General features: G+C 44.8%; 40 protein-coding genes and 2 pseudogenes (1 of these 42 running past the window's edge). 12 read left to right on the forward strand and 30 right to left on the reverse strand.

Annotation, left to right across the window (positions count from 1 at the left end):
* Positions 1-77: 77 nt before the first annotated feature.
* The 4 genes from QUA54_RS24365 to QUA54_RS24380 all read right to left on the reverse strand — a co-directional run bounded on the left by QUA54_RS24365 (position 78) and on the right by QUA54_RS24380 (position 4,805).
* Complete coding sequence (locus QUA54_RS24365; protein WP_333416661.1) at positions 78-1,811, reverse strand: ATP-binding protein; 1,734 nt, start codon at positions 1,809-1,811, stop codon at positions 78-80.
* Entirely contained in the window at positions 1,808-2,809 is a 1,002-nt protein-coding gene (locus QUA54_RS24370) for an ABC transporter substrate-binding protein (protein ID WP_333416662.1), read from the reverse strand. The genes QUA54_RS24365 and QUA54_RS24370 overlap by 4 nt, the downstream gene beginning before the upstream one ends.
* A gap of 891 nt (positions 2,810-3,700) precedes the next feature.
* Entirely contained in the window at positions 3,701-4,129 is a 429-nt protein-coding gene (locus tag QUA54_RS24375; protein WP_333416663.1) for a DUF6220 domain-containing protein, read from the reverse strand.
* A 1-nt stretch (position 4,130) separates the two neighbouring features.
* Positions 4,131-4,805, reverse strand: a complete 675-nt coding sequence (locus QUA54_RS24380) for a DJ-1/PfpI family protein (protein ID WP_333416664.1) — start codon at positions 4,803-4,805, stop codon at positions 4,131-4,133.
* A 99-nt stretch (positions 4,806-4,904) separates the two neighbouring features.
* On the opposite strand from QUA54_RS24380, the gene QUA54_RS24385 reads away from it, so the two are divergent.
* Entirely contained in the window at positions 4,905-5,642 is a 738-nt protein-coding gene (locus QUA54_RS24385) for a LuxR C-terminal-related transcriptional regulator (protein WP_333416665.1), read from the forward strand.
* A gap of 119 nt (positions 5,643-5,761) precedes the next feature.
* Here QUA54_RS24385 and QUA54_RS24390 read toward each other — a convergent pair whose 3' ends face one another.
* Both QUA54_RS24390 and QUA54_RS24395 read right to left on the reverse strand, forming a co-directional pair.
* Complete coding sequence (locus tag QUA54_RS24390; RefSeq protein ID WP_333416666.1) at positions 5,762-6,412, reverse strand: retron system putative HNH endonuclease; 651 nt, start codon at positions 6,410-6,412, stop codon at positions 5,762-5,764.
* A complete protein-coding gene (locus QUA54_RS24395; protein WP_333416667.1) occupies positions 6,409-7,809 on the reverse strand; it encodes an AAA family ATPase in 1,401 nt (466 codons plus the stop codon). Before QUA54_RS24395 ends, QUA54_RS24390 begins: the two co-directional genes overlap by 4 nt.
* A gap of 318 nt (positions 7,810-8,127) precedes the next feature.
* Here QUA54_RS24395 and QUA54_RS24400 point away from each other — a divergent pair, with 318 nt between their 5' ends.
* On the forward strand, positions 8,128-10,638 hold the full coding sequence (locus QUA54_RS24400; protein ID WP_333416668.1) for an ATP-binding protein: 2,511 nt from the start codon (positions 8,128-8,130) through the stop codon (positions 10,636-10,638).
* On the opposite strand, the gene QUA54_RS24405 is transcribed toward QUA54_RS24400, so the two are convergent.
* The 9 genes from QUA54_RS24405 to QUA54_RS24445 all read right to left on the reverse strand — a co-directional run bounded on the left by QUA54_RS24405 (position 10,609) and on the right by QUA54_RS24445 (position 19,682).
* Positions 10,609-10,953, reverse strand: a complete 345-nt coding sequence (locus QUA54_RS24405; protein WP_333416669.1) for a hypothetical protein — start codon at positions 10,951-10,953, stop codon at positions 10,609-10,611. The two genes, QUA54_RS24400 and QUA54_RS24405, sit on opposite strands and share 30 nt — an antisense overlap.
* Before the next feature lie 48 nt (positions 10,954-11,001).
* Positions 11,002-11,721: a class I SAM-dependent methyltransferase gene (locus QUA54_RS24410; RefSeq protein ID WP_333416670.1), complete on the reverse strand. Its 720-nt coding sequence runs from the start codon at positions 11,719-11,721 to the stop codon at positions 11,002-11,004.
* Positions 11,722-12,113: 392 nt separating this feature from the next.
* A complete protein-coding gene (locus QUA54_RS24415; protein ID WP_333416671.1) occupies positions 12,114-12,497 on the reverse strand; it encodes a type II toxin-antitoxin system VapC family toxin in 384 nt (127 codons plus the stop codon).
* Entirely contained in the window at positions 12,494-12,730 is a 237-nt protein-coding gene (locus QUA54_RS24420) for a type II toxin-antitoxin system Phd/YefM family antitoxin (RefSeq protein ID WP_333416672.1), read from the reverse strand. Before QUA54_RS24420 ends, QUA54_RS24415 begins: the two co-directional genes overlap by 4 nt.
* A gap of 262 nt (positions 12,731-12,992) precedes the next feature.
* The gene (locus QUA54_RS24425; RefSeq protein ID WP_333416673.1) at positions 12,993-13,979 is read right to left on the reverse strand and encodes a restriction endonuclease; all 987 of its coding nucleotides are present in this window, start codon (positions 13,977-13,979) and stop codon (positions 12,993-12,995) included.
* Positions 13,980-14,134: 155 nt separating this feature from the next.
* Entirely contained in the window at positions 14,135-15,721 is a 1,587-nt protein-coding gene (ndhD1, locus tag QUA54_RS24430; protein WP_445301583.1) for a photosynthetic/respiratory NAD(P)H-quinone oxidoreductase subunit D1, read from the reverse strand.
* 448 nt (positions 15,722-16,169) lie between these two features.
* Complete coding sequence (locus QUA54_RS24435; RefSeq protein ID WP_333416674.1) at positions 16,170-18,215, reverse strand: NAD(P)H-quinone oxidoreductase subunit 5; 2,046 nt, start codon at positions 18,213-18,215, stop codon at positions 16,170-16,172.
* 331 nt (positions 18,216-18,546) lie between these two features.
* Positions 18,547-18,924, reverse strand: coding sequence for a thioredoxin family protein (locus QUA54_RS24440; protein WP_333416675.1), 378 nt, complete (start codon positions 18,922-18,924; stop codon positions 18,547-18,549).
* Positions 18,925-18,968: 44 nt separating this feature from the next.
* The gene (locus tag QUA54_RS24445; RefSeq protein ID WP_333198206.1) at positions 18,969-19,682 is read right to left on the reverse strand and encodes an NnrU family protein; all 714 of its coding nucleotides are present in this window, start codon (positions 19,680-19,682) and stop codon (positions 18,969-18,971) included.
* Between the two features lie 291 nt (positions 19,683-19,973).
* On the opposite strand from QUA54_RS24445, the gene QUA54_RS24450 reads away from it, so the two are divergent.
* Together QUA54_RS24450 and QUA54_RS24455 are read left to right on the forward strand one after the other, a co-directional pair.
* Positions 19,974-20,978: a LysR family transcriptional regulator gene (locus tag QUA54_RS24450; protein ID WP_172190853.1), complete on the forward strand. Its 1,005-nt coding sequence runs from the start codon at positions 19,974-19,976 to the stop codon at positions 20,976-20,978.
* 139 nt (positions 20,979-21,117) lie between these two features.
* Positions 21,118-22,578 carry a serine/threonine-protein kinase gene (locus tag QUA54_RS24455; protein ID WP_333416676.1) on the forward strand — a complete coding sequence of 487 codons (1,461 nt, stop codon included), beginning with the start codon at positions 21,118-21,120 and terminating at the stop codon, positions 22,576-22,578.
* A 141-nt stretch (positions 22,579-22,719) separates the two neighbouring features.
* Here the strand turns inward: QUA54_RS24455 and QUA54_RS24460 are convergent, their stop codons facing one another.
* The 4 genes from QUA54_RS24460 to QUA54_RS24475 form a co-directional block, all read right to left on the reverse strand.
* Positions 22,720-23,496, reverse strand: coding sequence for an ABC transporter permease (locus QUA54_RS24460; RefSeq protein ID WP_333185522.1), 777 nt, complete (start codon positions 23,494-23,496; stop codon positions 22,720-22,722).
* A 176-nt stretch (positions 23,497-23,672) separates the two neighbouring features.
* Positions 23,673-24,392 (reverse strand): HAD-IA family hydrolase, encoded by a 720-nt coding sequence (locus QUA54_RS24465; protein ID WP_333416677.1) that lies wholly within the window; start codon positions 24,390-24,392, stop codon positions 23,673-23,675.
* 91 nt (positions 24,393-24,483) lie between these two features.
* Positions 24,484-26,400: a S9 family peptidase gene (locus tag QUA54_RS24470; RefSeq protein WP_333416678.1), complete on the reverse strand. Its 1,917-nt coding sequence runs from the start codon at positions 26,398-26,400 to the stop codon at positions 24,484-24,486.
* A gap of 368 nt (positions 26,401-26,768) precedes the next feature.
* Positions 26,769-27,962 carry an NAD(P)/FAD-dependent oxidoreductase gene (locus tag QUA54_RS24475; RefSeq protein ID WP_333416679.1) on the reverse strand — a complete coding sequence of 398 codons (1,194 nt, stop codon included), beginning with the start codon at positions 27,960-27,962 and terminating at the stop codon, positions 26,769-26,771.
* 502 nt (positions 27,963-28,464) lie between these two features.
* Here QUA54_RS24475 and QUA54_RS24480 point away from each other — a divergent pair.
* The gene (locus tag QUA54_RS24480; RefSeq protein WP_333416680.1) at positions 28,465-31,530 is read left to right on the forward strand and encodes a PAS domain S-box protein; all 3,066 of its coding nucleotides are present in this window, start codon (positions 28,465-28,467) and stop codon (positions 31,528-31,530) included.
* A gap of 140 nt (positions 31,531-31,670) precedes the next feature.
* Complete coding sequence (locus QUA54_RS24485) at positions 31,671-32,093, forward strand: DCC1-like thiol-disulfide oxidoreductase family protein (RefSeq protein WP_333185532.1); 423 nt, start codon at positions 31,671-31,673, stop codon at positions 32,091-32,093.
* A gap of 180 nt (positions 32,094-32,273) precedes the next feature.
* Here the strand turns inward: QUA54_RS24485 and QUA54_RS24490 are convergent, their stop codons facing one another.
* The 9 genes and pseudogenes from QUA54_RS24490 to QUA54_RS24530 form a co-directional block, all read right to left on the reverse strand.
* Positions 32,274-32,693, reverse strand: coding sequence for a hypothetical protein (locus QUA54_RS24490; protein ID WP_333185534.1), 420 nt, complete (start codon positions 32,691-32,693; stop codon positions 32,274-32,276).
* A gap of 219 nt (positions 32,694-32,912) precedes the next feature.
* Complete coding sequence (locus tag QUA54_RS24495; RefSeq protein ID WP_333416681.1) at positions 32,913-38,402, reverse strand: AAA family ATPase; 5,490 nt, start codon at positions 38,400-38,402, stop codon at positions 32,913-32,915.
* A 197-nt stretch (positions 38,403-38,599) separates the two neighbouring features.
* Positions 38,600-38,920 (reverse strand): hypothetical protein, encoded by a 321-nt coding sequence (locus QUA54_RS24500; protein WP_333416682.1) that lies wholly within the window; start codon positions 38,918-38,920, stop codon positions 38,600-38,602.
* Between the two features lie 30 nt (positions 38,921-38,950).
* Positions 38,951-39,127, reverse strand: a pseudogene (locus QUA54_RS24505) (transposase); the annotation flags it as partial.
* A gap of 10 nt (positions 39,128-39,137) precedes the next feature.
* Positions 39,138-39,539 carry a transposase family protein gene (locus QUA54_RS24510; RefSeq protein WP_333416691.1) on the reverse strand — a complete coding sequence of 134 codons (402 nt, stop codon included), beginning with the start codon at positions 39,537-39,539 and terminating at the stop codon, positions 39,138-39,140.
* Complete coding sequence (locus QUA54_RS24515) at positions 39,535-39,828, reverse strand: transposase family protein (protein ID WP_333416692.1); 294 nt, start codon at positions 39,826-39,828, stop codon at positions 39,535-39,537. Before QUA54_RS24515 ends, QUA54_RS24510 begins: the two co-directional genes overlap by 5 nt.
* Before the next feature lies 1 nt (position 39,829).
* Positions 39,830-39,970 carry a hypothetical protein gene (locus tag QUA54_RS24520; protein WP_333185540.1) on the reverse strand — a complete coding sequence of 47 codons (141 nt, stop codon included), beginning with the start codon at positions 39,968-39,970 and terminating at the stop codon, positions 39,830-39,832.
* 111 nt (positions 39,971-40,081) lie between these two features.
* Positions 40,082-45,538: an AAA family ATPase gene (locus tag QUA54_RS24525; protein ID WP_333416683.1), complete on the reverse strand. Its 5,457-nt coding sequence runs from the start codon at positions 45,536-45,538 to the stop codon at positions 40,082-40,084.
* A 299-nt stretch (positions 45,539-45,837) separates the two neighbouring features.
* Positions 45,838-48,225 (reverse strand): GAF domain-containing protein, encoded by a 2,388-nt coding sequence (locus tag QUA54_RS24530; protein ID WP_333416684.1) that lies wholly within the window; start codon positions 48,223-48,225, stop codon positions 45,838-45,840.
* A gap of 506 nt (positions 48,226-48,731) precedes the next feature.
* Here QUA54_RS24530 and QUA54_RS24535 point away from each other — a divergent pair.
* From QUA54_RS24535 to QUA54_RS24560, 6 genes and pseudogenes are all read left to right on the forward strand, one after another.
* On the forward strand, positions 48,732-49,511 hold the full coding sequence (locus QUA54_RS24535) for a calcium-binding protein (RefSeq protein WP_333416685.1): 780 nt from the start codon (positions 48,732-48,734) through the stop codon (positions 49,509-49,511).
* Between the two features lie 414 nt (positions 49,512-49,925).
* Positions 49,926-50,096, forward strand: coding sequence for a hypothetical protein (locus QUA54_RS24540; protein WP_333416686.1), 171 nt, complete (start codon positions 49,926-49,928; stop codon positions 50,094-50,096).
* A 99-nt stretch (positions 50,097-50,195) separates the two neighbouring features.
* Positions 50,196-50,735 (forward strand): NB-ARC domain-containing protein, encoded by a 540-nt coding sequence (locus QUA54_RS24545; RefSeq protein WP_333416687.1) that lies wholly within the window; start codon positions 50,196-50,198, stop codon positions 50,733-50,735.
* Positions 50,736-50,938: 203 nt separating this feature from the next.
* Positions 50,939-51,289, forward strand: a complete 351-nt coding sequence (locus tag QUA54_RS24550) for a hypothetical protein (protein WP_333416688.1) — start codon at positions 50,939-50,941, stop codon at positions 51,287-51,289.
* Positions 51,290-51,457: 168 nt separating this feature from the next.
* On the forward strand, positions 51,458-52,897 hold the full coding sequence (gene ffh, locus QUA54_RS24555; protein WP_333198221.1) for a signal recognition particle protein: 1,440 nt from the start codon (positions 51,458-51,460) through the stop codon (positions 52,895-52,897).
* A 186-nt stretch (positions 52,898-53,083) separates the two neighbouring features.
* Positions 53,084-53,665: pseudogene (locus tag QUA54_RS24560) on the forward strand (Uma2 family endonuclease).
* Positions 53,666-53,772: 107 nt separating this feature from the next.
* On the opposite strand, the gene QUA54_RS24565 reads toward QUA54_RS24560, so the two are convergent.
* On the reverse strand, positions 53,773-55,677 hold the full coding sequence (locus tag QUA54_RS24565) for an EAL domain-containing protein (RefSeq protein WP_333416689.1): 1,905 nt from the start codon (positions 55,675-55,677) through the stop codon (positions 53,773-53,775).
* Position 55,678: 1 nt separating this feature from the next.
* Positions 55,679-57,671, reverse strand: the 3' portion of a protein-coding gene (locus QUA54_RS24570; protein WP_333416690.1) for an ATP-binding protein. The gene runs 806 nt beyond the window's last position; 1,993 of the gene's 2,799 nt are visible here — the last part of the coding sequence; the start codon falls outside the window, past its right edge; it ends in the stop codon at positions 55,679-55,681.

Below are 57,671 nucleotides of genomic sequence, written 5' to 3' on the forward strand. Positions count from 1 at the left end.
TTCGACAATTTTCGAGCTCGACTATTAGCTGGCTTTTCTAATTAGTTTTTATTATCACCTCAAACCCAGAAGACCCATTAAAAAGTTAAATTTTTATGCTGAACAGGAATACAAATTTCAAACTCCGTCCCTTTTTCTGGCGTGGAAAAACACCTAAGCGTCCCACCATGTTTTTCAGTAATAATCTGATAACTAATCGCCATTCCCATTCCGGTTCCCTTCCCTACAGGCTTTGTTGTAAAAAATGGATTGAATATCTGTGTTTGAATTGATTCGGGAATTCCATTGCCATTATCGGCGATCGCAATTTTAACCCATTGCGAATCTACCACCGAGGTACAAATTGTAATACAACATGGGTGCTTCTCGATCGAGCAAGCTACCCGTTGAGTATTTATTTCTTCCAGTGCATCAATAGCGTTTGCCAAAATATTCATAAATACTTGGTTGAGTTGTCCGGCATAACACTCAACTAGCGGTAAATCGCCATAGTCTCGAATGACTTTAATTTCTGGATATTCGGGCCGCGCTTTGAGACGATGTTGCAAAATTAACAGCGTGCTATCAATTCCTTCATGGATATCAACTTCTTTAAATTCTGACTCATCCATCCTGGAAAAATTGCGGAGTGACAGCACAATCTGGCGAATGCGATCGGTCCCAATTCTCATTGAGTTCAGGATTTTAGGTAAATCATTTTGCAAAAAATCCAGCTCAATATTTTCTGCTTCTTTCTCAATTTCGTCAATTGGGTTTGGATAATGCTTTTGATATAGGTGTACCAAATTTAATAGACTGTCAGCATAATATTGTACATGAATTAGATTGCTATGAATGAAGCCGACCGGATTGTTAATTTCATGGGCTACTCCTGCAACTAATTGCCCCAAAGATGAGATTTTTTCTGTCTGAATCAGTTGGGTTTGCGTCCGTTTTAAATTCTCAATTGCCTGCTCAAGCTGCTGAGATTTGTCTCGTTCTCTGGCTTCGCTATCGCGTAATGTGACTTCTATTTGTTTCCGTTGAGCAATTTCGGCGGTGAGTTGCTCGTGGATTTCCAATTGTCGGAATACTTCCTCAAATGTGCTTGCCAAAAATTGAATTTCGTTAGCTGGAATCGTCTTTGGCATAGGAAAAATGCCAGTTTTTTTACTTTGAAAAACTGCTTCGTTTAAGTCCCGCAAGGGTTGCAATACATTCTTCTGAAGGAGTATCCCCATGATTAACAAAATTGTGATGATGCCAACTAGCAATGACAAAGTTGAGGTAATGAAGGTTCTGTCGGTAGCTTGCTGCATTTGGTTGAGATCGAGTAGCGCGATCGCCACTCCCCGTCGTTGGGATGTGCCAAACAAGGTACTACTAAAAGGCAGAATTTGCGCGATCGCAGGCTTGCTGTCCACGACCATATTGTGGCTGACTTCAATGCCTGTGGTCGCCGCTTGGTAAAGTGGTTGTGCGAGTTGTGGATAAATGGAAGTGTATGGCTGATTAGTCGCATTCTGAGGGCTGCGGGCGATCGCTATTCCAGATGGATCGACAATCGCAATTTCCACCACACCGGGCATCGTGGCAAAATTTTGCACAACCCGTCGCAGAATGCTTTTATTCTCCAACTCTAGTAAGCCTTCTGTAGAAAACTCTAGCGATTGTGTAATCGATTGAGCCCGGTTATGAACTTGCGTTTCTAAGTCAGACTGCATCAGCCGATAGTTGAGTCCGAGGGTTGCCAGTCCAACAGTGGCGATCGACAACCCAACGCTAACCAGCAAGCGCTGCGACAAGCTATGGGGATGCAGCCATTTGGTCATAATTGCCACTCCTCGATCGCTGTAGTTACGAGCTCAGTATTAATCTCCACATCCTGACGCGGTATCTTTCCGGGACGAGGGTCAGATTTCAATAGTTTAGCCATTTGAGCGATCGCTTCTGGTAAGCGACCAGACTTAAACATCTGTTGTTGCATAGCAATGTCACCCTTTTTCAGACCCGCGTAATCTTTAGCAAAAGCCGAACTCTTCTGTCCCAGGCTTTTTCCAACCTTTTGAAACACTTCATTCGGCTTTGTTTCCACTGCACTCATAATATCAAACCAAGCCATGATAAATTGCTTCAATTCAGCTTTCTTCGTGCGAGTAATAGTTGACCGAGAAGCCAACGTATCAACGATTAAACTATCAATTTCCTGAGTAGTGTAAATAATATTACCCTTAATAGTTTGAGCCGTTTCCCCTAGCAACGGTTGCCAGAGCACGGCGGCATCTAAACGTTTCTTCTGCATCAAATCAACCGCTCTCTCGTTAGAAATATCTTCAATATTGACCTCTTCGGGTTTAATCTGGTGCAACTTGAGGGCCTCCAATAAAATCAGATGATTCACTGTTCCCAGTTTCGCTCCGACTCTTTTACCGCGAAGGTTTGCCACTGACTTGATTGCAGGTTGAGCCACAATACCATCAGCCCCATGAGAAATATTTGTTACCATCACCACCGCAGGCTTGTCACTACCCGAATCAGACTGAACCACATCCCACAAAGAGACAAAAGTTGCGTCTAGAGTACCGCGCAGCATGGCGCGAGTCGAATCTTGTTGATTCTCAAATCGAATGAGTTGCACGTCCAATCCGCGCTGTTTGAATAAGCCTGCTTCCTGAGCATAAAGTGCAATATCAAATCCTGCCCAACTGGTGATGCCGACGCGCAGGGGAGCTAGTTGTTGTGATGCCAGGCTACAGGCATTTACAATCAGGCTAACCGCCAGTGTCAAAACGCAGAGGACACCGAGCGATCGCCATTTCGTTAAGGTCAACCAACACCTACGCAATAATTGTCTAGTCCCCGTCTGAGCTTTGCCAGTCATCTATGCAGCCTCAACGCTCTTGTTCGTCGATGATAGCAAGAACTTTTCGGGATGTCATTCCCTGAAAAAACGCCTAAAACAAATGTAAAATAGAACTATTCTCCTCGCTGATAATTCATTACCAAATCCAACCAAAATCAAGAAATCGTCGCTGATTCCCGCAGATAAAAATCTACGAATTCATCAGCAGGGAAATGTGGTGAGAACTTCTACACAACGCCGATATTGCGATGCGAATCGCTTCCTGGAGTTGAGGGGTTCGTTGCTATGGCGGTTCCGGAGCGACTGCAATCCACGGTTCATCAATATAGGAATATTCCGTCCCAGATCGCGATCGGTAACGAGATCAGCCGGATGAGAATGCTTCCCAGCCTCAACGAAAACCCCCAAACCCCATTTTTAAACGGGATTTGGGGGTTTTCTTGCTATGTTTTTTGCCTGTAAGATCCCGATCGAATCAAAACTTGCTCGGTGCGATCGCCCTTGACAAAAATCGGACTCTTGCCAGAATAATCAGGCTAGAAACTAAGAGAGCGATCCTCTTCGAGGGCTTCGCTAACGCACAGAATTGAAGGGCGATCGCTCTACTGGTATTTTTAAAGTATTAGGTATTGCGATCGCGATCTAACGACTCGGTTCAGTGGCAGACTGCCCCGCAATACCCCGAACACACACGCAGAAACAGGGCCGGCTTTCCGCTGCACGCTCATTGTTCGGCGACTGTTGACAAGTTCTAGCTCATTTGAGCGAGGTTAATCAATTGTGCTGTGCCAAAGTTGATAAGTGCTGCACTGTTGCAAAGAAGGGAGTAAAGATTGCATCTTGCGTCATTTCTAAATCTCAAGCTTGCTCATTCTGATAGTTGGTGGCTGATAAAATGCGCGATGTGCTGTGTACAAGGGTTGAAGAAACATAGAGGAGCGAAAATCCAATCAGAGGATGGAACACCTCTAGATGGAGAGGTGTTTTGAGATGAATGCTGACAAATTGCAGCCCAAGCAGCACAGGTAGAGTGGCAGCCAGATGTCGTATTTTGCGTGAGAATGGGGCGAGCGATGACCATCCCCATAATATTAATGACAATCCACCGTAGCCTCGCACTAGCCAAACATGAATATTCCACCAGGAAGGGTCATTAAAGTAGGCAACTCCAACTGTTAATAACTGAGCAATCAAGCAGAGGTTAAAGACGATTGAAGTTGTATAAAAACCTATCTGTACCCAATGTGTGGGAGTACGATCGCGATCGATTTCCGAAGTTGTGTTCATGTCAAACTGCCTGTTTTGCTACTTCTAAACTCGATATCCCCTGCATAAATAAGATTGCCTTATCGACCAACTCAGCTCCCGCTTTTTCTGGCGAACCGACATCAAATGGCGGGGCGGGATTGTACTCCAGTAATAGTTGAATAATCTTGGCTACTTCCTCACCACAAAGGATGCTAGCGATCGTCAGGCCAAAATCGATACCTGCTGTCACGCCTCCACCAGTAATACGATTGCGATCGATTACTATGCGCTCTGTGCCAACCTCAACGCCAAACTTTGCCAGTTGTTGGCGCATTGCCCAGTGAGTCGTCGCTCGATAGCCGAACAGCAGTCCGGTTTTCGCCAGAAATAGCGATCCACCGCAGACAGAAGTGATAAATTTGGCGGTGCTGCCTTGTTTGCGAAGAAATGCTAGTATCTCTGGATCGTCTTCTACTGCCCCTTGCTCCAAGCCGCCGCCAATACAGATAACGTCCAAGCGCGGGCAATTTTCAAAGGTGGTATCAGGCAAAACCATCATGCCGTCATCGGTTTTAATCGGATCTAGCGTTTTCCAGATCCGATGAATCTGGACACCTGGCAACGCACTAAAAACTTGCTGCGGTCCCACAATATCCAGCGATGTCATGCCAGGATAAAATACCAAACCAATGATATGCTTTTGTGAGTCAGTCATGAATTCATCTCCTTGGGGCGATTGCGATTAAATCTGTCCTTATACTAGAAGTAGCAACCGACTTCGCCTAGTCCTCGATCGGGTACTCTTTTTGACAGCATGACAATTTCCTTGCAGCTTTTATTTAAAGAAATTGACCAGGTGACGGATGAACAAGATTTGCGATCGCAAGTCGTGCCCAAAATCGGCGAGTATTTTGCAACTAAGCGATCGGGAATCTTTTTTTTCGACCAGCTTTTAGCCGATCGAAATCTTCAGAAATTACTAAAAGTCGCGTTATCTGTCGAACATAATCCTGTTGCACGTTACTTAGCGGAGCGCCATACGCCTGTGCATGAAGGATTAGTAACATCGCCCAAGGCGTGGGCAATCATTTGTCCCCGCCCCGATCATTGGCACGTGATGGCGGGGCCGATCGTCAATCGCGGTCAATTAGTGGGTGTAGTGGGTTGCACCCGCGAACAGTCAATGCCTGCCTTTGATACGCAAAATTTAGCCGATTTGAGTGCGATGTGTTTGCATTTGTCTGTTTGGGCTGCAACAGTGCGATCGCGAAGTGTTTCCGTTGGCGAAGCCTGCCCAACGGGCATAGGAAAATCGCAACACCAATCTTTCAAGAGCGATCGATTAACGCCTCGTGAATTGCAAATTGCCGAATTGGTTGCTTTGGGGCGAACCAACGCAGAAATCGGGAGGGAACTTTGGATTACTGAGAATTCAGTGAAGCAAGCTTTGAAGCGAATGTTCCGCAAGCTTGAGGTTTCGTCTCGTGCAGAAATGGTTGCACAGCTTTCCGCGACAAAACACCATTTGCCAAGTGTAAAAATGAAACATTAAACTCCCCGGAACACGTTGGCTTGGTCTCTCCCTCGGTGCGATGCTGACAGAAGGATGCGTTCTCATCCCCTAATGGCGCTCGGTCCTGGGAGGACATCTTCGATCGCATTCTCAAAGGCTTATTTGGAAGTTCTTTTTGATGTCATTCTATCGATCTTTTTACGAAGATAATAAACAACAACCTGACAAAATGGCTCTAGTTCTCCTCCATTATCGCCATTCCACTTGCGTAGTTCTTTTCGTATATCTGCATCAGAGGGTTGTTTTTGAATCAATCCTTTGCGAAAGGCTTTTAATACTGCTTGACGATTACCAACCAACGCCTTTTCATTCAAATTCAAGACTTCATTGATTTCTTTATCGAATTGGCGATCATTTGATACAACTTTACCGTCTGCCAAGAAACGTATTTTACCTTCGACGTTATGAGATGGATCGGCAGGGTTAAAAGTTAGATCGAGATTTCCTTTTTTTGTGTCACAGTGCTGTTTATCTTTGTTTTGCCCTTTTCCTCCTCGACAAGCCCCAAGGAGATTATTGTATTCTAGCTGTTTCTGAGGGTATCGATCTTGGCTTTGCCAGTGTTCGATTTTCATGTTTTCTGAGTCAGGACGAATCCGTCGCATACAGTAACAGCAAATTCCTCTTTGCTCGCTCACCAGACTTGCTCTCAGGTCATCTTTTTCGGCATAGTTATCATAGTCACTATTTGTATTGCACCGATGCTGTGTCAACGACGTTGGTTCGGTCTTTTTCGGGATATTTCTCATTCATTGCCTTCTAAGAATTTAATCAGCGATCGAGCCTGAGTAATCTCAGGAGCTTCGTGTCCAATTTTTTCAACAAGGGGCATCATAGCTTGACGTGCGCCATCAAAATTTTCATCATCAATTAGTCTAAAAAGAGCGTGAAGCTTGTCTGCTACCTCTTGATTACGTTCTGACGCTCCCATCTGCTCCTCTAGTATTCGGTTGGCATCAAGACCATAAGATTCTAATGGAATTGTAGAAATAACTTTGCCAGTTTCTTCATCACGTTCGAGGTTTCTAATACAGCTTGCTTCGACTTCACCAATAACAAGGGGCGAATGGGAAGTGCAAACAAACTGGATTGAGGGGAAGGTTTTGGTGAAGTCATTCACAACTTGACGTTGCCATTTCGGATGGAGATGTACATCTATTTCATCAATTAAGACTAGCCCTGGTGTTTTTTGCAAAATCAGAGGCAATTTTTGACTAGATATATATTCTGATTTTTCGGTTAGGAAAGAGGCATTTTGAGTAACGATTTTGATGGCAATATCGGCAATTAGACCTACCATCATTTTTTGACCTGCACTAAGGTTACTAAAGGGTTGGGGGTTCCTTTGGATAGAAACAACTATTTCCGATCGCTCTGGGTCAAACCATAGGTCATCTGCATTGGGAATACAACGCAAAATAGCCAACTTTACCACCTTGTAACCAGGGCGCATTTGTCCCTGTCGATTGACCGAAGCGATCGCTTCTTTCTGAAACCAAGTATGGATATCGGCGATTCTAATCCGTTCTTCAAAGCAGTCATAGAAGGCATACCAACGGCGGGCGGGGCTGGCGTGGGTAGTGGCTTTGGGGTCGCGTTGGTTGGAGGGTAGCCAAGCTCGACCTGCTCCGTAGTAGGCGATGATGGGTAGCCAAATTTTTTCGCCTGCTTCAACCTGTTGAAATAAAGGGGAGATAATTGCTAGAGCGTCTTTGGCTTCTGTGTTGGAGGTTCTAGAGCCGTTAGTTTTGATTTGTCTGAGCCATTGGACTGGCTGACTGTTAATCGTTCCGGTCGCTTTAATCTGGACGGGTTTTCGTTCTATAAATTGGGTGATGGTGTCGGATTTGATCGCTTCTAAGCGAATTTCTGAGGGAAGAATGTTACGGCGGCTATTGTTGAGGGTTGTGTCGGGGGAGTTGACCAGCCAAATTCCAGCCGCGATCGCCAAAGCATCGAGGATCGTCGTTTTACCTGTGCCATTGTCCCCAACTAGCAAGGTAAATTGGGGATGCAAGTCAAGGGTATAGTCTGAAAATTTCTTGAAGTTTGCGATTTCTACTCGGTCAATTCTCATGCTAATGTCCCACTGTCGATCTGTATTCAGCTTGTAATTTGTAGCATAGAAATCATCGTAGTACGACACCAACAGCTTTAATTATAGGATATCTATATGTCTCACAAAAAAGAACGATCGGACTAGAAACTAAAAGAGCGATCCTCTTCGAGGGCAACGCTTACGCACGCTCATTGAATGGCGCTTGGCTCACTGGTAATTTTGAATTATTGGGTATTGAGTATTGCGATCGCTAGCAACCTTAACTGATTACGCCTCAATCTTTTACAGCTACATCAGATCGAGCTGACAGTTTTCAGCCCGAGAAGGAAACACTAGGTATGTGTTTTTTTCTTGATTGTGGAAAATACACTTGTATCACAATAGGATTACTTTTATCTGCTTGTTATGGAAATAGATCGTGTGCCATTTCTGAATCGCCTCCGGCGCACCATGTCCTCTGCGGAAGCTTGGGGGTTTAGTGTGGTTGGATATCTGATGTGGTTTACCTTAGCACCGTCGATGCAAGCAGAAATTGGCTCCGCATCGCTGTTGGTCTGGATTCCTGGTGCGATCGTCGGAATTCTGTTTAACCTTCAAGTTCAGAGTTTGGGTGAGAAATATCCAGATGTATCTGGGGGAACACCCAATTACATCACGCGATTGCTTCATCGTTACCCTGCCCTTTCCCGTTACTTGGGGATTGCCTACTACTTGGGGTGGGTTTCCTTTCCGGCCATTAATGCGATCGTCATCACAGATTTGATCCAATTCCATTTAGAACCGATGGGGCTGAAGATTCCAGAAAAAGTGTTTGAGATCGGTTTCACTACGATCGCTTACTTTGTAGCATTCAGTGGCACCCGCGCCGTCGCCATTCTGCACCTCTTTTTTGTCTTTCCTTCGATCGGCTTTTTATTCCTCTTCTGCGTTCAGGGTTTAGGCTGGCTTGCCTTTTCGCCCCAAAGCCCCGGACTCTTGCCCAGCAGCATTGATGCCATCAGTGTCCAGGATTGGCTGAAATGGTACTTGTTTGCCGCTTATAGCTTCTATGGCTGCGACACAGCTTCATCCTTTGTAGCCGACAGTCTCCACCCAAAAGACACCCTCAAGGCGCTGTCTTGGGTTGCCTGGTTCATGCCTCTGGTGTTTGTGGGTGGCACTTTAGTCTTGTTGCAGTTGGCAACCGCTGCGGGTTTAGAAGGCAATTTGTACGGCAATTTCCTGGCGGCTGCCAAGCCTTTCTGGGGAGACGCTGCCCCTGTCATAGTCACATTGCTGGTTACGGCTTGCTGTTTGTTGGGATCTGCGACTAGCGTTTGCAATACGCCCCGCATCCTTTTCCAACTCGCGCAGGATGGGCTGTTGTCTCCAGTGTTTGGCGCAGCGTCCCGTCGGGGTTCCCTAGAACCCGCGCTGCTGCTAACCTTTATCTGTAGTTTAGGATTTTTAGTCTGGGGCAACACCACTCGAATTGTCGTGGTGTCAGGGGTGAGTTTTTTCATTTCTATCATGGGGTTGCACTTGGGGCTGTGGATGCAGCGCAACGATCCAGTCGTGCGTTGGGGGCGACTATCCTTAGCATTGCTGGTGGTGGAGTTCATTTCGCTGGTGGTGGGTGGTGTTAGCTGGGGATGGATGGATTTTGGCATCGGGTTGCTGTTGCCGTTAGCTGCGATCGCGATCGACGCTGCAATTCGGCGGATTCCTTGGGCACCTTTGCACTTACCGTGGTGGGATCGACTCCATGCCAAGCCGCTAAACCATCCTGAAAACGAAGATTTTGTAGTGCTTCAGATCGGAGTTTTGATTGCGCTGATTTGTAGTGCAGCGACAATCAGTTGGCTGATCAGATCCTGGCTGCGGGTAGAAGTCGGAACCAAGAACCCCTATCTGCTGATTATTGTGTTGATGACGCTGGCATTTGTGGGAGTGGCGATTGCTTGCTGGACAACTCTGCCCCAGGTTGCTGCGATCGAAGAACTAGCAATTTCCTCAACCGTGCAAGCTAAAGAACTCGAGACAACCCTAAACGAACTGAAAAAAGCCCAGATGCAAGTTATCCAAAGCGAAAAAATGTCTAGCTTGGGACAGTTGGTTGCCGGAATTGCCCATGAAATCAATAACCCGGTCAACTTCATCCACGGTAATCTCACCCACCTGGACGAATATACCCAAAATCTGCTGCGGATGATCGAACTCTATCAACAGCGCCATCCCAGCAACGATCCAGACGTGCAAGCAATGGCAGAGGAAATTGACTTGGAATTCCTCACTGAAGATATTCAAAAGATCGTGTCATCTATGAAGGTAGGCACCGAGCGAATTCGCGGTATTGTCGTCTCGTTGCGAAATTTTTCTCGCATGGATGAAGCAGACTTCAAAGATGTTGATATCCATGAGGGAATTGAAAGTACATTGCTGATTTTGCAACACCGGCTCAAAGAGAAACCAGAGTCTCCAGGCGTGGTAACGATTAAAGACTATGGCACATTGCCCAAGGTGGAATGTTTCCCCGGACAACTCAATCAGGTATTCATGAATATTTTGGTCAATGCTCTGGATGCCCTAGATTACATGAATACCAAACGCTCCTATCAGCAGCTTAAAGACACCCCGAACCAGATTACGATTCGGACTTCTGCGATCGACAATCAATGGGTGGAGGTGGCGATCGCTGATAACGGAATCGGTATGCCAGACTCAGTGAAGCAGCGAATTTTTGACCCTTTTTTCACCACCAAACCCATCGGTAAAGGTACGGGTTTGGGGATGTCGATTAGTTATCAAATCATTACTGAAAAACATCGCGGTAAAATCAAGTGTTTTTCTACACCTGGCTCAGGCACAGAGTTTGTGATTCAGCTCCCCATTCGGCAACAGACAATTTTAGCATTCCCGATCGCTGCTGAATCTTAACCATTTCGCGTTCAGTGCAGCCCTCAAACAATCGGAGGCGGTAAAATAATCGAGCGGGGTGTCAATTACCGCCAACTGCTCGATCGGAAGCGGTAAGAATCTTAGAAGCGCGATCGCCCTTGACAAAAATCGCGCTCTTGGCAGAACAATAACGCTAGAAATTAAGAGAGCGATCCTCTTCGAGGGCTTCGCTAACGCAATACCGAATTGAAGGGCGATCGACTGCAGGTAATTTTGAAGTATTCGGTATTGGTATTGCGATCGCTCTTCGGCGCGACTCGGTTCAGGGGCTTCCAGAAAACTTTGCAACCTCACACTTGGTTTTGGTCATTCCACTTCACGAGATTTTTCGCCTGCTGTCGATCACTTAACTTCTAGCGAGGGTGGTGTTCGCCTAGCATACCAGGCATGAATCAGAAGGGTCTGTAAGAACAATACAGGTGTATTAAAGCCGCTGGATGCAATTATTGATTCGACTTCAAGTGGCGGTAGCACAGCAGGATTTCGACCATAAGAAGCACGAAACTTTTCAATCTCCTCAGCAGGCACTTCGGAATACCTCAGCATTCGCAGCCAAACCTCGAAAAGGCTTTGGCACGCTGAAGTAGACTTATCGGAAGCCAGATCTGCACTAACTAAATATCCGTTAGGGCAAAGTCGTGAAGCAATTTGACTAAAAAAGTTGCGCCGCTCATCTTGTTGTATAAAGAAGTGAGAAACCAGAAGGCAAGTCGCCGCATCGAAAGAGTGCGATGCGGGCAGTGAATCGAGATAGCCTTCGTGAAAAGTGCAACGTGACGCGATACCGCACTCTTCGGCGCGTTGGCGACAGATGTCAAGCATCGGTGCCGCAGGCTCTACCGCAGTAAACTGCCACTGTGGAAACACTTGAGCCAGATAAATCAATTCCAAGCCGGTTCCCGCACCGACACAGAGAATCCGTGCATCGGTAGGAAGTTCGGAAAGTACCAGGCGGATCAGTAAATGAAGTGCGTCGCGCATCGGAGCCAATTTAGCGAATCTTTTGTCGTAGGAAGAAGCGCGTTCTCGATCGAAAACAATAGGTGACTCTTGATTTTGCATTCTGGAAAGCCAATAAGCTTGCAACCTGTATTTTAATAGCTATCTGAATTGGATTTTAGCCCCTCGCTTCAAAACTTACTGGGTTGGGGCAAAACAAAAGTAATAAGAATCCTAAAAGCTCGATCGCAAAAAAAAATATATAAAACCTCAAAATCTCGATTATTAAACGGGTTTTGGGGTTTTCTTCCTCGCATCCGGTTCAAATTACAACTTGCGAGGGCGCGATCGCCCTTGACAAAAATCGCACTCTTGGCATAACAATCAGGATAGAAATTAAGAGAGCGATCGTACAGAATTGAAGAGCGATCGACCAAATGGTAATTTTAAAGTATTGGGTATTGCGATCGCGAATGGCACCATGAAGTTGTGCGGCGGCAAATAAGCGTGAACTGCTACATAACGCTGACCGAGTAGGCACGAATTGCCCCATCAACTGTCGCAATAGTCAGACCATTCTCTAAAGCTTGACAGATAAGCATTCTGTCAAATGGATCGCGATGTAATGGTGGCAGTTTAGCCAGTTGAGCTACGCTACTTTCATCAAGAGAAAGACTGACAATTTGATGAAGATCGCGCTGTTTGGGTAAATATGTTTCGGGATGCTCCGGCAGAGGTAACTTACCCAACTGGTACTTGACAATTGCTTCCCAGACTGAAACTGCACTCAAATAGACCTCATTATCTGGAGCGCGAATTGCATCTCGAACATCTGTTGATAACTGGGTGTCACCACTGATGAACCATAAAAAGATGTGGGTATCTACCAGAATCTTCATTTACCTTCAAATGCACTGAGGATATCTTCCGACAAAGGAGCGTCGAAATCATCTGGAACAGTAAACTCGCCTGCACACAAACCGAATGGTCGCAATTGCTTGCTGCTAGAAATAGGTCTTAGTTCGGCGATCGGCTTATCTGCTTGCAGGATAACAAAAGTTTCACCTGCCTCCACTTGACGCAGATACTTTGAAGGATCGCGCTGAATTTCGTCAACTGTCACGTTCAACATAAAAATGCCTCAGTATAAAGCTCCATAGAGAATACTCCGCCTCACTCAATTGTAGATGATGGAGCCTATGCTCCCAGTTAGGATAAGTCTTGAATCATATTTAGTGAATTAAAGATTGATCGATCTACTGGTAATTTTGAAATATGGGGTATGGCGAACGAAGCACGATCGGTTCCTGAAAATTCTCAACTCCACCTTCAACGACCTCGATACAGTGTGCCTACAACGGGCTTGTTATATCAATTCCGAGCAATTGCATAATTTAATTGAACTCACAAGTTATTTGATTGCCAATATTCAGCGTTTCATGAACTTTTTCTTTCAGTTTATTGAACTTCGTAGAGTAGCTTTTATTTAAATTAATTGATTTTATCGCGTCTAATTCGTTGAAGTAGTTATTAACCCAAGCTGGTTGAGGTATTCTATCATCTCCCAATATCCCACCACCATTATATTTGGGTTTTGACTCAAGAGATTGAATTTTAGATATCAAGGCAAGTAGACTTTTGCAGATCATCTCAATATCATCCAATTGCTGGTAAAAAAATTGAATGTTTGACATTAGCTCTCTACTACTTCGAGCAAGAAGTAAACGGGACGAGGTATCTCGCCATACACCGCGATTTTGACTAAAGCACGATTGCCATTTTTCGGATAAAGCTCGATCGTTTTGATTAAGAAGTTCCTGAAGTAAGTTGCAGTCTTGCTGTATTTCAAAGCTCAAAAGACAATGAATAGATTCCACCTGCTCACTTATAGCTTTCTCTTGATTGCTAAATATCTGTTCCCACTCAGAATAATACTTCTTGAGTAAATCACGATTATTGGGATCTACCAAGTCATTGCATATATCTTCCCAAAAGACTATATAGACAGGGAACTTATTTTCTGATACACGCTCTTCATTTAAAGACCGAACCCAATCTTGAAGCTTTGTATCTCTTGATGCCGTAGTTGCAATAATGTACTCACTGAGTGGAGGTGAAAAGCATTCTGCTTTAACAATCTCTTCCTTGATTATTTGCTGGTTTAGCTTGTTATCTTCATATCTTTTACACTGAACACCTATATACTTGCCGGAACTGTTTTGCCGACCATAAATATCAATACCATTTTGTGCCTGTCCACTTCTGCCATATCTCTGTGCATGATTGTCGTGCCATTTTCGTTTATAAATTTCCCATGTAATATCCTCAAATTCATCCCAAGATTTAGGTGTTGGTAACTTACTTGTGGAAGCTGTCGGCATGGCTGCTAATGTAATGTTTTTAACAGATACTCCACTAGGATACCACAACCACCAAATAATTCAGTTTCGATCGCCCCACCGAAAACAAAAATAGAAAACCCCCAAACCCTATCTTTAAAATGGTTTGGGGGTTTCCTTTTTTAATCCAGTTTAAATCACAACTTACTCGGCTCGATCGCAGGTGCTCTCAAAGACACAGTTTTATCCGCAGCAGCCTTCGCCACAAGCGACGGCACAGAATCGCGCAACTTTGCAGTCAACTGTACAGTAGTCGCATCATAAACCTGAGTAAGAATTTTCGGATACAAACCAATGCCAATAATCGGCACTAACAGCGAAGCAATGATAAACACTTCTCGCGGTTCCGCATCCACCAACTCTTCGTGTTCCGACAATTCCTTATTTTCAGGACCGTAGAAGATTTCCCGCAGCATTGACAGCAGATAAATCGGAGTCAAAATCACCCCGACTGCTGCTAGAAATACCACGCAAACCTTAAACACAGGATTGTAAGCATCGCTCGTTGCAAAACCCACAAACACCATCAATTCTGCTACAAAACCGCTCATTCCCGGCAAAGCCAAAGAAGCCATAGAACAAGCAGTCCACATCGCGAAAACCTTACGCATTTTCTTCCCTACACCGCCCATTTCGTCCAGCATGAGCGTGTGAGTGCGATCGTAAGTGCAACCCACCATAAAGAACAAACTCGCCCCGATTAAACCGTGGGAAACCATTTGCAGCATTGCACCGCTAGTTCCCAAATCGGTAAACGAAGCTATCCCAATCAGCACAAACCCCATGTGCGAAATGGAAGAATAAGCAATTTTCCGCTTCAGATTGCGCTGAGCAAAAGAAGTTAAGGCGGCGTAAACAATATTTACCACACCCAAAATTACTAAAATCGGTGCGAAGGTAGCGTGAGCATCTGGGAGCATTCCCGCATTCATCCGCAGTAAAGCGTAACCGCCCATTTTTAGCAGAATTCCTGCTAGCAACATATGGGCGGGTGCGGTTGCTTCCCCGTGAGCGTCAGGGAGCCAAGTGTGGAGCGGAAAAATTGGCAGTTTGACGCCGTAAGCTATTAAGAAACCTGTGTACAGGAGCAATTCTACATTGGGGGCGTAATCTTTAGCTGCGATCGCCCGCATATCAAAAGTCACCGTATCGCCGTAAAACGCCATCGTCAGCGCGCCAACCAAAATAAACAGCGAACCCCCTGCGGTGTACAGGATAAACTTAGTTGCTGCGTAGAGGCGCTTCTTGCCGCCCCAGATTGACAAAATCAGATAAACTGGCACTAATTCCAGTTCCCAAACTAAGAAAAAAAGCAACATATCCTGCACGGCAAAAACTGCAATTTGCCCGCCGTACATTGCCAACATCAAAAAGTAAAATAGCTTTGGTTTAAAAGTAACCGGCCAAGCCGCTAAAGTAGCTAGCGTAGTAATAAAACCCGTTAGCAAAATCAGCGGCATCGACAACCCGTCAGCACCCACAGACCAATTTAAATCGAGTTGCGGCACCCAAGAGTAACTTTCTACCAGTTGCAGTCCCGGATTGTTAAAGTCGTACTGAGTGTAAAAAGCGTAAACAAGCAGAGCAAAATCAATCAAACCCACAATTAGCGCATACCACCGCACCGTCTTGCCATCCTTATCGGGAATGAAAGGAATCAGCAAGGACGCAGCAATGGGAAACAGAATTGTTGTTGTTAACCAGGGAAAGTTAGCTGTATCCATTGCGTTTTAAAATGATCCATCAGTTATTAGGTTTAAACACCTTTTTGCAATTTTAGCCTAAATTTTATACTTTCTTTATACGGAACAAACTTTTTTGCTATTATTTGGACAAATTATGCGATCGCAACAGTTCATTTTAATAAAAGATTTATTTCTATTTGCTAACTGTCAATTGTGATTTATTAACCTGATACCAGTTCTTAAAATATCTCCTAGTGAGGATACGGCAATGCCCAAAGCGTGTGATTTTAAGCCTAAAACCCTTGATAAATATTGCTTTTACCTGAGTCTAGAGCTCCCAAAATCCCCCTTAAGAAGGGGGACTTTGAGAAGATTCCTGTCCCCCCTTTAAGAAGGGGGGCTAGGGGGATCGAACGCTAATCGTCAGACACTAGACCCGTACTAGGTTTGACATTAAGTTGACACTAAATGCCGTGTCCCTACAGATTTAACTGACTCCCGAAACGATCGCAAAACCCAGAACTGCGACAAACACAATCAGGGCATAAAATTGAGCGCGACCGCTCTCAAAGTATTTCAAACCTTCGCCCGTAACCAGGGTGATCAGCCCTGTTAAGTTGACTACACCATCGACGACTCGCAAATCCACTTCCATGACTTGCCGCGCCAAACGGCGGCTGCCTTTGACAAAGAGAAAATCGTTGATATCGTCGAGATACCACTTGTTGAGGGAGAACTCGTAAAGCGGTTTGATTTTTTGGGCGATCGCCCCAGCATCAATTTTACGGCTCAAATACATCAGAGAAGCCAAAGTAATGCCCAGCAAAGCAATACCTACAGAGCTTCCGCCCATAATCAAAAATTCCGTCAAATTGAACTCAGCAGCGTGTTCCAAAACTTCTTCGAGAGACTCGCCAGGAGCGCGAACAAACTGCTCGAAATAATTGGCAAACGGCGTACCGAGAAAACCGATAAACACAGAAGGTACTGCCAGCAACACTAACGGCAGAGCCATTGTCAGAGGAGATTCGTGAGGGAAATGGTCGTGATCGTCGTGACTGTCGCCAGTTGGTGCCAATTCCTTAACGTTCATCGCTCCCGGGCCAAAAACAACACCGGGTTGCAGGAGTTGCCGCTTGATGGCACTGTCATTTCCCCGGAATTCGCCCTCAAAGGTGCTGAAATACATCCGGAACATATAAAACGCGGTCATCCCGGCCGTCAGCCAGCTAACCGCCCACAGAGCGGGATTTGCTGCGAAGGCGCTGGCGAGGATTTCGTCTTTTGACCAAAAACCAGCAAACGGCGGAATTCCGCAGATTGCTAAATTGCCGATCAAAAAGCAACTAGCGGTAATCGGCATATATTTGCGCAAGCCGCCCATGACTCGCATATCTTGAGCGAGAGCGGGGTTGTGGCCGACGACATCTTCCATACCGTGAATGACTGAACCTGAACACAGGAACAGCATTGCTTTGAAATAAGCGTGAGTCATCAAGTGGAAAAGTCCGGCACTGTATGCGCCGATGCCCATTGCCATCACCATGTAGCCGAGTTGGGAGATGGTGGAGTAGGCTAAGCCTTTTTTGATGTCATTTTGGGTAATCGCGATCGAAGCACCCATAAATGCCGTAAAACAGCCGGTGCAGGCGATCAAATTCATGACGGCCGGCAGCCCTTCAAAGACTGGGTACATCCGAGCGATCAGGAATACGCCGGCGGCTACCATTGTCGCGGCGTGGATTAAGGCCGAAATCGGTGTCGGGCCTTCCATTGCGTCTGGGAGCCAGACGTGGAGGGGGAATTGAGCGGATTTGGCTGCTGGCCCCAAAAATATCAGGACGCCGAAGATTGTCGCCAGAGTCGCCGAAAGAGCACCGGATTCGACTAATGAGTGCAGGCGTTCGCCCATCACCTCAAATTCAAAGCTGCCGGTGGCCCAGTAAATGCCGAGGATGCCCAGCAGCAGGCCGAAGTCGCCGACGCGGTTGGTGACAAAAGCTTTTTGGCAAGCGTCAGCAGCGGGTTTGCGATCGTACCAAAATCCGACTAGCAGGTACGAACACATACCTACGAGTTCCCAAAAAATGTAAATCTGAACGATGTTCGGGCTGATTACCAGACCCAACATCGACGCGCTGAAGATGCTCAGGTAGGCATAAAAGCGCACGTACCCGTCATCGTGAGCCATGTAGCCGTCGGTGTAAATCATCACCAAAAAGGCGACCGTGGTTACGATCGCCAGCATTACCGCCGTCAGGGGGTCGATGATATAGCCCATATTCAGCGAGAAGTCGCCTGCAGAAGCCCACTGAATAGTGCGGGTGTAGGGTGCGTGGCCCTGTAGTTGACTCCACAGCAATGCGAAAGAGAGTACCATTGACCCTCCGAGTGCGGAGACGATTAATATCGCATTCGCTTGTCGGAGTTTGTTGGTTGCCTGGTTAAAGGTGATTAAGCCTAGACCTACTAGCATTGCGCCTGCCAGCGGCAGGACTGGAATCAGCCAAGCGTATTGATAAAGCAGTTCCATGACTGATAGGTAGTTTAAAGTTTCTACTAGATATTGCCAAAACTGTAAACAATTGTGACACACGCCTGCGCGACTGGGCCAAAATACTCGATCCAATTCTTTAAGTATTGCTATAGCTGAGTGCAATCACGAGCGAGACGATCGCACTAAACGCCGAAAATTATTATGCCTGTGAAAACGGAAACTATACGACAAATCTCACAGTCCTGTGAATTCAAGACGGCGAGATTTATTGTGGTGTCAGATCCTTGATGGACAAATGGGGAAAGCCTTCTGCTTTCTACATAAAAGCCGAAGGCTTTGTAAACAAGAGCCGAATCCCTTGGAACCGTTACCTTTTGGCCACTTCCTGGCGTTGCAGCCGTTGAGATGGGGAAGCTACGTGAGCCGCCAGCATCCACGAATCCAGAGTCCGCCGCAGTTCCTCGCGTCCTTGGAAGTCTTCAAATCTAAATCGAACTTTATCGCCCTCAAACAAAATCAGCGTCGGCAGACTTGTCAGCCGGTAAGTGTGGGCTAACTTGAAACATTGATCCGCATTCACCCCTACGAGTTTGACTTTTTCTGCCCACTGTTCCTCAAAAGTCTTAAGCGTGGGGTCGATCGCGCGGCACAAACCGCACCAAGGCGCCGAAAAGTGAACTAAAACGGGGGTAGAGGCTTGAAACACCTCTTGTGCAAAAGTGCGTTCGCTGACGGACAACACCATGATCCCTCAAAATTTAATAATTTTTTTCTATCCTAGGGATCATGCTACCAGTATATGTTCCTAGTGACACGCATCAAAAAAGGATGAATTTTCCAAAGCAAACCAGTAAAAATGACTACACCTACGTAGGAAGGGCGCAGAAACTCAAGCAAATCAAGGGTTTGACGCTTTTGTAGGATTGCCAAAAATGGAATTATTGAGGTTCGAGATTTGATGGTTTCAAAGGATTCTCCAAAACGAGCCTGAAGTCGCCTGTCGCCGTGCCACACTCCGAACAGGTGGTGAAGTACCAAACCGATGGAAGTGACCAGGGTAAAGCTAGTGCCAATCCACAGCGTGTGGGCCACACACCAAATCACTTGTCCCACCATTTGCGGGTGACGGGTGATGCGAATGATGCCGGCTTCGTAGAGGTGAACTTGGGGCTTTTGGACGGCGGCAATTTCTAGGAGGTTGAAAGTTGCTGGGTACAGAAACAGGAAGGAAATTGCCGAAAGTATCCAAACTGCGGGTTTAACTCCGGGTACTCCCTGTACTTGCCAAAGCTGCAAACCGTCGTAACGGTGGTTGAAAAAGTAGACAACCAGAATGACGGCTAGCGGCAAACTGACAAGGGCAAACAAAACGCGGTAAAGTCTCGGCCCGATCAGCTTTTCACCTTTGGGCCGGAGGGCTGCTAAACCGCTGTGGGCGATCGCAAAAACCAGTAACAAGCCCAGAATAACTAAGTGGGAGTCGAGCGCCAAGTCGATCGTCATTGCAAATATTAAGAAAAGTTATTGATTCTCTGCCAATTTGTGTCACAAAGTATCTATGGGAGCATTCAGCGGTTATCAGTCATCAGTCATCAGTCATCAGTCATTAGTGACCGAATAACAACTAAAGACAGACGACGGAGGACGAGTAAAAGTGCCTGTAAGGTTGCGTCTGTTGCAGCCAAATGACTGAAATCGAAGTCAACTCCGACTTTTCCAAATCGAACAAGCTTGTCGATTGACCGCAGAGATTGACAGAAGACCCGCCCCTACACCAACTGACAATTTAGATATATGTCTGACCTTCCTTTCACTTTAGACCAGTTACGCATTCTCAAGGCGATCGCCTCTGAAGGAAGCTTCAAACGCGCCGCGGACAGCCTCTATGTATCGCAGCCAGCAGTTAGCTTGCAGGTGCAAAACTTAGAGAGACAATTGGACGTGCCGCTGTTTGACCGGGGGGGGCGGCGGGCGCAACTGACCGAAGCCGGACACCTGCTGCTGAGTTACGGCGAGAAAATTTTATCGCTTTGCCAGGAAACTTGTCGAGCTCTGGAAGACTTGCAAAATCTGCAAGGCGGTACTTTGATCGTCGGCGCTTCTCAAACAACGGGGACGTATTTGCTGCCCCGGATGATCGGGATGTTCCGCCAAAAGTACCCAGATGTGGCGGTACAGCTTCACGTTCACTCGACCCGCCGCACGGCGTGGAGTGTGGCCAACGGGCAAATCGATTTGGCAATTGTTGGCGGAGAAATTCCTACCGAACTTGTAGAAGCTTTAGAAATTGTTCCTTACGCTGAGGACGAACTGGCTCTGATTCTCCCTCCATCTCACCCGATGGTACAACAAGAAAGTATCCAAAAAGAAGACCTTTACAAATTGCAGTTTATATCCCTCGATTCGCAGTCTACTATCCGCAAAGTAATCGATCAGGTACTGACTCGCTGCGGCATTGACACGCGCCGCCTGAAAATTGAGATGGAGCTAAATTCGATCGAAGCAATTAAAAATGCCGTTCAGTCGGGGCTGGGAGCTGCTTTTGTCTCGGTTTCGGCGATCGAAAAAGAGTTGCTCATGGGCGTCTTGCACAAATCTCAAATGAACGAAGTTTTGGTAACTCGGATTTTGTCCCTGATTTACAACCCCAACCGCTACCGTTCTAAAGCTGCGGAGGCTTTCAGCAATGAAATTTTGCCCCAGTTTGCTACTTATTCCACCATCCACGAGAAGAAAGAACCCCCGGCGATCGAGTTGGGATTCATAGAAATAGCAACTCCGAACTCGGCGGGAAGTTAATCTTTTAGGTCGCCGGCAGTTAGCAGTTCGCGGTTAGTTGAGAAATTGGAATCTGATTTAACAATCACTTTTTCTTCCCTCTTCCCTCTTCCTTCTTCCCTCTTCCTTCTTCCCTCTTCCTTCTTCTTAGTAAAAAAAAATGGAAGTTTACTGCACCCGCCCGGGCTGCCCGCGGCCTCAAAACTATTTTCCCGACCTCAATGACAGTTCGCTGCTGAAAACGGTGCAGCAAAAGTTTTGCACGACTTGCGGGATGCCTCTGATTTTGAGCGGTCGCTATCTGCCCGTGAGGTTGTTGGGTCAAGGCGGTTTTGGGGCGGCGTTTTTGGCCCGAGACCGCTATACTCCGGCGATGCGGCAGTGCGTTGCTAAACTTTTGCAGCCGTCGGTAAGTCTGACTCCGGCACAGCTAAAAATCGCTCAAACTCTTTTTGAACGGGAAGCGGCGGTGCTGGAAGAACTGGGAAACGAACATTCGCAAATTCCGAGTTTGCTGGCGTTTTTTGAGCTGACTGTTACGAGTTTACAGGCTGGGAAAAACGATCAGTTTTTCTATCTGGTTCAAGAATTTATTGACGGTGAAAATTTGGAAGATGAACTGGCTGTTAAAGGCAAGTTTTCGGAGGCGGAAACGGTGGAGGTGCTGCGGGAAATTTTGAAGGTTCTCGATTTTGTGCACTCTCGCGGTTCAATTCACCGGGATATTAAACCTGCTAATATTATGCGGGGTAAAAACGGTCGGCTTTATTTATTAGATTTTGGGGCTGTTAAACAAGTAACACAAAGTGTTGGGAGTGCAAAAGCTTCGACTGGTATTTATTCTTTGGGTTACGCTCCGCCAGAACAGATGAGCGGACAAGAAGTGTATCCGGCAACGGATTTGTATGCTTTGGGTGTGACTTGCATTACTTTGCTGAGCGGTTTGCAGCCGGCGGAGTTGTTTGATAGTTATAGAAATGAGTGGAATTGGCAGTCGCGGGTGCAGGTAAGTTCGCGTTTGGCTCACGTTCTCGATCGAATGTTATTATCAGCTCCCAGCCAGCGCTTTCAGTCGGCAGCGGAGGTGGAAGCGGCTTTGAAATACAATTCTCAACAGCCTACGAAGGTCGTGGTACCGCCGACAGTCAGGACTCAGACTCCCCTACCGACTCAGCAGCTACCGCCGACTCAGCAGCCTCCTGTGCCTGTTCCTGCAACTCCTCCGTCTGCCCTGCAACCTTCGCCGAGAAGTGGTTTTTCGATTTGGGAGGTTTTGTCCGGGGCGGCGTTTACGGGTTTTGAGGGTGGGTTGCTGGCGATCGCCCTGACGAGTTTACCGTTTTCTCCGAGTGTTGGTATCGGATTGTTGGGAATGATTGTGGCGGGTTTGATTTACGGGCAGTACCGCAGGGCGATCGAACAGACTGAGATGTTGATTATTGGCGCAGGTACTCTGGCTTTGCTGTGGTTTTTCCCGGCTTTGCAGACGGCGGCAGTTGCGATTTATCCTAATTCTCCGCTCACAGGCGTGTTATTTGTGGGATGGTTGGGTGCTTTGGGGGCGATCGCTGGAACAGCTATTTTTCGGTTGATTTATAAGTTACTTTCTCATATTTTTTAAGCCGATATTTAATGACTAATAACCCATTCTTGGACCCACAACTGCTATTATGTAGGGTGCGCCGGGTCGCGCACCTTACCGCTATTATTTAAGTTTTGGACTAATGACTAATGACTAATGACCAATGACTAATCGCTTTCTTCAGTCTTGCTGGGTAGTAAATTGGCGGGCACCGATTAAAGAAAAGGCGATCGCAGCCACTAACAAAACAGGTATGCTGTACCAAGGAAACTTTGCCATATCGTAAGCAGCGGCTCTCAATCCAATGCTGGCATAAGTCAACGGCAACAGATATACTATTCCTTTCAGGGCTACGGGTAGCGACGCTGGGTCGAAAAACGTCGCTCCTAAAAATGACATCGGAGTTATCAGAAAATTGTTGTACAATCCCACAGATTCCAGAGATTTTACGGTTAACCCAACTATCACTCCCAGGCCCGCAAATACAGCGGAGTTGAGAATTATCACTAACAAAAATAGTGGATTCAGAAAGACGAGCTTTTGAGTAAACAAAACTGCTACTAAAATCACAGAAACTGAAGTCAGCATTCCCCGCAATATTCCTGCTAGCATTTTACCTGCGTGCAATGCGATCGGGTGTACTGGCAGCAACAGCAATTCCTCAAATGTTTTAGTAAAAAGGCGTTCGCCGCAAATCGAAAATACTGTGCCGGTAAAACTTACTGTCATCGATGACAGTGCTACCATTCCCGGCAGCATAAATTCTAAATAATTGCTGCCAATTGCAGGTTTAGGCAAGGAACTTCCCAAGCCAAAACCAAAAGCTAGAATGTAAATGACTGGGGAGACTAAACCAGCGGCGGCAACTGGCAAGATTCGGACTCGCAAATCTAACCATTCTCCCCAAAACACGGTGATTGTGTCTGTTAATATAGTTGTCAGCGATGTTTTTTTCATGATTTGGTACTACTGTCTCCCTATAGGGGTAAAGCTATTGATGTATTAAATCTTGTACGTTAGTTAATAACGGTAAGGTACTCCGTGCGTACCCTACAGATAACCGTAAGGTGCGCAGCGCGCACCTTAAAGATAATTGATTTATTAAATTGTGTACGTTAGTTAAAATTGTAAAGTTAAAATGCTAAATAATCAAGGCTGCTGCACTGTTCTATTTTCGTTTCTGTTAAAGGCAATTTAGCTAATTCTACTTTTTCCTGTTGTCTGTTCAACCAAATTGCTTTTAATCCAGCGGCTTTAGCACCGCAATAATCTGCTTTGAAGCTGTCGCCGATATGCAAAACATTCTCGGCAATACAGTTGTGCTTTTGCAAAGCAGCGGTAAAAATTTGAGACTGGGGTTTTGCTGCACCCGCTTCGGTAGAAATTGTCACTGATGTGAAATATTCAGCTAAATTGAGTGCTTTTAATACTGCATAAATTCGGGAATCGAAATTCGATACTACTGCTAATTCAATTCCTTGTTGCTGCCACTTATTTAAAGCTGGCAATACGTCGGGATAGACGAACCAAGGTTCGGCGGTGGCAAAATGAGCGTAGAGTTCGGCAAAGAATTTGGGAAAGTCTGAAAATTGGTGGAAAACGCCTGCTATTTGAAAAGCTTTCGCGGCAACTGCTTGCCACCACTCAAATTCTAGCTGGGGAATTTTGGCTGCTTCTATCCCTGGAAATGCCATCGGACTTGCTGAGGCGAAGCTTTGGGAAAATGCTGCATTTAACTCTTCACTCTTAACTGTTACCCCAAAACTCTGGGCTAGTTTTCCGTAGACTTCGCCGACGCTGCCGCGAACATCAAATAGTGTACCGGCGGCGTCTAAAAAAATTACTTTGGTCATTTGTTATTTGTTATTTGTTTGTAGTAAGGACTTTAGTTCTGATTGCCTAGGATTTTAGGTTTGAGGACTTCAGCCCTCACTACAAACTTTTTCAGTTGTGAGTTGTTTGCGGATTCACCACACCAGAATGATTGCCAATGTTGCCCGCAGGTTCAAATCTTCCTCCTAAATATTTGGCTAGGAATTCTTCGGCGATCGCATAAAAGTGCAGCCGATTTTCCGGGCGCGCAAATCCGTGTCCTTCGTCTGTATAAAGCACGTATTCTACAGGTTTGCCGGCTTGCTTCATGGCATTGACAATTTGCTCGCTTTCTGCTTCTTTGACTCGCGGATCGTTGGCACCTTGCCCGATTAGTAAAGGTTTCTGGATGCGATCGACAAAAGATAAAGGCGATCGCGATTGCAAAAACTCTGGTTCTGTTTCCAAATTGCCGATGCGGTGAGACTCCATTCCTTTCAGCGCTTCCCAGTAAGGGGGAGTAGTTTGCAGCAGTGTAATCAAATTGCTTGGCCCGACAATATCGACGGCGCAGGCAAAAACATCGGGACTAAAAGTCAATCCCACTAAGGCAGCATAACCACCGTAAGAACCGCCCATAATCGCAATTTTATCTGGTTGGGAAATTCCTGTTTCTACAAGCCAATTCACCCCATCTAGCAAGTCGTCGTGCATCTTAGCGCCCCATTCGCGATTGCCGGCATTGAGAAAGGCTTTGCCGTAACCGGTGGAACCGCGAAAATTGATTTGCAAAACGGCGTAACCTCGGTTTGCCAACCATTGGGCTTGTGGATTGTAACCCCAGGTATCGCGTGCCCAGGGGCCACCGTGAACAAGCAAGACTGTCGGTACGGGTGTGGCGACACCAACCGGTTTTGTCAGGTAGCCGTGAATGGTTAAACCATCTCTTGCGGTGTAAGAAATGGGTTCCATTGATGATAGCGGTAGCCCTTCGAGTTTGGGTTGGTTGCTAAACAGAAAGGTGAAGGTTTTGGAGGCGCGATCGAACGCATAGTAGTAAACTGGGCCGTCGTCTGTGATGTAAGCGACTAGCCAAGTGGTATCGGCGAGGTTGCGGCTGGTGATGGAGAATTCGCCGGGACCCAATTTGCCGATCGCCTCAAAATCCTCTGCTATGCTTTGATCTAAAATTTGCCACTCTTGCTTGTCTTTGTAGAAGGAAACTGCTTGAATCTCTCGCTTGGTGGGGTGTATCAAAATATCGCCGACATCGTATTCTGGGTCAGAGGCGATCGCAGTTTCTTGTTTCGTTTCCAAGTCGAATGCGATCAAACGTTCGGCGTTAGCATCGTGATTGCCAATGATGTAAAGAATCTTGCCGTTTTCTGAGAACATGAAGGGACCTCCTTCGTCGTCTGGGCCCCAGCTTCGCAGGCTTTCCCAAGGCTTGTCGGCAGTTTCCCTACCTAGCAATTCTGAGCCGCCGTCAGTAGTTGTGGCTATGGCCGCCCGCACTTGAAATTGAGGGTCAGCAGTCCAACCGACGATGTTACCTGGGTTTTCGGTGTCGAGTTCAACGGCACCATTTTTGAGGTTGATGCGGTAAACGTCGTGTTTGCTGCGATCGCGGATGTTCATTCCCACTAATATTTCATTGGGGAAGTTGCGGTCAAAGGCGATCGGCTGAGCTTGAACGCCTTGAAATGGTGTCAAGTCGCGAACCTGATTTGAGTGGATATTGACTGAGAACAAATGCCAGTTTTCATCACCCTCGGCATCTTGGAGGTAAATTAACTCTTCGCCGCTGTAAGTCCAGAAAAAGATGCGGATGCCTCGTTTTTTATCGGCTGTCAGTTGGCGATCGTCTGCTTGACCGACGGTACGCAATTGCACTTGCAAAACGTTGTTTTCATCTGGTGCAATGTAGGCGATATACTTGCCGTCGGGTGAAAGTTGGGGGCGGGTTTTTTCGGGGTTGCCGAAGAGAATTTCCCGCTCGATTAGGGGCGGAAGTTCGGTTTTTGGCGGTTGAACTGTTGAAGTTTGCATTGTTTGTTTTGGCTAAGATTCTCTAGCTGACGCACTCGCCCGCCAGTCCGCCAGGGAATGAATTCCCTGTCTAATAGCTAAAGTCCTCTAAAAGAGGACTGAATAATTCATTAGACATCTCCCAAAAATAGGTTTTTGTCCAAATACGGCCAGGCTTCCAGAATTTTTTTAGGAGATGTCTATTAGTCCTCTTTTAGAGGACTTCAGCTTTGAGGCAGGGGTTTCAACCCCTGCCGGACTAACGGACTGAGGGAAAGAGACTTCAATTGACAGGCATTGGACTCTTGGAGTGCCCCTACGGGTATCGATAGATCGGGGGTGTACTTCATAAACGTAGAATCTGCTGTATCTATTTGAAAAAGCATCGATTAGCTTTTAAGCAACTCTTGAATCGGCTTGCTAATCCAATTGAAACCAACTTTTAGTTGATGGTCAAATGTTGGCATCCGATAGAGATAAGCTAAACGGCGAGCAATGTGGGCTAGTTGTCCGTCGAGTTGAATTCCTACACCGGCTAGGGTGGCGTTGTCTACTCCTAATGTCATCATTTCTCCTAGCGGCTGATAGCGGAAAGGAAGTAATGGGCGGCCGGTGAGGGATGCCCAAATGTTCCAGGCGGTATAGTCAGCTTGCTGGAAGGCTGTTTGGGCTGTTGCGGGGACTTTTTGACCTGTTGCATCCTGACATTCTGCTAAGTCTCCCAAGGCAAATATGTCTGGATGGTCGATAATTTGCATTGTCGGATTGACTGTTAATTGACCGCGGCGGTTTTGTTTGAGGGGTAGCGATCGCACTGCTTGACTAACTTGAGTTCCTACTGTCCACAGCACTATGTCTACGGGGAGAACATCTAATTGTCCTTTGTAAAGTAAGGATATTGTGTCTGCTTCGATCGCCTCTACTGTTGTTTCTAAGTCGATCCACACTTTCCGTTTGTCTAAAGCTTTGGTGGCGGCTTCGCGGTTAAACTCGGGTGATGTCTGCAGAATCTTGTCGCTTTGCTCGACTAACCGCACGCGACCTTTGTCTCCGAGTCGATCGGCTAATTTACAAGCTAATTCTACTCCCGAATAACCGGCGCCGACGATCGCAACCCGAATTTTGTCGGTGTTGCTGGCTTCTAAAAACCGCAGTCTTTCTTCTAAGCGGTAGGCGTCATCGAGGGTGCGAAACGAGTAAGCGTATTCAACCGCACCCTTGACCATATCTAGGGGGGTTTCGCCGCCTAAAGCTAAAACTAGGCGATCGCACGGAATTTCTGGCCCGTCGTGCAACTGCACTCGCTTTTCCTCCACATCGATGCCGGAGACAGTACCTTGACAAAAGCGCACACCTGTCTTTTTCAAGACTTCGGCAAACGGTGGGGCAATTTCCCAGGTTTGGAGTTCGCCGGTTAGGAGTTCGTACAGCAGGGGAACGAACAAAAATCTATCGCGGCGGTCAACTAAGACAATTTCGGGTTTTTCGGTTGGGGAGAAGGGTAACTGACTCAAGCGCAGGGCTGTGTAGAGTCCGCCGAAGCCTCCGCCGAGAATGCAAATCCGGGGTTGTTGTTGAGTCATGGTGTTTTGTTTGAGGGGCGATCGGTAGCAAGGCAACTTATCTTATTGTAACGAGAGTAGGGGAGTGGGGGAGTGGGAGAGTAGGAGAGTAGGAGAGTGGGGGTGGGAGAGTGGCGTGGGAAAATCTTCCCTCTTTGCCTCAAACCTCAACATCCATCCGTTAAATCCGTTAAACTCACATTTTGCACCATTCTCGCTTAACAGGCTTTCGGGCGTTTTCCACAAAGAATGAATTTCTTGTGGGGTGGGATTTTCTAGCCCGCCCCTAAAAGCCTTATTGAGAATGGTGCAACATCCATCCGTTAAATCCGTTGCCGAACAGTTTTCTACATTTCTAGCGTTGATTAGCTTTACCTATTAACCACCCTCAAATTTTCTGAATGTTCGCAGAACTAATTTTGTACTATATTAGTTTATAACGAATTTTTTCGGAAATTAAATTTACTTTTTATAGGGTCATCTACTTTAACACTTGCTTTCGCACTCACAAGTGAAAAAAATCATGCAAATTTCCTCGAATTCTTCTAAATTTAAGAACGGCGATCGCAATAACGAAGACGGCTCATCTTTGCTAAGCAGCGAAGAAAAATATAAAAATTTAGTAGCTAATATTCCCGGTGCTGTCTACCACTGTACCTGCGACTGTACGAGCCCCGACGGGGAATTAACACGGACAATGGCATTTTTGAGCGACGCCGTTCAAGAAATATCAGGCTATCCATCTTCGGATTTTATCAACGATCGTGTCCGTTCTTTTTCCAGCATTATCCATCCTCAAGACCGCAAAAATGTGGATGCTACTGTCAAAAAAAGTGTAGCAACTAGAACTCCGTACATCCTTAAATATCGCATTGTCCGGGCTGACGGCGAAATTAGCTGGGTTTACGAAAAAGGTCAAGCTGTTTGCTGCGAGGCTGACGAGGCTAGAGGAAGACAAGAGATAGAAGGGGAAATTGAGGGATTTTTGGCAGCACGGGTTTCGCCGATCGCAAGTTCTCTGTGTCGGGTTGTCTATCTCGACGGAGTAATTTTGGATATTACGGAACGAAAGCGAGCTGAGGAAGATCTGCGAAACACTAAAGATTTTCTGAATGCGGTACTGCAAAATCTGCCGATTAGCGTCTTTATTAAAGATGCTGTAGAGCAAAAATTTATTTATTGGAATACTGCTAGCGAGGAATTGTTTGGCTATTCCAGGGATGAAGTGCTCTTAAACAATGCTGCTGACTTGTTGGAGTCAGATCATGCCAATTACTTGCAAGCACAAGATTTAGAAGTCCTTGCAACGAGAAAAGGCGTCGATTTGCCCGAACAAACTATCGAACTTCCGCACCGAGGAAAGCGGATTTTGCACACGAAAAAAGTTCCTTTGTTTGACGATTCGGGCGCGCCTAAGTACATTCTGGGTATTGCTGAAGATATTACGGAAAGCAAAAAAACTGAAACAGAATTGTCGCGCTTGGCCATTGTGGCTCAAAAAACGCAAAATGGTGTGATTATTACTGATGCTCAAGGCTGCATTGAATGGGTGAATGAAGGATTTACTCGGATTAGCGGTTACGTGCTGGCAGAAATGCAGGGAAAAAAACCGGGTGATGTATTGCAAGGCCCTCAAACAGACCCGCTAGCTATTGCTCAACTGCGATCGGCTTTGGCTGCTGGTGTGCCGTTTAATCAGGAAATTTACAATTACAACAAGGATGGAAAGGGTTATTGGGTGGCGCTTTCGATCGCCCCAATTTATCAAGAAACAGGGGAACTCGAAGGTTTTATAGCGGTGCACACTGATATTAGCGATCGCAAACAGACAGAGGAAGTGCTCAGGAAGAGCGAGAGTTATTACCGCTGCATTGTCGAGACAGCTTCGGAGGGCGTTTGGATGTTTGACAGCGAAAGTATCACGACTTTTGCTAACTCTCGGATGGCCGAAATGCTGGGTTATACTGTGGAGGAAATGCTGGGGCGATCGCTATTTGAGTTTATCGACTGCGAATCTAGGGAAATAGCTGAAAGTTATGTTCAGCGCAGGCGGGAAGGCATTCGCGAACGCCACGATTTTAAGTTTACTCGCAAAGACGGATCTCACTTGTGGGCGATCGTGTCGGCGACGCCAATGTTCGACGGTGAGGGCGAATTTTCCGGGGTTTTGCGGATGATTACCGATATTAGCGATCGCAAACAAGCCGAAGCAGAATTGCGCCAAACTCTCAAAGAGTTGGAATTTGAAAAATTTGCTTTGGATCAATCGGCAATTGTCTCGAATACCGACGAATTCGGAGCCATTACCTATGTCAACGATCAATTTTGCGAACAATTTAAATATTCCCGAGAAGAACTGATCGGCAAAACCCACAGACTTGTCAATTCTGGCTATCACCCAGCAGATTTTTTCAAGAAGCTTTGGTCAACCATCCGCCAGGGAAAGGTTTGGCGGGGAGAAATGAAAAATCAAGCTAAAGACGGCACATTATTCTGGTTGGATACTACGATCGTACCTTGCTTAAATACCAGCGGAGAACCCCATCAATATGTAGCAATTCGCAAAGATATTACCAAGCGCAAACAAGCCGAAGAAGCGGTGCAGCTTTCCGAAAGTCAATTGAGGAGTAAGAATCAAGAATTGGCAAAAGCCCTGCGGGACGTGCATAAAACTCAAAGCATGATGGTTCAAAATGAAAAAATGGTAAGTTTGGGGCAATTAGTCGCTGGCGTTGCTCACGAAATTAATAATCCAGTTAGCTTTATTTACGGCAACGTCATGCACGCTAACGATTACTTTAAAGACTTGCTAAAAATGCTGCAACTTTACCAGCAGGAATACCCGCAACCCACACCGGCAATTAAACAAGAGATAGAAGAGATAGATTTGAATTTTATGCTCACAGATTTACCGAATCTGTTAAATTCCATGAAAATGGGAGCAGAGCGAATTCGCCAAATCGTGCTGTCGCTGAAGAATTTTTCGCGATTGGACGAAGCCGAACAAAAGCAGGTGGATATTCACGAAGGGATTGAAAGCACTTTGTTGATTTTGCAGCATAGGTTAAAAGAAACGGCAGGACATCCGAAAATTACCCTGCTCAAGCAGTTCGGAAATTTGCCCCGCGTACAGTGTTATGCAGGACAGTTGAATCAGGTATTTATGAATATTATTGGCAATGCAATTGATGCTGTGGAAGAGGCCATGGAGACTGGACAGTGGGCGGAGGGGGAACTGGCGCCTATTCCTTATTGTCCTTCGCCGACACTGCGGATTTGTACTGATGTAAAATATGAACAGGATGCTTTGAGGCAGGCAGATTCTGCTGTTTCTGATGATTCAATTCGGCATCCTTCTCATATTGTGATTCGGATTGCTGACAACGGGCCGGGGATTCCGATAGATGTTCACAAAAGGCTGTTCGATCCGTTTTTTACTACGAAAGAACCTGGTAAAGGTACTGGTTTGGGGCTGTCTATCAGCTATCAAATTGTGGTGGAAAAGCACGGCGGTGTGCTGAGGTGCGATTCTGCACCGGGTCAAGGCACGGAATTTGCGATCGAGATTCCTGTGGCGAATAGTCAGTAGTCAGTAGTCATTAGTCTTTAGTCTTTAGTCAGTTGGCAGTAGTAAGTTGTCAGTTGTCATTAGTTAACAGTCAACAGTCAACAGCTAACAGCTAACAGTCAACAGTCAACAGTCAACAGTCAACAGTCAACAGTCAACTAATGAAATATAACGTAATTTACGACGGCACTTGCAATCTCTGCGTTACCTTGGTACAGTTACTAGAAAACTTAGACCAAGGTCAGCGGTTTGAGTATATTCCCATGCAAGATTTAGAGCAATTAAATCGCTTTGGGATTACGTCTCAAGACTGCGAAATGGGAATGATTTTGATAGATGGCAACACCCCGGAACGGCGCTGGCAGGGCAGCGATGCGGCGGAGGAAATCGGGCGGATACTGCCGGGAGGTGAGGTGTTTGTGGCTGCTTACCGGGCAATGCCGGGGATGAAGTGGATGGGCGATCGCGTGTACGAACAAGTCCGCGACAACCGCTATACTTTGTTTGGCAAGCGATCGACAACTTACAAATCTGTTTATGCAGTTGGCTGTAGGTCGATCGACAATTGCGATAGTGTGAAATAACTCACTCTAAAGCACCATTCTCGCTTAACAGGCTTTCGGGCCTGTTCCACAAAAATTAAATTGTATTGTGGGCTGTTGCTCTGAGCAACGCTTCTCAAGGGATTATTACCAATGGTGCAAGATAATTGATATCAATTTACTTAGGATGTGGCGCCAAATCCCTGCTATCATCCCTGGAACTTAACTATTAAACAAAGCGAATATCTCGCGGCAAAAGTCTTTGAGCTTTTGGGCTGACTCCGCAGCGGGTTCGGTTGCACCGAGAAAACTCCAATTCTCCACGGTGGAAAAGCGCCACTGCTGACCAGTGTGATCGTAACCGGCCGCCTCAACCCCGATCGCCCGACGGCTTCCTTCTACCGGATCTTGGTAAAATCGGATTTGAATCAAGATGCTGCGGCTTTGCAGCAAGCGGCTTCTACCGGGGAAATGGAAGCCAATGTCGATCGAATCTGGATCTACAAGTTCTCTGGTATCCTCGTCATTCATCCAAGGCTTCAAATCGACTTTCGCATCCGGGAATTCGGACTTGAATAAATTCACAACTGCAGCAATTTTGCTGGCAACTTCTATATTTCTGGCTTGTTCGGCAGCGTTCACTCGAAAAACTCCTATCAAATACAGTTATTACATGATTTAGCTAACAATGTAACTGCATACTGCCTGCTTTAAACAGTGAACTGTGGACTATTTGATAGATATTTAGGAATTGACAATTTTCCAAGTGTGTGTTAAGCACAAGTCATACATTTTAGATTTTAGATTTTAGATTAAACAATTGGCAATGAGTGATTCTTTAAGGGTGCGGAATAAATTTTATCAAAGCGGCAGGGCGATCGCAAATTCCGTACCTTCTCCCAGCACCGATTCGCAACTGAGTTTACCGCCGTGGGTTTCTTCCACAATTTGCTTGCTGATAGACAACCCCAAACCCGTACCTTTTCCTACTCCTTTGGTAGTAAATAAATGGTCAAATATTTGAGATTTGACCTCCGATGACATCCCTTGACCGTTATCTTTGATTTTAATCACCACGCTCTGGTTATCCTCGGAGACATGAGTAATAATGGCGATCGTATTCGGTAAAGCTTGAATTTCAGTGTAAGTGCGGCCCTGATTGGATTCCTCAAAACAGTCGATCGCATTTGCCAACAAATTCATAAATACCTGATTCAGTTGCCCAAAATAACATTTAACTGGCGGGATATTTCCGTATTCTTTGATAATTTTAATTGCGGGGCGAGTATCTTGAGCTTTCAGGCGATACTGTAAAATCATCAAAGTGCTGTCGATGCCCTCATGAATATTTGCTGACACTTTATTCGCACTGTCAGCGCGGGAAAAAATACGCAAAGACGTGCTAATATTGCGGATGCGCTCTGTACCTGATTTCATAGATAAAAGCATTTTTGGCAAATCTTCCACCAAATATTCTAAATCAATCTCCGATGCTTTATCCTCTAATTCATCTCCAGGATTAGGAAATTTTTCTTGGTAAAGTTGCAAGTAATCAATCAAATCTAAGCTGGCCTCAGCAGCAGCATCAATATTACCCGCGATAAAACCGAGCGGATTGTTAATTTCGTGAGCAACCCCTGCAATCAAGTTGCCCAAAGCCGACATTTTTTCGCTTTGAATCAGTTGCAGTTGCGCCTGTTGCAGTTCATTGAAAGATTTTTCTAACTGTTGAGATTTCTCTTGCTCGCGCGCGTACAAACCAGCATTTTCTACGGCAATAGCAACTTGAGAAATTAACACTTTGAATACTTCTACTCTTTCTGCTGTAAAAGCTCCTACCGTCACAGCATTTTCTAGATAAATTATTCCGCGCCGCTGAGATTGATAAATCATCGGCAAACAGAGAATTGATTTTGGTTGATATTTCTGAATGTAGGTGTCCACCTTAAAAGGTTCGGCGACAGTCGCATTGTCTAAAACCAGATGCTTTTGACTGCGGTGTACGTAATTAATCACAGACAGGGGTACATCTTGACGATTTTCTACGGGAATAGACGGTAAAAGTGTCACTTTATCCTCCGCAAAACTGCCAGTAGCTTCTATGCAGAGGATATCGTTTTTCAGCAGCAGCAGCACGACTTTTTGAGCCGCCGCATTTTCTAAAATAATTTTGATTAATTTTGTCAACAATTTTTCAAGAACAATTTCACCGTTAAGGACTTGCGCCGACTTAATAAAAGTAGCTAAGTCTAAGAAATCGCCTAAACTACTACTGGTAGTATTTCCAGTGGTAGTGCGGGTGAAATCGAGGGTTGGGGTTTTAATTGTGCGCGTCTGTGCTGCTAAGAAAGGATGTGTTGATTCTAAGTGTTTAACTTTAGCTATGGCTCCCCAATTGATATATCCATAATAGGCTTTAGTCAGATATGCTTGAAAAACTACCTCTTTACCCAAAGCTTGATAAAATTCTCCTGCTAATTCATAGGCTAATGCTTCCTCTTGAATGTAACCATTTTTGGCAGATCCAGAAATTGCGCGATCGTACAAATCCATTGCTTCGGTATTTTTCCCCAACACTCGCGCTTTCTCGGCTGCTACCAAGTCGTATTTGTGTTGATAATTCATCGGAGCATCAACTGCCCATTTTTTCATCTTCTTTTGGTTTCGCAGCACTTTTTTCAGATATTGTTTTTGCTCCCCTTTCTCAGCTTGGGGATACAAAGCGAGAAGACTTATAGAAGAGTAAAAATTATTCAGAGAAACCACATAAAATCCGGCTACGGCTTCTTCATATTTTTCAAATAACCTTGAATTTTCTAAGGCTTTCGCGTAGTTTCTGAAGATAAAATTAAGCTGAGTTTTGGCATGATAAACCAAACACACTAAAAAAAAGTTTTCAGCTTCTATTAAAACGGGGAGCGTTTTAACTTCATTAAATTTATCACCAACTAAATGGCAGGGTTCGACAGCTTGACCGCGCAAATTGAGGGCTGTCTGCCTGCCTATACTTAGATACTGTACAGCCATTTCTAGTTGAGATTGCTGCATTATTTTCATATATTTACCAGTCTCCTGCTCCACCAAATCTAGAGGCTCTCCTATCGACATTTTTTTGAAGCAATATTGACCTATACAATAACTCGCATACTCCAATTCTCCAGTTTCCATCCCTGTTTGAAAACCTTCCTTGAGAACGCTTAATCCTGAGTTAAGCTCGGTTTTCCAGTGTAGAATAAAACAACCCAAGAGTGTATAAACTCTACTTTTCATTGAACGGGATGGAAATTTGTCTAACATCCTAATGGCCAGTTGACCGCATTGGTATGCCAAACTAATGTCCCCTAGCCGGCACATAACTACGCCATAATAAAGGTAGGCAATACTTGCATAAGGCGAATTGCCATATTTAATGCACAGGTTGACCATCCTAAATGCCAGCAGCGGTACCAGGCGGGGTTTTCCCTGAACAGCAGTGCTGATAATCCCTGATAAAATCCGCATGGCTGCTTGTTGATTGGGATCTGTCATTTCTGGCAAGTTAGCTAAATCCTCAATTCGTTTCAACCCCAAGCTCAGTTTTGTCTTGATCAGTCCCGCCACAATATTTAGCGCGTTGGGGTTTTGAGGAAAAGAAATGCCTAACAGTTTCAGCACTTCCAGTCCTGTATTTAGTGCTTCTACAAGTCTAATTTGAGCATTGTAAGACTGGATTTGAAGTTCATAAACATTCATTTTTTCCAGTAAATTTTTAGCTTTTTCCAGTACGATATCGACCAGTTTTTTTGAATTTTCATAGTTGATGTTTAAGTATTCAGCTTCGGCTGTTGACTCGTAAATTGCTAATGTTAAGTCATACTGACTTTGCCAACAATCCGCTGGCAATAATTCCATAGCCACCCGCAAATACCTAACAGCAGCTTCATAAGCACTCGCGGCTTTTGCCTTGCGTCCAGCCGTTAAATTTAATCTTGCTAAATCAATTTTTTCGACTGACTGGCTAATCGTGTCAATTCCGACATTCAACTGATTGACAATATCAAAGATGTTTTCTTCGAGCTTTTCTGGTGGAGTATTATGTAACAGTAATTGACCGATTTTTAAATGGGTGGATTGCTTTTTGTCTTCGGGAATTAGGGAATATGCGGCTTGCTGGACGCGATCGTGCAAAAATTTATAACTAACCCGCGAAGTATCTAATTTGAGATTAATTGATTCGGCTCGATTAAAAACTAAAGGAATCCGATAAGCATCGCTCAATGGCAGAATTAACCCTGCTTGCAAAGCTGAATAAAGTTCAGTGGCTGTAGTATTAGCTGACTCTTCTCTGACAAGTGACAGCACATCTAGAGCAAATTTATCCCCCACACAAGCTGCTAATTTCAACATTTTTTGCGTGGCTGCGGGGAGTTTTTCAATGCGGCTGGCTACCAGTTCCACCACACTTTTATCGGTAATTCCAATGGCTTGAATTTCATCGATACTCCAATTCCAGCCCCCTTTATCTTCTTCATTGGTAACGGGAGATATCATGGGACTAAAGTCATATTTTAAAAGATTTTCTTGATAAAGTGCTTGGAGTAGTTGCGTCAAGAAAAAAGGATTGCCACCCGTTTTATTGCAGATTAACTCGGCTAGATTATTTACTTTTTCTCTGCAAGTGTTAAGTGTTTCAGCGATTAATTCAATCACATTTTCTAAATCCAGCGGTTGCAGCACGATATTGTTGACAACCGTACCCGTCTTTTCAATCTCTTCTAGAGTTTGAATTAAAGGATGAGTGGGACTAACTTCGTTATCTCTATAAGCACCGATTAGCAACAAATATTGCTGGTCAGGGTCAGTTATCAGTATTTGCATTAACTTTAATGTTGCTGAATCTGCCCACTGCAAATCGTCTAAAAAAATCACTAGCGGGTGTTCTTTTTGCGCGAAAACGCGAATAAATTCTTTGAATACTCGATTGAAGCGATTTTGCGATTCTACAGGGCCGATTTCTGGGACTTCTGGCTGTTTGCCAACGATTAATTCAAGTTCAGGAATTACATCGGCAATTACTTTACCGTTTGTTCCTAAAGCTGTTAAAATTTTAGTCCGCCATGTTTCTATAGAAGCAGCGCTTTCTGTTAGCAACTGGCGCAGTAGCGAGTTAAATGCTTGAATCAATGATGCGTAAGGAATATTTCGTTTAAATTGGTCAAATTTGCCGCTAATGAAGTAACCTTTTGAGCGAGTAATTGGTTTGCTAACTTCATTAACTACTGCTGATTTACCGATACCAGAATAACCAGATACTAGCATCAGTTCATTTGTGCCGGATGGGGGAAACTTTTCTTGAAAAGTTGTTAATTTTTCTAAGCAATTGTTAGTTAAACCCCCGCCTACTCGTTCAAATGCTGCTAATAGTTGGTTGACTTGATTTTCCCGACCGTACAATTTCTGGGGAATTAATAACTGACTGAGAATATCTAAGCGTCCGGGGGTAAAATCGGAAACTTTGCCAGTCGTTTCTAACTGATGCAAACAAATTTCTAAATCTGCTAACAACCCGGCTGCACTTTGATATCTATCTTCGGCATTTTTTGCCATCAATTTCATCACTATCTCTGAGATTGCGGCGGGGACTTGTGAATTCAACTGATGCGGTGAAATTGGTTGTCTGGCGATGTGGCTGTAAACTATTTCTAAGGGGTCACTGCTGGGGAAAGGCAGTTTACCTGTCAGCATTTCATACAAGGTAATTCCGAGAGAATAAAAATCGGTGCGGTAGTCGAGGGTGCGGTTCATTCTCCCGGTTTGTTCGGGAGACATATAAGCTAATGTGCCTTCGACGGAGTTGGGATTGTTAAATTGCGGGTTTTCTTTGTTCAGTTTTGTGGCAATGCCGAAGTCGGTGATTTTTACTTGTTTTGTTTGCGAGTTAATTATGATATTGCTGGGTTTGATGTCTTTGTGAATAATCTGATTTTGATGCAGGTATTCTAAGGCTTTGACGATTTGGACGGCGATGTTTAAAATTTCGTGAAGCGAAGCTATCCCGAAGGGAATCGCACTCAGCCTTTGTTGCTCGAGCACTTGTCCGAGAGATTCCCCGCCAAAATCTTCTAAAACCAGTCCTAATCGGTGGTCAAAGGTTTCGAGACTGATGGCTTTAACGATGTGTTTGCTATCTAAGTTTTTGCGGATTTGATATTCGTGTTTGAGGCGGGTAATCGCTTCGAGTGTCGGATATTCGGCTTTCAGGAATTTAAGAATAGTTGCTGACCGATAAGTTGGTGTCTGTCCGCGATAGATAATTGTTTCGACGCCTTCGTGCAGAATAGAGTCGATGCGGTATTCAGAGAAAGTTAACATAAGTTAATTTAAAAATTAACAGGATCTAAGTCTCATTATTATAACATTAAGTTACCTGGGCTTTGTGTGATCCCGATCGTGTATTTTTTAATCGCATCACAAGTAAAATACACCAAATATGGGCGCTTTAAGTTGGGAGTTGCACGTTGACTCGCAACGTGCAACTCCCAACTTAAATAAATTTTCAAGGCTGATTTTCAATCGTTTACTACCGTAACTTCACTGACATGAATAATTGATTCGGGTTCCGGTAAAATGCGGACGCGGGCAAATTTCAAACCGCTGACTCCTTGTTGTGATTCTACCGTGCCCGTCTGAACTTTTGGTTCTACCCAACCTTCGCGAGACAAGTAGCGCAAGTATTGTTGGTACTCTTCCCATTCGTCTTCGGTTGAATAAACTACCGTTAACATTCCCGGCTGGGTAATCCGCTCTTGTGCGTCTTTGTCAACGGCTTTTTCGATCCGCTTTTTCACGAGTTCGTAGCGGATGTCGCGAGTGCTTTTTACGTCCAACATTTTTGGCTCTTCATTAGCTAGTATGCTAAACTAACAATCAAACTGCCAAGTAAGCAAACATCTAACTCGGAAGTTTTCAAAGTTTCTAAATCCGTAAGCAGAACGTTTAATCAACTTGAGCTTATTGTTGATGCCTTCGACAACACCACTCGTAGTCTTATAATCGAAGTAAGCAATAATCTCATCTAGCAAACGAATAATAGACCTCTTGCAAAAGTCATTCTGTAAGGCTAAGTTCATAGTTATAGATGCCTGCAATCAGGTTGAAGCTTAAACCAAATCTACGTCGGCGATTTCGGTAACGTTCCGACAAAATCCGAAAAATTTTCAGCCTCCTATTAACGTGTTCAATAATAATTCGTTGGCTTGCCAGAGTACGGTTTTCCTGCCGTTGAACCTGAGATAAATTAGAGCTTTTGGGCTTTTTAGTAGGGATCTGACTATTGGCATGAAGTTTGGCAATTCCTTGATAACCCTTGTCACGCCAAAGCTTAATTGTAGTGGCTAGCCTGACTTTACTGAAGAATGAATAGTCACAAGGAATGCCTTCTGCCTTTACCACGAAGCTCTGCAGATAATTGCTCCCGTCTTTTGATTGACCACTAATTGCGACTTCAATGTATGATACTTCTTTTTGCCGGAAAACACTTGTGGTTGTTTTTTTTTGGACGCTCGACTGGGCTTTCGGTCACATCGACCACAACTACTTCTAAAACTGAGTCCGGTTGCAGCAGTGCTTTCTTTCCGGGTAAGCTAAACCGACCTGAACGAATTAATGTTTCCTCTACGTGTCTGACGATCCTAAACGCAGTGGATTCATTGATGTTCCAGCTTTGAGCAATGTGAAAGTAGGTACGGTACTCTCGCCAATATTGTAATGCCAGCAGTACCTGGGAATCGGTGCTCAGTTTAGGCGGGCGACCGGGTTTGCGTTTCTGAAGTTGCTGTTGTTCGCTTTACTGACACCATTTCATCAAAAGTTGTAGACCCAACGCCAAAGAATCGCTTGAAGGCTTCTGGCTTTAAACTTTGCACTTGTTCGTAAGTCATCAGTTTTTCCTCTCAATCACCTTACTATTGCCCGGCGTTGGGGACTTTTGCAAGAGGTTTTTTGTGGAACAGGCCCGAAAGCCTGTTCATGAAAATGGTGCAACATATGAATTAACTCAACGGCAGGGCGATCGTAAATTCCGTCCCTTGACCCACAACAGAATCACAACTAAAACACCCGCCGTGGGTTTCTACCACAATTTGGCGGCTGATAGACAACCCCAACCCCGTACCTTTCCCAACACCTTTGGTAGTGAATAAATGGTCAAAAATATGCGCTAAAATTTCTTCGGGAATTCCCCTGCCATTATCTCTAATCTTAATCACAACAGTTTGATTTTCATCATCCATCTCTGTTTTGATGGTAATGATATTAGGCGCCAGTTTAATCTCCGCAAAACTCCGAACTTTATTTGCTTCCTCAAAACAGTCGATCGCATTTGCCAAAATATTCATAAACACCTGATTCAACTGTCCCAAATAACACTTAACTTTCGGGATATTGCCATACTCCTTAACTACTTGAATCAGCGGACGGTCTTGATTTGCTTTCAATCGATGCTGTAAAATCATTAAAGTGCTATCAATTCCCTGATGGATATCTGCCGACACTTTTCGGGTGGTGTCCGCACGGGAGAACGTGCGGAGAGAAGTGCTAATATTGCGAATGCGATCGCACCCAACTTTCATCGACCCCAGCATTTTCGGTAAATCTTCTATAAGATACTCTAAATCGATATCCTCAGCATCCTGTGCGATTTTTGAGCTAGGATTAATCACTTCTTCCTGATATAACTTCAAGTGGCTAATTAAATCGCCCACAGCCGCATTAGCTTCGGTAATATTCCCCGAAATAAAACCGACTGGATTGTTAATTTCGTGAGCGACACCAGCAACCAGATTGCCCAGAGCAGACATTTTTTCACCTTGAATTAGCTGCAATTGTGCTTGTTGCAGTTCATTGAAAGATTTTTCTAACTGTTGAGATTTCTCTTGCTCGCGCGCGTACAAACCAGCATTTTCTACAGCAATAGCAACTTGAGAAATTAACACTTTGAAGACTTCTACTCTCTCTGCTGTAAAAGCTCCTACTGTCAAAGCATTTTCTAGATAAATTATTCCCCGCCGCTGAGATTGATAAATTATCGGCAAACAGAGAATTGATTTTGGTTGATATTTCTGAATATAGGTATCTACCTTAAAAGGTTCGGCGACAGTCGCATTGTCTAAAACCAGATGCTTTTGACTGCGGTGTACGTAATTAATCACAGACAGGGGAACATCTTGACGATTTTCTACGGGAATAGAGGGTAAAAGTGTTACTTTATCATCCGCAAAACTGCCAGTAGCTTCTATGCAGAGGATATCGTCTTTTAGCAGCAGCAGCACTACTTTTTGAGCCGCCGCATTTTCTAAAATAATTTTGATTAATTTTGTCAACAATTTTTCTAGAACAATTTCACCGTTAATGGCTTGCGCCGACTTAATAAAAGTAGCTAAGTCTAAGAAATCGCCTAAACTACTACTGGTAGTATTTCCAGTGGTAGTGCGGGTGACATCGAGGGTTGGGGTTTGAATTGCGCGCGTCTGTGCTGCTAAGAAAGGATGTATTGATTCTAAGTGTTTAACTTTAGCTATGGCTCCCCAATGGATATATCCATAATAGGCTTTAGTCAGATATGCTTGAGAAACTATCTCTTTACCCAAAGCTTGATAAAATTCTCCTGCTAATTCATAGGCTAATGCTTCCTCTTGAATGTAACCGTTTTTGGCGGCTCCATCAATTGCGCGATCGTACAATTCCATTGCTTCAGTATTTTGCCCCAAAACTCGCGCTGTTTCCGCTGCTACCAAGTCGTATTTGTGTTGATAGTTCATCGGAGCATGAACTGCCCATTTTTTCATCGTTTTTTGGTTCTGTACAACTTTTTCCAGATATTGCTTTTGCTCCCCTTTGTCCGCTTGGGGATACAAAGCGAGAAGAGTGAGAGAGGAGTAAAAATTATTTAGGGACACTACATAAAATCCGGCTGCAACTTCTTCATATTTCTCAAATAACCTTGAGTTTTCCAAGGCTGTCGCGTAGTTTCTAAAGATAAAATTAAGCTGAGTTTTGACATTATAAACCACACTAACTAAAAAAAAGCTTTGAGATTCTATTAAAACCGGGAGTGTTTTTAATTCATTAAAGTTATCGCCGACTAAATGGCAGGGTTCGACAGCTTGACCGCGCAAATTGAGGGCTGTCTGCCTGCCTATACTTATATAAGGTACAGCAAATTCTAGTTGAGATTGCTGCATTAGTTTCATATATTTACCAGTCTCCTGCTCCACCAAATCTAGAGGCTCTCCTATCGACAGTTTTTTGAAAGAATATTCACCTATAGAATAACCAGCATATTCCAACTCTCCAGTTTCCATCCCAGTTTGAAAACCTTCTTTTAGATCGCCTAATCCTGACTTGACAGAGGCTTTCCAGTGGTTAATAAAAGAACCAAAGGTTGCATAAACTCTACTTTTGATTGAACGGGATGGAAATTTGTCTAACAGCCTAATTGCCAGTTGACCGAATTGGTATGCCAAACTAATGTCCCCTAGCTTGCACATAATTACGCCATAATAAACGTAGGCAATACTTGCATAAGGCGAATTACCATATTTAATGCACAGCTTGACCATCCTAGATGCCAGTAGCGGTACCAGGCGGGGCTTGGTCGGAACAGCACTGCTGAGAATCCCTGATAAAATCCGCATGGCTGCTTGTTTTTCGGGATCGATCATTTCTGGCAAGTTAGCTAAATCCTCAATTCGTTTCAATCCTAAGCTCAGTTTTGTATTAATCAGTCCCGCCACAATATTTAGCGGCTTGGGATTTTGAGGAAAAGAAATGCCTAACAGTTTCAGGACTTCCAGTCCTGTATTGAGTGCTTCTACAAGTCTATTCTGGGCGTTATAAGACTGAATTTGAAGTTCATAAACATTAACTTTGTCCAGTAATTTTTTAGATTTTTGCAGTACAATATCAACCAGCTTTTTTGAATCTTCATAGTTGATGTTTAAGTATTCAGCTTCGGCTGTTGACTCGTAAATTGCTAATGTTAAGTCATACTGACTTTGCCAACAATCCGCTGGCAGTAATTCCATAGCCACCCGCAAATACCTAACAGCAGCTTCATAAGCACTCGCGGCTTTTGCCTTGCGTCCAGCAGTTAAATTTAATTTTGCTAACTGCATCTTTTCTGCTGGCTGGCTAATCGTGTCAATTCCGACATTCAACTGATTGACGAGATCGAAGATGTTTTCTTCTAGCTTGTCTGGTGGAGTATTCTGTAACAGTAATTGACCAATTTTTAAATGGGTGGATTGCTTTTGGTCTTCGGGAATTAGCGAATATGCGGCTTGCTGAACGCGATCGTGCAAAAATTTGTAACTAACCCGCGAAGTGTCTAACTTGAGATTGATTGATTCGGCTCGATCGAAAACTAAAGGAATGCGATAAGCATCGCTCAAGGGCAGAATTAATCCTGCTTGCAAAGCTGAATAAAGTTCAGTAGCTGTAGTATTAGCTGACTTTTCGCTAACAAGTGACAGCACATCTAGAGCAAATTTATCTCCCACGCAAGCTGCTAGCTTCAAGGCTTCTTGCGTGGGTTCGGGCAGCTTTTCAATGCGAGAAGCTACCAGTTCCACCACACTTTTATCGGTAATTCCAATGGCTTGGATTTCATCGATACTCCAATGCCAGCCACTTTGACTTCCCTCATTTGTAACGTAATTAAATTTAAATGTTAAAAGAGAGTCTTGATAAAGTGCTTGAAGTAATTGGGTCAAGAAAAAAGGATTGCCGCCCGTTTTATTCCAGATTAACTCGGCTAGATTTGTTACTTTTTCTGTGCAAGTGTTAAGTGTTTCAGTGACTAATTGAGTCACATTTTCTAAATCCAGCGGTTGCAGCACGATATTGTTGACAACCGTACCCGTCTTTTCAATCTCTTCTACAGTCTGAATTAAAGGGTGGGTCGGACTAACTTCATTGTCTCGATAGGCACCGATTAGCAACAAATATTCTTGGTCAGGGTCAGTTATCAGTATTTGCATCAACTTTAATGTTGCTGAATCTGCCCACTGCAAATCGTCTAAAAAGATAACTAGGGGGTGTTCTTTTTGGGCGAAAACGCGAATAAATTCTTTGAATACCCGATTGAATCGATTTTGAGATTCTACGGGGGCGAGCTCTGGGACTTCTGGCTGTTTGCCGATGATTAATTCAACTTTGGGAATTACGTCGGCAATTACTTGGCCGTCGGTTCCCAGTGCTGTTAAAATTTTAGTGCGCCATATTTCTAATGAAACTGCACTTTCTGTGAGCAATTGCCGCAGCAAGGAGTTAAATGCTTGGATTAATGAGGCATAAGGAATGTTGCGTTTTAATTGGTCAAATTTGCCGCTGATGAAGTAACCTTTTGACCGGGTAATGGGTTTGCTAACTTCGTTGACTACGGCTGATTTACCGATGCCTGAGTAGCCTGATACTAGCATTAATTCGCTGCTTCCTGATGCGGGCTGGTTTTGTTCTAAGGTTGCTGGTTTTCCTAACAAGTTGTTAGCTAAACCCGCTCTTACACGTTCAAATGCTGCTAGCAATTCATTAACCTGATTTTCCCGACCGTACAATTTTTGAGGGATTAACAATTGGCTGAGAATATCTAAGCGTCCGGGCATGAAGTCGGCAATTTGTCCGGTGGTTTCTAACTGATGCAAACAATTTTCTAAGTCTGCTAACAATCCGGCCGCACTTTGATATCTATCTTCGGCATTTTTTGCCATCAATTTCATTACTATCTCTGAGATGGCGACAGGTATTTCTGAATTGATTTGATGGGGATATATTGGTTGAACAGCGATGTGGCTATAAACTATTTCTAAGGGGTCGTTGCTGGGGAAAGGCAATTTTCCTGTCAGCATTTCATATAATGTGATGCCAAGGGAATAAAAGTCTGTGCGGTAGTCGAGGGTGCGGTTCATTCTCCCGGTTTGTTCGGGTGACATATAGGCTAAGGTTCCTTCGACGGAGTTGGGATTGTTAAATTGCGGGTTTTCTTTGTTCAGTTTTGTGGCAATGCCGAAGTCGGTGATTTTTACTTGTTTTGTTTGCGAGTTAATTATGATGTTGCTGGGTTTGATGTCTTTGTGAATAATGTGCTGAAAATGCAGGTATTGTAAGGCTTTGACTATTTGAATGATGATGTTTAAATTTGCTTGCAGACTCAACGTCTCTTTTTCCAGCAGTTTTGCGAGGGATTCCCCGCCAAAGTCTTCTAACACGATTCCTAATCGGTGGTCAAATGTTTCGAGACTGATGGCTTTGACGATTTGTTCGCTGTCTAAATTTTGGCGGATTTGATATTCGTGTTTGAGCCTGGTAATGGCTTCGAGTGTGGGATATTCGGCTTTGAGGACTTTCAGAATTGCTGCTGGCCCGTCTGTCGGTGTTTGTCCGCGATAGATTATTGTTTCGACGCCTTCGTGCAGAGTAATATTGATTTGGTATTTGGAGAATTTCAACATAACTTGAATTATTAATTACAGGAGCTAATTTTTATTAGATTAACACTACTTTATCTGGATTTGCTGTGATTCAGATCGTGTATTTTTCGCTACCCAATCACACCGAAGATACACTAAGTGACAACGCGGCAGTGTTCGCGAGTGTCAACAAAAATCTTAAATGTAATATCGGTCTTGTGTGTGAGTCCAGAATGATTTCGCTCCGCCATTTTTAAGGATTGGAGCGATCGCACTGCGCTTAAAATAGGAGGGGATGGGAGCGATCGCACTCCGCCTTAAACAGGCAATTGAGCTGGTTCTCAATCGGTAACAACCGTTACTTCACAGATAGTAGAAAGTGATTCTGGTTCCGGCAAAATACGCACGCGGGCAAATTTCAAACCGTTGACTCCTTGTTGTGATTCTACCATGCCAGTCTGAATTTTTTGTTCTACCCAACCTTCGCGAGACAAGTAGCGCAAGTATTGTTGGTACTCTTCCCATTCGTCTTCGGTTGAATAAACTACCGTTAACATTCCTGGCTGGGTAATCCGCTCTTGTGCGTCTTTGTCAACGGCTTTTTCGATCCGCTTTTTCACGAGTTCGTAGCGGATGTCGCGAGTGCCTTTTACGTCAAACATTTTTTCGGTGTTTTCGTTGTGAAAAATGTCGATCGTGGTATTCTGCACTAAGACTAAATGTGTGAGTTCCATGTTAATTTGAGACTCGGCTTGCAAGCGAAAAACTGCGCGGGCACAGTCGCAAATTGCTCGCAGTTGTTCGTACCGCAAACTGTGCAGGTGAAACGGGCTGAATTTGGGGTCGATCGATTTTCCTGCATAAATCATGTGATCGATGCCGTCGGTGCATTCGATGTCACAGTAGTGGGGGAGAATTTGCTGCATTTTTTCTTGCCAGCGGGCCCAGATTTCTTGGAGTTTGGTGCTGATTAGGTTTAGCATTTGGTCGTAGCGGGTACGATCGCTGTAAACGCAGTTGTGTTCGTTTTCACAGGCTGCTCGGTAAGCTTCAACTGCTGCCTGAACCCTGGGGGCACACTGCACAAAATAGTCAAAATATACTTCTAAACGGTTGTTTAAATATTCGGTTGCTCGCACCTCCATATCGACTGTTACTTTTTGTTTTAAATGCTGGATGTAGTCGAGCAAATCGAGCCGCAGTTGCTCGCCGAGGTGGGTAGTTTGTGTTTCGCAAACGGCATCGGCTACGACTAAACCTAAGCGGAATTGTTCGAGCAAATCAGTTTGAATGGCTCGGTTTCTTTCGTCGCTAGAACCGCGAATGTCCGAAATTCCGTACAGCGGATGAACCTCAGCAAATACGATTGTTTCTGGGGGCAGTCCCCAACTTCGCCTTTCTGCTTCTTGGGCGAACCGCCACTCGACTGCGGGGTGGATGTTGTGAATGTGGGTAAACCGCTCTTGGATGGCTTGCCGCAGGGCTGCAATGAAGGCGGGAATGAGTTCTTGGGCGTGTTGAGCGTCAATGCCGTTGAAGTGGTTGGGCCGATCGCACAACAGCCCCACGACACCCAAAATCCGCTGCCCGCACCCCTCGCGGGTGACAGATTTGACTACCAGCGGTATCAGCAGCATCGATCGAGTCCCCATTTTCCGCAAAGTTCGATCGCACTCGGTTTCGCAGTCCCTGCGCAAGTCTGGCACGTTCCAAACTTGATTTGCTGCTGTGGCCTTCAAAAAGTGAGAAGCTTCTAGGGAGTGCATTGAATAAAGAATCGGCTGCAAATGTTGGCCGTCTTTTGCAATTAATAGCTGTACCTGATCGCCGTCGGGCCGCAGCAGCAAAGTGCCGTCAGCATTGAAGAGCGATCGCAAACACCGATCGATTTTCTCAAATTTGTCTGGCCCCAGCATCGAATCTCGATCGATCAATAACTGAGTCAGCCGCCGAATTTGCTCCTGCACGGTGACATCAAAACCTTCTAGCAGCAGCAAACCTTCTACGCGGTAATTATCCAAGTGCAATCGATCGGCTAAATTTTCTAGTTGATTCGGCTGCATCAGCCAAGCTTCCCGTTCCGCAACAGGCATTAATCTTAAAGAAATATCCGCAAATTCATCTATTTTTGAGTCAATTCGAGTAATTTTTAACTGTTCCGAACCCAGCCAAAACTCAATAAATCTGGGTTCTCGGCGTTTGGGGTTTTTTACACTCGCCGTGACGGGTTCGTCTAGCACCCGCAAACCGTCGATGTCAATTTGATAATATTGCTTAAATACCCAGTGCAAAAGGTGGTTGCGGTACAATTGTTCTGCTGTTTTGCCGCCCCAATCCTCGAACAGTTCCAGCAGAGTGATGTCAGTTTCTGCAAACCAACCGTTGGTAGATTGAGTTGCCAAGGACGTTCCCTCCCAACCGGCCAAGCGACAAAATGCCGCGTTAGCATAACGCAGGGCAAAAGTTCCCGGTTCCATTACTGCGATTAAAACGCGGCGGTCGCCGAGAAATTGAAACAGTCGCTTTAAATCTTGTTTCCACGTTTTCAAGCATTCAATTTCAGCAGGTTGGCTGGGTACTTGACCCGCCAAAGCTTCCAGTAGCTGTTCTATACTTGGTTCGCTCGGCAGATTGTGACTGTCTTGCTCTGTTGGGGTGATATCTGTCGCTGGCAGTGATTTTACGGAGTTGTTGTTGTTTTGATGGGCAGACGATTTAGGAGTAGACATGAGTAAAACACCTGAAAGCAGTGGATTTTGCCAAAAAACGTCAGCGATCGGCGATTATGGCTTTGTAAAGAGCTTAGATCCTGTTTGTAAAGTTTGTGTGTGGGTATGGAAAACTGGATGTTTTCTCGGACGATGGCCCCAGGGGCTTTGACTTTTCTCCACAAACAACCTCTCAGCCTCGACGTTATAGGTGATATTAACGTGTTTACCGCGTGGGGGGTAACACCCATTATAAGCGGTAGATACTAGCGGATAGTGTCAGCAACTAATGCTATTTGACTCAGAGGTGAGATATATAGCAGCTTTGGGTTGAATGAGGCACAGCCCTGGTAATTGGTAATTGGTAATTGGTAATTGATAATTGGTAATTGGTAATTGGCAAGCAGGTGACAAGTCACTAATCTAGTAAATAAAAATTGGCAAACAATCCAAATAAACTTGCTATTTCGCAATCCAAGAATTAAAATATATAATACAGCTAACAGCATTTGTGAAAGGACATAGTTATGGCTTTAACGACTAACAATCTCATCGGGGATTTGACTGGATTTCCTGTATTTGCGGGCGGGGGACCGCGTTTTTTGGGATTCGCTACATCCGATGAAATTGACGTAGAGGATGGAAGTTTGTCGTCTTTTCCTTGGGGAGTTTGGGGACTCGACGGCAACGATACTATAGGAGGTTCGTCGGATTCCAACGAACGGCTGTTAGGAAATAACGGCAATGATGTTATCGGCGGTGGCGGCGGAAATGACATAATTTACGGCGGTAAAGATAACGATCGCCTGGATGGAAATGATGGCAACGACGTAGTTAGGGGCGACGCCGGAAATGACATTATCTTTGGAGGGTTCGCGAACGATATCCTGCGGGGAGGGCAAGGAGACGACGATTTAGACGGCAATGAAGGCAACGATTTTTTGGCTGGCGATCGGGGAGTTGACGTGCTCACGGGGCGAGCCGGTGCTGACATATTTGTGCTCAGAAGCAACGAAGGATTTGGAGTCAATGGAGCCGATATCATTACAGATTTTAGGTTTGACGATGGCGATCGCATCGGTTTGACTGACGGTTTAACAGAACTAGACCTTTTCTTTGAAAACGACAATCTAATCGCTTACGAAAACGACGGATTTGTAAATGATATGGTGATTCGCAACCGAAGAGACGGACTGATTTTGGGAGTAGTTTTAAATGTGGATAACTTTGAACTTGTCGGTGCATTTGAACAGGCAAGTCCATTTGCTTTGGCAATTAATGGTTCTCAATTCCAGTTTTTGGCTTAGTTATTTGTAGGGAATTATAGGGGCGATATACCTAGTCCCGGGTAGGGGACACGGCAGTGCCGTGTCCCTACATATCGCGGAAAATCTATCTCTAAGCAACCCTACTTTGCAGAATTGATATTAAAACAGTTATCCCTTTAGATATTTATTTACGTTCCCGCACGCAAAAACCGAGTTTGATGGGGAAAATACTGCGTCGAAGCCTTAGCTGGAGCTATAATTATTTTTTTGAAAAATGCCTAGAAAGGCCGAAAAAAAAGCTTTGAAAGTGTTTCTGGAGGCAGTGCGAGGTTGTTAACCTAGAACATCTACAACTAAAGTAGGGCATAGTAATGCTGGCAATGGCGGAAATATACGAAATGTACGAAATGTCAGGTATAATGAATTGCGTAAACTCCAGCTTCTCCCTAATCTATGGATATTGCTGAAGTTTTAACACTGGCAGATGAGCTAATTTTTGCTAAGACGGAAAAGCATTTAGATTACCTGCAAGAAGCTATTCTGCGGGGAACGTTACAAGACACAACTTACACGCAAATTGCTCAAGAAGTTTACTCAAGTCCAAGTCATGTCAGAAATGTCTGATCACAACTTTGGAAAATACTTTATCAAGGATTGAAAAAAGATATTACTAAAACAAATTTTAGGACTGTATTAGAAAAGACAAATTTTTATAATTATCAATTGGCTATTATTAAAAATGTAACAGGCGAGAAGATAACTGTTAATCATAACCTTAACGTTTGTCGTGAAAAAGCCCGATCGCCCACTTCGCCCCACAACCCCCAACCCACAGCAAAACAGCCCCGCATCGACTTAGGCGACGCACCAGAAATCTCGACATTTTTCGATCGCACATCCGAACTTTCCACCATCAAACAATGGATTTTGGAAAACCGCACCCGTCTCATCAGCATCTTAGGATTAAGCGGAAGTGGCAAAAGTGCGATCGCACTCCAACTAATCCAACACATTCAATATGAATTTGACTGTATTATCTGGCGAATCCTCTGCGACGCACCACCCCTCCAAACCCTCCAAACCGACTTAATTAAATTCCTCTCGCAGCAGCAAGAAACCGAATTACCAGATTTAATCGACTATTTGCGTTCCTACCGCTGTCTAATTGTACTCGATGACGTGCAAACAATCTTCAGCAGCAAACAACTAGCAGCAAACTACAAACAAGGCTATGAAATTATGGCACTTTCTTCAAACAAATAGCAGAATCATGTCACAACAGTTGCTTAGTTTTGCTCAGTTGGGAAAAACCCAGAGAAATTGCATCATTAGAAGGCGATCGCAAAAATTGTCAAACATTGCAACTCAATGGTTTAGGCGAACCAGCAAGAGAAATATTCACATAAAAAGGCCTAGCCGAATCTCAAAACTGGTCAGAATTGATAGACCTTTACCGAGGCAACCCCTTGTGGTTAAATATAGTATCTGCTGCAATAAAAGACTTATTTAGTGGCCAAATTTCGGATTTTTTATCCTATGGTAGCCTAGTTTTAGGAGACTTAGAATATTTATTGCACCAACATTTTCAGCGCTTGTCAGAAAGCGAAAAACAAGTAATGTCATGGTTAGCAAATCAAATCAAAGCAGTCGAAATCTCCAAAAAGGCAGCTCTTCTGGAATTATCCCCTTCAGAATTCCTAAAAGCCGTCGAATCATTGAGACGCAGGTCATTAATCGAAAAAGTCCAAAAAGGCGATCGCGCCATCTTCACAGTCCAACCAGCGATCGCAGAATACATAAAAACTCACATCTTATAGCAGTTTTAAGAACAGGCAAGATGCCTGTTCCACAACACATGAATAATTTGCTTGTGGGGTGGGCTTCTAGCCAGCCCTGAAAGGATTATTGAAAAATTAGCAAAACATTAATCCAAACAGCCCCATTTAGCCCTAAAATAAAAAAGACTGACTAGCCTACATTGCCCTATGTTTGAAGCCCTCGCCGATCGACTCGAATCCACCTGGAAAAAACTGCGCGGACAAAATAAAATCTCCGAGTCCAACATCCAAGACGCGCTCAAAGAAGTCCGCCGCGCCCTCCTGGAAGCCGATGTCAACCTCCAAGTAGTCAAAAACTTCATCGGAGAGGTCGCAGCCAAAGCACAAGGCGCAGAAGTCGTTTCAGGCGTCCGTCCCGACCAACAATTCATCAAAATCGTCCACGACGAACTCGTGCGCGTCATGGGGGAGACCAACGTACCCCTCGCCACAGCCGAATCCGGGCCCACAGTTATCCTGATGGCGGGTTTGCAAGGAACAGGGAAAACCACCGCTACCGCCAAACTAGCGCTGCACCTCCGCAAACAAAATCGTACCGCACTGCTAGTCGCAACCGACATTTATCGACCTGCGGCGATCGATCAATTGCTCACACTCGGCAAACAAATCGACGTACCAGTATTTGAATTAGGCAAAGACATTGACCCCGTAGAAATTGCCCGCCAAGGCATCGAACACGGCAAACAAATCGGCATTGATACCATCATCGTCGATACAGCAGGCCGCCTGCAAATCGACCAAGACATGATGGCAGAATTGGCCCGCATCAAACAAACAGTACAACCACACGAAACGCTGTTAGTTGTTGATGCCATGACCGGCCAAGAAGCAGCAAATTTAACCCGCACCTTTCACGAACAAATTGGCATTACCGGCGCAATCTTAACCAAATTAGACGGCGACAGCCGCGGCGGTGCAGCCTTATCCGTCCGGCAAATATCCGGCGCGCCGATTAAATTTGTCGGCGTCGGCGAAAAAGTGGAAGCCTTGCAACCATTTTATCCCGATCGCATGGCATCGAGAATACTCGGCATGGGCGATGTCTTGACGCTAGTAGAAAAAGCGCAAGAAGAATTCGACATCGCCGACGCCGAAAAAATGCAAGAGAAAATGCTCACGGCAAAGTTTGACTTTACCGACTTTCTCAAGCAGACCAGACTGTTAAAAAATATGGGTTCCCTCGGCGGCATCATGAAAATGATTCCGGGGATGAACAAACTCTCAGACGAACAAATGCGGCAGGGAGAAGTGCAGCTAAAACGCACCGAAGCCATGATTAATTCGATGACAGTTGAAGAACGCCGGAACCCCGAACTTTTAGCAAGTTCTCCATCCCGCCGCCGCCGCATCGGCAAAGGCGCGGGCTACGCTGAAAACGACGTAACTAAGCTGGTGAGCGACTTCCAGAAAATGCGCACCATGATGCAGCAAATGAGTCAAGGCAACTTCGCCGGAATGCCCGGAATGCCCGGAATGCCCGGAATGGGCGGCCCCGGAATGCAGCCCGGTGCCCGCGGCTATATGGGTGCCCAGCAGAAGAAGAAAAAGAAAAAAGATAAGCCCAAGAAAGGTTTCGGACAGTTGTAAAAAGTGGGGGCGGGTTTCACCAACAATAATTGCCTAAAACCGATAATCTTGTAAACCTGCCCCCACCCAGTCCGAGATTCCTTTATTAGTATTGGTGGAATATGTAAGAACTATCAAACTTTAACTCTTTTCTTGTTGCCAGTTTCTACCTGAAAAAAGCCTGCTACTCAACCAGAAACCCTATCTATAAAATTGCCAAATTCGATCGGGCTTCTTGTCAGTAGCGAGCAATTCGAGGCCCTAGCATTGGCAAATCCGGACTTGAGATTAGAGAGAACCGCAGAAGGAGAATTAATAGTGAATCCACCTAGAGTAGGAGAATCAGGTCAGAGAAACCTTAGTATCAGTACGCAACTAGGCAACTGGTGCGAAACACACTAAGATTTAGGAGAAGGCTTTGACTCTTCTACTGGATTCATCCTCCCCAACGGTGCTCGCCTTTCTCCCGATGTTTCCTGGGTGAGTCGAACTCGCTGGGAAGCCTTGACACCAAAACAGCGCAAAGGCTTTGTTACCCTGTGTCCCGACTTTGTAGTAGAATTGCGATCGGCATCCGATAGTCTCTCCACCCTTCAAACTAAGATGCGGGAATATATGGACAACGGCGCCAGATTGGGCTGGTCGATCGATCGGCAAAACAGGCAAATAGAGATTTATCGACACCAAGCAGAAGTAGAAATATTAATCAATCCTGCCGAGTTATCTGGGGAAGACGTATTGCCAGGATTTGTGTTGAATTTAAGGCAAGTAATGATTATTTTGGGGTAAGAAAACGGCATTGCCGTGTCCTCCGGTATTGTTTTTTTAACTTTTGGAAAATAGACGCATTTTGGCGATCGATCGGTTTACCGAAAATTCCTTTTCAACGAGGTAAACTAGATGTGATGCCAGCTTAATAGCCCTATTTTTCTGCCTAATAGTTCGGTTGCCTTGAAGCTGTCTACAGCTTTAGAAAATAAATATCCTTGCCCCAACTCACACCCCAACTCTCGCAGTTTCTGTAGCTGTGTTGGCGTTTCTATACCTTCTGCCACGATATCCATACCTCGGCTGCGAGCCAGCGTCACGATCGTCTGAATAATTTCTACGCCACTGTTGTCTGCCCCAATGCGGCTGACAAAAGAGCGGTCAATCTTTAAAGTATCAATGGGAAACTCGTGTAAGCGGCTTAAAGAAGAGTAGCCCGTGCCAAAGTCGTCGATACACAACAGAATGCCTAGAGCTTTTAGCTGCTTCAACATCTTTTCTTCCCTTGATACTGTTTCTAAAATGCAACTTTCAGTAATCTCTAGTTTGAGAGAGTAGCTTGGAATTCTAGTCTGCTGCAAAAGCTCCTCAATTCGATTGAGTAGGTTTACTTGCTTGAGCTGCACGGCGGAAAGATTGACATTAATCGCCAAGGGAGGTGTTTGGGGAAACTGTTGCTGCCAAATACTCATCTGGTGACAAGCTTCCTGCAAAACCCACCACCCCAGTTCATTGATCAAACCAGTTTCTTCCGCCACAGGGATAAACTCGGCAGGCGGGTAGATCTTACCAGATGGGTGATACCAGCGCACCAAAGCTTCAAAGCCACTGAGTTGCCCCGTACAAAGCGAGACAATTGGCTGGTAGTGAAGGCAAAATTCTTGTAGCGCGATCGCCCTTCTCAAGTCATTCTCCAACTGCAAGCGCGTCATCGCAACAGTTTGCATCGCTGGATCGAAAACTTCGTAACGCCCTCTGCCTTCAGCTTTAGCATAATACATTGCGATATCCGCATCTCTGAGCACGTCTTCTGGGCGATCGTAACCCATTGTGCTCAGAATAATGCCAATGCTGACCTGAGTAAATACTTCATAATCATTCAAATTAAACGGCTGCCTTAATTGGTTTTGGATGCGTTCGGCCACCCTGATTGGTTCATCAAGATCTTTAATATCTTCTAGCAAGAGCACAAATTCATCTCCTCCAAACCGCGCAACTACATCTGTGTGGCGTAAAGAAGCTTGCAGTTGACGAGCAACGCTTTTTAGTAATTCATCCCCAACCAAATGTCCGAGGCTATCATTGACAACTTTAAAGCGATCGAGGTCAATAAATAGCACCGCATATAAATAATCTTTACGTCTGTATGACAAGTCGATCGCCTGTTGGAGGCGATTCATAAACCAAGCACGGTTGGGCAAATCCGTTAGTGCGTCGTGAAAAGCATCATGTCCTAATTTTTTTTCCCTTTGCAACAACAGAACTTGAGCCTGTTGAAGCTCGTTGCAGGCTTGTCTAAGTTCAGCCGTTTGAGAAGCCACCCGTTCCTCTAATTCAAAAGTGAGTTTCTGCAAGGCGGCTTCCGCCTCTTTTCGGGCTTCAATTTCCTCTTTGAGAAGCACATTTTGCTCTTCCAGGGTCTTGGTCAAATTTCGCAGTCTCAGGTGTAGCTGCACGCGGGCTAGGACTTCCTCTTGCTGAAAGGGTTTGGTGATATAATCTACTGCCCCCATTGACAGACCTTTAACCTTATCCACGCGATCGGTAAGACATGTCATAAAAATCACAGGGATATCTTTCGTTGCCACCGATGCTTTTAAGCGGTAGCAGGTTTCAAACCCATCTATCCCCGGCATCATCACATCTAACAATATGATATTTGGCGAAACTTCTTGTAGCTTTTCAATAGCACTTTCCCCATCCTTAGCAACTAAAACCTTGAAGCCTGACTCCTTAAAAAAATCGAACAGAAGTTTGAGGTTATTCGGGTGATCGTCAACAATTAAAATTACATTGTCTTTTGGGGTAAGCATTTTATTTTCCAAAATGTGTTTTTACAAAAGCTAGTATTTCTTTTTCTTCAAAATTTTTGGCAAATTGCAATAGTTTGTTAGCAAAGGGTAGATAGTTGCCGTGTATCTGCTTGAGTCTATTGGCTTCCTGCTCCACAGCTTCAATATCGCCGATTCGAGCCGCATTAAATAGCGCTACAAGCTCTGTTGATGGCGGTATCACCAGCTCACCACTTTGAACATTTAATAAATTAGTGAAACCTTCCTGCTGTTCGTTCGCCAAATCAGCAGGTTGCTCGTAAATCCATTCTATTTGCAAGTAAATCTTTAATACTTCTAGCAATTCTTCTACTTGGATAGGCTTTGACAGGAACTCGTTACAACCTGCTTCTTGGCTATTTTGCCGATCGAAGTTAAACACGCTAGCGCTGGATGCTATCAATATTACATCTTTAAACTCTGATGATTTCCGAAAGCGCCGGGACATTTCCAATCCATCCATTCCTGGCATCACTAAGTCTGTAATAATCAGATCTGGTTGAAAATCAGTGGCTTTATCTAAACCGTCTTGTCCATTACAAGCTTCCATAATTTTAAAACCTAGCGGTTCTAAAAGATTCTTAATAAAACCTCGATTCTCGCATCGATCGTCTACTAACAAAATTTTATTTTTATTTCCTTTGAAACCCCTTAAATTGGTCGAATTATTCCTCGAACGTTGAGCAATATATTCGGATGATTCAGTCAACTCTAAATCAAGGGAAAAAGTGCTGCCTTTACCGAGTCTACTTTCGACTTTTATTTCGCCTCCCATCATTTGAACAATTTTCTGTGCGATGGCTAATCCTAACCCGGTGCCTTCAGCCTTCTGCTGGCTATTTCCGACTTGCTCAAACGGTAAAAATATTTTTTCTAACTGTTCTGGTGCCATCCCAACCCCAGTATCTTCGATATAAAAACGAATTTTAGTAAGTGGTGATTGGTCGGAGTCTTCCCCATTACCTATTACGCCTACCTTAAAAATAACACCTCCTTTTTCTGTAAATTTAATAGCATTGCTCAAAAGGTTAATCAAAACTTGGCGCAGTCGTTTTTCATCAGCATTGACAGCGTTAGGAAGTTGATTTAATACTTGATAATTAAATATAATTTCTTTTTGTTCAGCTCGGATGCGGCAGATTTCTACAACCTCGATCAGAAAAGAAGGAAAATTAAAAGTTGAACTGTAAAGTTCCATTTTACTGGCTTCAATTTTAGAAATGTCTAAAATATCGTTAATCAGGGTGAGCAAGTGCGAACCACAATGGTGAATAATTTGGATAGCATCTTTTTGTTGAGGAGTGGTACTTTTATCGCGTTCCATAATTTGAGCGTATCCTAGAATCCCGTTCAGGGGGGTGCGGAGTTCATGGCTCATGTTGGCGAGAAACTGGCTTTTGGCGTGGTTAGCAGTATCAGCGGCAACTTTTGCCTCTTTTAGCTCACTTGTCCGTTCTTCTACTCGATTTTCTAACTCTGAGTTAGTATTTTCTAAAGCAGCAAAAGACTCGCGCAATTGCTGTGCCATTTGGTTAAAAGATTGAGCGAGAATTCCCAGTTCATCTATGCCATTTACCTCTACTTCTTGGTCTAATTGACCGCTAGCGATCGCTCTACTTGCTTTACTCAAACGAAAAATAGGATGGGTAATCCAGCGGGAGGCGAGGATTCCTAACAACGTCGCTAGCACTAACGCTAAAATGCAGAGTAGGACTGTGCTGCGGCTATTGGCATTGATTTGCTCCATAAAGTCGGCTTCTGGAACGACTACAACAATCAGCCAATCAAGACCTCGACCATCTTGGAATGGGGATACTTGCACGAATTCCCGCTGGCCATTTAGGATGAAGTCTAGTTGCTGGTTGCTGTCAATTTCGTTGAAGTTACCAAAGCGTTCTATTAAATGCTGCGCTGTACCCTCGATCAAAGGTACGCTGCTTTCAATCGCTTTTAATCTTTGCGTTTTTTTGCTATTT

It is taken from the genome of Microcoleus sp. MOSTC5, assembly GCF_036701825.1.
Taxonomy (GTDB): domain Bacteria; phylum Cyanobacteriota; class Cyanobacteriia; order Cyanobacteriales; family Microcoleaceae; genus Microcoleus; species Microcoleus asticus.

Bases quoted from the DNA above. Each gene is read 5' to 3' on its own strand.
- QUA54_RS24365 (WP_333416661.1), bottom strand. From the start codon at position 1,811: ATGACCAAATGGCTGCATCCCCATAGCTTGTCGCAGCGCTTGCTGGTT.
- QUA54_RS24375 (WP_333416663.1), bottom strand. From the start codon at position 4,129: ATGAACACAACTTCGGAAATCGATCGCGATCGTACTCCCACACATTGG.
- QUA54_RS24380 (WP_333416664.1), bottom strand. From the start codon at position 4,805: ATGACTGACTCACAAAAGCATATCATTGGTTTGGTATTTTATCCTGGC.
- QUA54_RS24385 (WP_333416665.1), top strand. From the start codon at position 4,905: ATGACAATTTCCTTGCAGCTTTTATTTAAAGAAATTGACCAGGTGACG.
- QUA54_RS24390 (WP_333416666.1), bottom strand. From the start codon at position 6,412: ATGAGAAATATCCCGAAAAAGACCGAACCAACGTCGTTGACACAGCAT.
- QUA54_RS24400 (WP_333416668.1), top strand. From the start codon at position 8,128: ATGGAAATAGATCGTGTGCCATTTCTGAATCGCCTCCGGCGCACCATG.
- QUA54_RS24410 (WP_333416670.1), bottom strand. From the start codon at position 11,721: ATGCAAAATCAAGAGTCACCTATTGTTTTCGATCGAGAACGCGCTTCT.
- QUA54_RS24415 (WP_333416671.1), bottom strand. From the start codon at position 12,497: ATGAAGATTCTGGTAGATACCCACATCTTTTTATGGTTCATCAGTGGT.
- QUA54_RS24420 (WP_333416672.1), bottom strand. From the start codon at position 12,730: ATGTTGAACGTGACAGTTGACGAAATTCAGCGCGATCCTTCAAAGTAT.
- QUA54_RS24425 (WP_333416673.1), bottom strand. From the start codon at position 13,979: ATGCCGACAGCTTCCACAAGTAAGTTACCAACACCTAAATCTTGGGAT.
- ndhD1 (WP_445301583.1), bottom strand. From the start codon at position 15,721: ATGGATACAGCTAACTTTCCCTGGTTAACAACAACAATTCTGTTTCCC.
- QUA54_RS24435 (WP_333416674.1), bottom strand. From the start codon at position 18,215: ATGGAACTGCTTTATCAATACGCTTGGCTGATTCCAGTCCTGCCGCTG.
- QUA54_RS24440 (WP_333416675.1), bottom strand. From the start codon at position 18,924: ATGGTGTTGTCCGTCAGCGAACGCACTTTTGCACAAGAGGTGTTTCAA.
- QUA54_RS24445 (WP_333198206.1), bottom strand. From the start codon at position 19,682: ATGACGATCGACTTGGCGCTCGACTCCCACTTAGTTATTCTGGGCTTG.
- QUA54_RS24450 (WP_172190853.1), top strand. From the start codon at position 19,974: ATGTCTGACCTTCCTTTCACTTTAGACCAGTTACGCATTCTCAAGGCG.
- QUA54_RS24455 (WP_333416676.1), top strand. From the start codon at position 21,118: ATGGAAGTTTACTGCACCCGCCCGGGCTGCCCGCGGCCTCAAAACTAT.
- QUA54_RS24460 (WP_333185522.1), bottom strand. From the start codon at position 23,496: ATGAAAAAAACATCGCTGACAACTATATTAACAGACACAATCACCGTG.
- QUA54_RS24465 (WP_333416677.1), bottom strand. From the start codon at position 24,392: ATGACCAAAGTAATTTTTTTAGACGCCGCCGGTACACTATTTGATGTT.
- QUA54_RS24470 (WP_333416678.1), bottom strand. From the start codon at position 26,400: ATGCAAACTTCAACAGTTCAACCGCCAAAAACCGAACTTCCGCCCCTA.
- QUA54_RS24475 (WP_333416679.1), bottom strand. From the start codon at position 27,962: ATGACTCAACAACAACCCCGGATTTGCATTCTCGGCGGAGGCTTCGGC.
- QUA54_RS24480 (WP_333416680.1), top strand. From the start codon at position 28,465: ATGCAAATTTCCTCGAATTCTTCTAAATTTAAGAACGGCGATCGCAAT.
- QUA54_RS24485 (WP_333185532.1), top strand. From the start codon at position 31,671: ATGAAATATAACGTAATTTACGACGGCACTTGCAATCTCTGCGTTACC.
- QUA54_RS24495 (WP_333416681.1), bottom strand. From the start codon at position 38,402: ATGTTAACTTTCTCTGAATACCGCATCGACTCTATTCTGCACGAAGGC.
- QUA54_RS24500 (WP_333416682.1), bottom strand. From the start codon at position 38,920: ATGTTGGACGTAAAAAGCACTCGCGACATCCGCTACGAACTCGTGAAA.
- QUA54_RS24520 (WP_333185540.1), bottom strand. From the start codon at position 39,970: ATGACTTACGAACAAGTGCAAAGTTTAAAGCCAGAAGCCTTCAAGCGA.
- QUA54_RS24525 (WP_333416683.1), bottom strand. From the start codon at position 45,538: ATGTTGAAATTCTCCAAATACCAAATCAATATTACTCTGCACGAAGGC.
- QUA54_RS24530 (WP_333416684.1), bottom strand. From the start codon at position 48,225: ATGTCTACTCCTAAATCGTCTGCCCATCAAAACAACAACAACTCCGTA.
- QUA54_RS24535 (WP_333416685.1), top strand. From the start codon at position 48,732: ATGGCTTTAACGACTAACAATCTCATCGGGGATTTGACTGGATTTCCT.
- QUA54_RS24540 (WP_333416686.1), top strand. From the start codon at position 49,926: ATGGATATTGCTGAAGTTTTAACACTGGCAGATGAGCTAATTTTTGCT.
- ffh (WP_333198221.1), top strand. From the start codon at position 51,458: ATGTTTGAAGCCCTCGCCGATCGACTCGAATCCACCTGGAAAAAACTG.
- QUA54_RS24565 (WP_333416689.1), bottom strand. From the start codon at position 55,677: ATGCTTACCCCAAAAGACAATGTAATTTTAATTGTTGACGATCACCCG.